We start from the raw sequence: 49,367 nt of genomic DNA on the forward strand, positions 1-49,367 counted from the left end.
GCGCTTCACTTCATTTGCCGTGATCAGCTTATGGCGGGACTTCCACCCGCAGGAATGCGCCCATGCTGGGCGCACACATGAAAAAAGCGCCCCGCGGGGCGCTTTTTCGTTGGGCACGACGTTGGGGGCCAGCGCCCCGGCCGTCACGCGCTGAACGTGATCGGCAGGCCGGCCTGCTGGGTCGCGTACTCGGTGAGCGCCGCGAAGAATTCGGTGCCCGTGCGCGTATCGCGCCATGCGCCGTCGATGAAACGGTAGTGGAATCCGCCCGCCTTCGCGGCAATCCACACCTCCTTCATCGGCGGCTGCAGGTTGACGATGATCTTCGAGCCGTTCTCGAACGTCAGCGTCAGCACGCTGCCGTTGCGCTCCAGGTCGATGTCGTGATCGCCGTCGTTCGCGACGTCCACGGTACGCTCGACGGCCGCCAGCACGGCCTCTGCACGGGCCAGGTATTCAGTATCGGACATGCTAAACTCTATCGGTTAAATTGTTCAGGGACGATCATGCGAGTCGTTTTCCGGATGAGCGCGATTGTAGCGGCTTTGGCGATTCTTGCCGGCTGCGGTCAAAGCGGCGCGCTCTATCTGCCCACCGTGCCTCCGATGCCCAAGCCGATCCAGCAACAGGACACGCCGCCGTCGGACGTGAAACCGACCGACGAAAACGCGTCGTCCGACGAGATGCCCGACACATCCGGCTCGCCGCTCACGCTGTCGCCCGAGTTGTCGAGCAGTGCATCGACGCTGCCCGCCCCGGCATCGGGCCCGGCCGCCACGAAGTAACGCCGCGCTGCCGCCCGCGCGGCGCTCGAAACGAGGCGATGACCATTCGGTCATCGCCTTTCGTTTTTTCCGGGCCGCCCCGTCATGCGCGCACGCGCCGCCATCCCCACGCAACCAGTCGCCAGCCGAGCAGCGCGGCGACGATCGCCGCGTAGAGCTTCGGCTGCGCGAGATCGTGCTTGCCGGCCCGCATCCACCAGAAGTGCAGCACGCCGAACAGCGCGATCGCGTAGATCGCGCTGTGCAGCGTCGCCCAGTGGCGACCGAGCCGGCGCACCATCGCGCGCGGCGACGTCGCGGCGAGCGGAATCAGCAGCACGAACGCCGCGAAGCCGACCGTGATGAACGGACGCTTGCCGACGTCCTTCAGGATCGCGACGACGTCGAACCACTTGTCGAACCACAGGTAGGTCGTGAAATGCAGCGTCGCGTAAAAGAACGCGAACAGCCCGATCATCCGGCGAAAGCGCAGCAGCGGCGCGAAACCCGTCATGCGCCTCATCGGCGTGACGGCAAGCGTGATGCACAACAGGACGAGCGTCCACAAACCCGTCGAGCGTGTGACGAACTCGATCGGGTTCGCGCCGAGCCGATCGGTCAGCCCGAACAGCGCGATGCGCGCGAGCGGATAGAGGCCGGCCGCGAACACCAGCACCTTGGCCGGTGCGAGCCAACGCGGCGCGGCGGGACGGATCGCACCGGCCCGCGCCGTGCGCGCGAGCGGCCCTTCGCCCGCGGCGCGGGCGGACGTGAGCGTCGAAGGAGGCATGTCGTTTCTCACGGTCGCACTCAGAAATTCTTCTTCAGGTCCATGCCCTGATACATCGATGCGACCAGATCGCCGTAGCCGTTGAACATCAGCGTCTTGCGCTTCGGCGTGAAGAAGCCGTCCTCGCCGATGCGCCGCTCGGTCGCCTGGCTCCAGCGCGGATGATCGACATTCGGGTTCACGTTCGAATAAAAGCCGTATTCGTTCGCCGCGTACGTGTTCCAGCTCGTCTTCGGCTGCTTGTCGACGAAGCGGATCTTCACGAGCGACTTCGCGCTCTTGAAGCCGTACTTCCACGGCACGACGATCCGCACCGGTGCGCCGTTCTGGTTCGGCAGCACCTGCCCGTAGACGCCCATCGTCAGCAGCGTCAGCGGATTCATCGCCTCGTCCATGCGCAGCCCTTCCGAATACGGCCAGTCGAGCACGGGCGTCGACAGGCCCGGCATCTGCGACGGATCGGCCAGCGTGACGAACTGCACGTATTTCGCGTTGCCGGTCGGCTGCACGCGCTTGATCAGCTCGGACAGCGGCACGCCGATCCACGGAATCACCATCGACCAGCCCTCGACGCAGCGCAGCCGGTACACGCGCTCCTCGAGCGGCGCGAGCTTCAGCAACTCGTCGAGATCGAACACCTTCGGGTGCTGCACCTCGCCTTCGACACTCACGCGCCACGGGCGCGGCCGCAGCGTGCTGGCGTTCTGCGCCGGATCGCTCTTGTCGGTGCCGAATTCGTAGAAGTTGTTGTAGGACGTGATGTCCTTGAACGGCGTCACCTTGTCGATGGCGACGAATGTCGGGTTCGTTTTTGCCGCGAGCTTCGCCGCCCGCGAATCGGGCGACGCATACGCGGCAAGCGCCGCGCCGCTGGCGCCGAACAGGCCGCCTGCGGCCGCGAGGCCGGCTGCCTGCAGCACGCGCCGCCGGTTCTCGAACACCGCGCGCGGGGTGATCTCGCTCGGCGCGATATCCGCGCCGGTCAGTACGTTACGCAAAGGGCGTTTGATCCACATCGTGCAGCTCCTCCCGCATGCGCGGCGCGCATGCTTCATGAGCGTTCGACCCGGCCCGTCACGCGCCGTTCGACGCCCGGTTCGCCCGCCCGTTACAAAAGAAAACCGCCGGGCACGCAGTGCACCGGCGGTCATATGGTCGGACGAGCGGCGGAAACCTTACAGCTTGCCGTAGCTGTGCAGCCCGGACAGGAACATGTTGACGCCGAGGAACGCGAACGTCGTGACCAGCAGGCCGGTAAGTGCCCACCACGCGGCCACCGCACCGCGCAGGCCCTTCATCAGCCGCATGTGCAGCCACGCCGCGTAGTTCAGCCACACGATCAGCGCCCAGGTTTCCTTCGGATCCCAGCTCCAGTAGCCGCCCCACGCCTCGGCCGCCCACAGCGCGCCGAGGATCGTCGCGATCGTGAAGAACGCGAAACCGACCGCGATCGACTTGTACATCACGTCGTCGAGCACTTCCAGCGTCGGCAGGCGATCGGCGAGGACGCCGCGCTCCTTCATCAGGTACGCGACCGACACCATCGCCGACAGCGCGAAGCTGCCGTAGCCGATGAAGTTCGCCGGCACGTGGATCTTCATCCACCAGCTTTGCAGTGCCGGCACGAGCGGCTGGATCTGCTGCGCATCGCGCGCGACCGAGTACCACATCAGGAAGCCGACCGCCGCACTGATGACCAGCAGCACGAACGCGCCGAGCGAGCGCGTGCCGTAGTGGCCTTCGTAATACAGATAAAGCAGCGCGGTGATCAGGCTGAACAGCACGAACACTTCATAGAGGTTCGACACGGGGATGTGCCCGACATCCGCACCGATCAGGTAGGACTCGTACCAGCGCACCATCAACCCCGTGAAGCCCATCAGCACGGCAACCCACGTGAGCTTCTGGCCGATCGCGGCGCCCGTTTCGGAGCGGGCGAGCAGGCCGATCCAGTAGAAAATCGTCGCGAGCACGAACAGCGCGCTCATCCACAGGATCGCCGACTGGCTCGACAGGAAATACTTGAGGAAGAACGCCGAATCGGCGCGGGCGAGATCGCCCTGGTAGATCTGGATCGACAGCAGCGACAGCACGGCGATCGACGCCATCATCAGCCGCGCGGGCTTCCAGCGCCAGCCGAGCGCGACGAGCGCCGGCACGGTGCCGATCATCACCGCCTTGTCGTAGTAATCCATGTGCGCGTTGTAGTGCACGAGCGCATAGCCCGCGCCCGCCACCAGCGCCAGTGCGAACAGCCAGTCGAACAGCGACAGGCGCGCGAGGAACGGACGGTCGTCGAACAGCGGCGACGATGCCTGCGCCGCAGCCGACGCCGTACGGGAAGAGGAAACTTGCGTGAGATCCATGATGTTACCGGGTGGAATTCTCGGAATCGGAACCGCCGCCGGCAGGCGGGCGGGCCGTCGAAGCCGCACCGGCGGGCGCGGCGTCGCGAGGTGCGGCGCGCAAGGCGGCGCCGGCCGCGTCGCGCGTCTGCACGAATTCTTTCTCGAAATCGAAGGTCTTGCGGGCCGTGGACATTGCCATCACCACATCGACGCCCGAACCGGCGTCCTTCAGCCAGAACCAGAGTCGCCGCTCGCGCACGTAGAACATCGAGAAGATGCCGGCGACCAGCAACAGGCTGCCAAGATACACCAGATTCTTGCCGGGTGCGCGCGTCAACTGAAATACCGAAGCTTGCACCTGCTTGAACGAGTCAAGCTGCAAATAGACCGGCGATCCATACAAGAAGCTGTCGGATAGCGCATTGATCGCGTTCTGCACGAAGCGGATCGTGTCGGTGCCCTGCTGCGCCGCCGGCTCGCCGGCACGCTCGCGGGCGATCTGCCAGACCTCCCACATCGAGCCCTCGAGCATCCGCAGCAGCAGGCTCGCAGCCTTCTCCTGCTCGCCCTTCGGCACCGAGCGGTCGATGAAGGTCGCCACTGCCTGGAAGCCGCCGACCGGCTGGCCGTCTGCTCCGCGACCGATGCTGTCGTCGCTTGCCGCAAAAAGGGTCAGTACCTTCGATGCGCTGTCCTGCAGACGGCCACGCAGCGACGCGTCGCCCGGCAGCGAGCGCTGCGCGAAGCGTGCGGCGGCTTCCGTGCGCACGGCCGGATCCTCGAGCGCGGCGCGCAGGCGCATCCATTCGCCGATCGAATCCTGGCTGTCGGCCGGAATCCGCATATAGCGGAACGGGTCGTTCGGGCTCGCGCGCACGCCGGCGAGGAACACGCGCTCGCCGTTCATGTCAACGGGCAGCATGTAGTTGTTGAATTCGCGCGCCTGGCCGTCCTTGCCGCGAATCTTGTACTGCACCGACGGGCCGATGTTGTGGAGCTGCGTCGGCTTCGACGTCTTCGCGCCCGAGCCGAGCCGCTCGTCGAACACTTCCTTCAGCGAGCTCGTCGTCGCGACGCCGCGCACGTCGGGCTTGCCGGTCGCGTCGGCCATGTTCTCGACGTTGATCGCGCGGAAATCGGAGAACTCAATCGTGTCGCCGTCGGCGCCCGGAACCTGCAGCGGCGCCGAGCTGCCGATCGTACCCTTCACGGGGACGGTCGCCGCGTGGCTGCCCGTCATCGGATAGGCCGTCATCTGCATCTGCGAGCCGCCGTCCTGGAAGCTCGACTGGTAGATCGACACGCCCTTGTACGTGAACGGCTTGTTGACCTCGACCCGCGCCGGGATCTTCCGGCCGGTCTCGCGATCGATCACGACGATGTCGCTCGCGAACAGCTTCGGCATGCCCGTCGTGTAGTAATCGACGATGAACTTGTCGAGCTGGATCGAGAACGGCAGATCCTGAATCAGCGAGCCGCTCGGCTGGTTCAGGATCGCGGTCGACACGAACTGGCCCTCCGGCACCCATGCATAGCCGCGGAACGTCGGGTTCGACGCGGACAGGCGATGGTCGGGCGAGATCTCGCTGATCGTCGCGCTCGTGTTGACCGGGCTCTTGCCGAACATCCACATCTGGAATTTGATCGGCAGGTTGCTGTCGAGCAGGCCGCCGATACAGATCACGACGATCGCAAGGTGCGCGGAGATATAGCCCCACTTGGTCATCGCACCGCGCTTCGCGGAGATCAGCGTCGCGCCGTCGGTTTCACGCACGACGTGCTTGTAGCCGGCCTTCGTGACGAACGTGGCGAGCGTGGTCGCGACGCTCGCGCGCGTGCCGGACGCCGTGTACTCGGCCTTGTGGTGGAATGCGCGCAGGCTGCCCTCGCGGACCTTGTCCTTCCAGCTCTTCGCATCGGCGAGCATCTTCGGCGCGTTGCGGATCACGCACAGCGAGATCGACGCGACGAGGAAGATCAGGATCAGCATGAACCACCACGCGCTGTACACGTTGTACAGGCCGAGCGAGCGGAAGATGTCCGCCCAGAACGGCCCGAACTGGTTCACGTAGTTCGGATATGGATCGTCCTGGGTCAGGACCGTGCCGATGATGCTCGCAATCGACAGCACCACCAGCAGCGCGATCGCGAAGCGCATCGAGCTCAGCAGCTCGACCGCGCGTTTCGATGCACCCTGGCTCGACTTCGACTGCAACCCCGACGTGGTAACGCTCATTCAAACTCCGACTAAGGGGAAACAGCCCCCACGCTCACTATGTTCGCTTCGGGGGCGCAGCCCCCATCGCCGGCAAGCCGCTCCATCCCGGCTCGGCCCGGCGAGTGCCGACAAAAAAGAAGGGCGAGGCAACCGCGACGGCGCGGCGCCCCACCCTTTTCTTGTTCTGACTCCGGCCGCCCTTCGGGCGCCCGGTCATTCCATTCGCGGCCGACCGCTCAACGCAGGCCCGCGATGTAATCCGCGACGGCCTTGATCTCGGTATCCGACAGCCGCGACGCGATCTGATGCATCGCCTCGTTGTTGTTGCGCGCACCGGCACCCTGCTGGAACGCGGTCAACTGCGCGACCGTGTAATCGGCCCATTGCCCCGACAGACGCGGGTACTGGACCGGGATTCCCTGCCCCGTCGGGCCGTGGCAGCTCGCGCAGGCGGGTACGCCCTTTTCCGCGATGCCGCCTCGATAGATCTTCTGGCCGACCGGCACGGTCGCCGCATCGCGTGCGGTACCGAGCTTCGTCGTCTGCGACCCGTAGTACGCGGCGACGTTGCGCATGTCGTCCGCGCTCAACGCGCTCGCGAATCCGACCATCACCGCGTTGTTCCGCACCGGCCCCTTCGCGCCCGGCTGCGTCTTGAAGTCGTTCAACTGCTTGACCAGATATTCGGGATGCTGGCCGGCAAGCTTCGGGAAACTGCCCGACGCGCTATTGCCGTCGGCGCCGTGACACGACGCGCAAACCTGCCCGGCAATCGCCTTGCCGCGGTCGAGATCCGGCTTGGCCGCATCTGCCGCGTTTGCCTCCGCTACGAAACCTACGAACCCTGCTGCAACCTGAAGCACCATCAGAGACTTGCACAGTCGATTCATTCGCACACCCTGTTTCGTCTTGTGGGAATTTGAGGTTCTGCAAAAAACGACGGCGTCCAGTCTACCGCAGAAGCCACATAAAAGCGCGAGGCAGGCGCCCGGTGGCCTTCGGTAAAACCGTCGTATTGTACAATATCGTGTTGAAAGCTCCCGCGCCTATCGGGGCTACCCCGCCTCCACCAAGCGGCTCGCGCCGCCCGTCCTTCCGGTTCCCATGGCCTTTCTGCTCCATCAAGCCCGCTTCTACACGACCGTCAACCATCTGCGCGACCTGCCGCCGACGGTTCAGCCGGAAATCGCGTTCGCGGGCCGCTCGAATGCCGGCAAGTCGACGGCGATCAACGTGCTCTGCAACCAGAAGCGGCTGGCCTTCGCGTCGAAGACGCCCGGCCGCACGCAACATATCAACTACTTCTCCGTCGGCCCGGCCGCCGAGCCCGTCGCGAACCTCGTCGACCTGCCCGGCTACGGCTATGCGGAAGTGCCCGGCGCCGCGAAGGCACATTGGGAAATGCTGCTGTCGTCCTATCTGGCGACGCGCTCGCAGCTTTGCGGCCTGATCCTGATGATGGATTCGCGCCGTCCGCTGACCGATCTCGATCGACGCATGATCGAGTGGTTCGCGCCGACCGGCAAGCCGATCCACACGCTGCTGACCAAGTGCGACAAATTGACGCGCCAGGAAAGCATCAACGCGTTGCGCAATACGCAGAAGGGGCTCGACGCGTATCGCGACCAGGGCGTGCAGGGCAAGCTGACGGTCCAGCTGTTCTCGGCGCTGAAGCGCACGGGGCTCGACGAGGCCCATGAACTGATTGAGAGCTGGCTGCGGCCGTCCGTCGCCGACGAAAAAAGCGAGCCTGTAGCACAATGAGCGGGCAACGCGCGGCTGGGATCGGCTGTGCGCACCTGACGGCACCTGCGGATTCGGCCGGCTCATAAAAAAACCCGCCGTCGAACGGCGGGTCAAACAGCCTAATCGAAAAACGACAGGCACCCGCTCAGGGAGGAGAAGCGGGGAGCTGCACGCAACGCGTACCGCTCGATCGCTATCATATACCAACGATCTCGAAAATGACCTAAGGGTTCCGTAAGGTCCTTCTTGCCCTGATTTCTGCCAAATCGCCATGAGCTTCCATCCGCTTCATCGTCCGCGCCGGATGCGCCGCGACGACTTCTCTCGCCGCCTGATGCGCGAAAACCGCCTGACCACCGACGATCTGATCTATCCGGTGTTCGTCGTCGAAGGCACCAACGAACGCCAGCCAGTCCCGTCGATGCCCGGCGTCGAGCGCGTGTCGGTCGATCTGCTGATGCACGTCGCCGAACAGTGCGTCGAACTCGGCGTGCCCGTGCTGTCGCTGTTCCCGGCCATCGAGCCGTCGTTGAAAACACCCGACGGCCGCGAAGCGGCCAATCCGGAAGGCCTGATCCCGCGCGCCGTGCGCGAGCTGAAGAAGCGCTTCCCCGAACTCGGCGTGCTGACCGACGTCGCGCTCGATCCGTACACGAGCCACGGCCAGGACGGCGTGCTCGACGAAAACGGCTACGTGATCAACGACGACACGATCGAGATCCTGGTCGACCAGGCGCGTGCGCAGGCAGAAGCCGGCGTCGACATCGTCGCGCCGTCGGACATGATGGACGGCCGCATCGGCGCGGTCCGCGAGATGCTGGAAAGCGACGGCCATATTCATACGCGGATCATGGCCTACTCGGCGAAGTTCGCATCGGCGTTCTACGGCCCGTTCCGCGATGCGGTCGGTTCGGCATCCAATCTGGGCAAGGGTAACAAGATGACCTACCAGATGGATCCGGCGAACAGCGACGAAGCGCTGCGCGAAGTGCGCCTCGACATCGACGAAGGCGCCGACATGGTGATGGTCAAGCCCGGCATGCCGTATCTCGACATCGTGCGCCGCGTGAAGGACGAGTTCCGCTTCCTGACCTACGTGTACCAGGTGAGCGGCGAGTACGCGATGCTGAAGGCGGCCGCGATGAACGGCTGGCTCGACCACGACAAGGTCGTGCTCGAATCGCTGCTCGCGTTCAAGCGTGCAGGCGCTGACGGCGTGCTCACGTACTTCGCGCTCGATGCCGCGCGTCTGCTGAAAGCGCAGCGCTGATCGCGCGCCATCTGCACCAGCAAAAACGGCGGGACACCTCGGTGTTCCGCCGTTTTTCGTTGACCGTCGATCGAGACCGTCAGCCAGCCCGGAAGCTTCCGTTCGCCAGTTCGCGTCGGCTGGCCGCCGTCATGCCGTCGGAACGGCCGCCCGATCGAGGCTGCGCAGGAACGTGTCGGCCCCCTGATAGCCGACCACGCGGCCGATCTCGTTGCCGTGGCGATCGAAGAAGATGATGCCCGGCGGCCCGAACAGGTTGAAGCGCTTGAGCAGCGCCTGATCGTCCGGATTGTTCGCGGTGACGTCCGCGCGCACGAGGTGAAGCTGCGCGAGCCGCGCCTGCACGCGCGCGTCGGTGAACGTCAGATGCTCCATCTCCTTGCAGCTAACACACCAGTCGGCGTAGAAGTCGAGCATCACGGGCCGGCCCGACGTCTTCAGCAGCGCGTCGAGTTCGCCGCTGGAGCGCACCGGGGCGAACGCCGGGCCGTCCTGCGCGGCAGCCGCGCCAGCAGCAGCCGCACCGCCGGACGCCACCGTACGCGCCGCGAGCACGGCCAGCGGCTTGACGGGATCGGTCGAGCCCGCGGCCAGGCCGACGAGCAACGTCGCTGCCCAGATCGCGAGCGCGGCGCCCACGCCGCGGCCCAGGCGGCGCCACACCGACGCAGCACCGGCATTCGGCGTGAACAGGCCGAGCGCCGCGGCCGCGATCAGCAGCCACAACGCCGCGAGCACCATCTTCAGCCCGGCCGCCAGCACCGGCCACACGATCCACAGCGCGGCCGCGAGCAGCACGATGCCGAAGAACACCTTGACGCCGTCCATCCACGCACCTGCGCGCGGCAGCACCGTCCCGGCCCCGACGCCGACGACCAGCAGCGGCACGCCGAGCCCCAGCCCCATCGCGAACAGCGCCGCGCCGCCGAGCCACGCATTGCCGGTGTGCGCGATGAAAGCGAGCACGGCGAACAGCGGCGCCGTCATGCACGCGCCGACGACCAGCGCCGACAACGCGCCCATTACTGCAACCGCGACGAAGTGGCCGCCCTGGCGCGCGCTCGATGCCTCGGCCGCGCCGTTCTGCCAGCGCGCCGGCAGCGCGATGTCCTTGCCCGAGATCAGCGACACCGCAAACGCGGTCAGCAGCACGCCGAACGCGCCGAGTACCCACGGGTTCTGCAGCCATGCGCCGAGGCTCTGGCCGACCAGCGCGGCCGCGATGCCGAGTACCGTGTAGACCAGCGCCATGCCGACCACGTAGGTCAGCGACAGCGCAAAGCCGCGTGCATGCGTCGCACGCGTGCCCTGGCCGATGATGATCGCGGACACGATCGGAATCATCGGGTACGAACACGGCAAGAGGCTCAGCACGACACCCGCGACGAAATAGAGTGCGACGATCGTGAAGAAGCCGTGGCCTTCGAGCAGCGACTGCGCGAAATCCGCACTCGTGACCTTGTCGAACCAGTTGCCCGCGACAGCCGTATCGCCGGACGACGATGCGGCGCCGAGCGCGGCGCCATCGACCTTCATCACGTGCTCGGCCGGCGGATAACAGATCCCTTCGTCCGCACACCCTTGCGACGTCACCGCGAGTTCGAACGGCCCGGCTGCCTGCTTCACCGGCACGTGAACGACGACTTCGTCGCGATAGGTCTCGACGTTCTTCTGGAACGTCTGGTCGAATTTCACGTGGCCGGCCGGGAATTGCGGTTCGCCGAGCGTCGCCTGACCGCTCTTCACCGCGAACGCGAACCGCTCGCGGTACATGTAATAGCCGTTGGCGATCTTGAAACGCACGTCCACTTGTCCCGGCGCTTCGCTCGCGCTGAACTTGAACGCAACCGCCGGATCGAGGAAATCGTCGGCCGCGCGCGCGACGGACAGGCCGCCCAGCACGAGCACGAACGACAACAGGACCGCAACAAACCGCAGCGCACGCACGCGCACCGAAAGCGCCATACCGTTAAACATGAAATAGACGTTGAGTTTCGCCGGTCACCCACTGGGCATACGCGGCCGATGCCGTCGCCTGCCACGAGACGATTTCGGGCGTCTCGTAAGGATGATGCGCGAGGATAAATCGCTCCAGTTCGAGCGCCCGCACGGGGCTCGTCTTGAACAGCAACTGGATCTCGTCGGCCGTTTCGACCTTGCCCTGCCAGTGATAGCGCGACTTGATCGCACCGAGCTCCGACACGCACGCGGCAAGGCGCGCGTCGAGCGCGCCGTCGGCCAGCACCGCAGCCGTCGCCGCATCGGGTACCGTCGTCAGCATCAGCACCACTATCATCCGCGCCCTCCTCACTGGTCTGCCGGCTCCTGCCGGCGCCGGCAACCCGCTCGGCGACCGCACCGGTTGCCCCGTATCGTAGCGCAGCCCGCGCGCCGCTGCCGGCACCGGCCTGCGACAATCGATCGCAGCCGGCATCTCTAAAACAAAAAGGGCCAAGCAAAACGCTCGGCCCCTTTCTGATCCTGCTGCGTACCGGAAGCTTACTCGGCTTCTTGCACGTTTTCCGTTTCGTCGACTTCCGGACGGTCGAGCAGTTCGACCAGTGCCATCGGTGCGTTGTCGCCCACGCGGAAGCCGAACTTCAGCACGCGCAGGTAGCCGCCCGGACGGTTCGCGAAACGCGGACCGAGCACGTCGAACAGCTTCGCGACCGAGTCACGATCGCGCAGGCGGTTGAACGCCAAGCGACGGTTTGCCAGCGACGGCTTCTTGCCGAGCGTGATCAGCGGCTCGACGACTTTACGGAGTTCCTTCGCCTTCGGCAGCGTCGTCTTGATGACTTCGTGCTCGATCAGCGAGTTGGACATGTTACGGAGCATAGCCAGACGGTGGCTGCTCGTGCGGTTCAGTTTCCGCAGACCATGACGATGGCGCATTTCAGTTTCCTTGATTCAAAGTTTTGGTCCAGCTCTTCTATCGCACCTCGGAGGGCGCACGGGCCGGTAACGAAAAAAAGCAAGATGCGGATTTTAAAGGAAAATCCGCATCTTTGCCAACTACGGCTATAGCCAGGCTACGACCGGGCTTACTTGTCGAGACCAGCCGGCGGCCAGTTCTCGAGCTTCATGCCCAGCGTGAGACCGCGCGAAGCGAGCACTTCCTTGATCTCGTTGAGCGACTTGCGACCGAGGTTCGGCGTCTTCAGCAGCTCGTTTTCCGTGCGCTGGATCAGGTCGCCGATGTAGTAGATGTTCTCGGCCTTCAGGCAGTTCGCCGAACGAACCGTCAGCTCGAGATCGTCCACCGGACGCAGCAGGATCGGATCGATCTGCGGTGCACGCGACGGCGCTTCGGCTGCCGTTTCCGTGCCTTCCAGCGCCGCGAACACGGACAACTGGTCGACCAGGATGCGGGCCGACTGGCGGATCGCTTCTTCCGGCGTGATCACGCCGCTCGTCTCGATGTTCATCACGAGCTTGTCGAGGTCGGTACGCTGCTCGACACGCGCGCTTTCGACAGCGTAGCTCACGCGGCGAACCGGCGAGAACGATGCGTCGAGGACGATGCGGCCGATGATCTTGGCCGTGTCTTCGCCGTAGCGACGGACGTTGCCGGGCACGTAGCCGCGACCCTTTTCGATCTTGATCTGAACGTCGAGCTTGCCGCCCTTCGACAGGTGCGCAATCACGTGATTCGGGTTGATGACTTCGCAATCGTGAGCCAGCTCGATATCGCCGGCCGTCACGACGCCTTCACCTTCCTTGCGCAGCGTAACCGTCACTTCGTCACGGTTATGCAGCTTGAACACCACGCCCTTCAGGTTCAGCAGCAGGTTGACGACGTCTTCCTGCACGCCATCCAGCGTCGAGTACTCGTGCACCACGCCTGCGATCGTGACTTCGGTCGGCGCGTAGCCCACCATCGACGACAGCAGCACGCGGCGAAGCGCATTGCCCAAGGTGTGGCCGTAACCGCGTTCGAACGGTTCCATGACCACCCTCGCGTGGTTCTCGCCCAGCGATTCCACGGCGATGATCTTGGGTTTCAGCAAACTGGTTTGCATGGGCTTTCCTTTTCAATACCCTCGGCTCGTTACACCGATAAGGCTGACCGGTAACAACCAGAAAATAAACAGCCGAGGCCCGTCCTTGCGCAACGCAATCGGGGTACCTCGGCCGTCAATCGGATTAACGCGAATACAATTCGACGATCAGGCTTTCGTTGATGTCGCCTGCGATTTCAGCGCGTTCCGGCATCTGCTTGAACGTGCCTTCGAACTTCTTCGCATCGACTGCAACCCAGCTCGGCATGCCGCCTTGCTCGGCCAGCGACAGCGCTTCGACGATACGCGCCTGCTTCTTCGCCTTTTCGCGAATCGCGACGACGTCACCTGCCTTCACTTGCTGCGACGGGACGTTTGCAACGACGCCGTTCACGGTGATCGACTTGTGGCTCACCAGCTGACGCGCTTCAGCGCGGGTCGAGCCGAAGCCCATGCGATACACGACGTTGTCGAGGCGCGACTCGAGCAGTTGCAGCAGGTTTTCACCCGTGTTGCCCTTGCGGCGATCGGCTTCAGCGAAGTAGCGACGGAACTGACGTTCCAGCACGCCGTAGATACGCTTGACCTTCTGCTTCTCGCGCAGCTGCGTACCGTAGTCGGACGTACGTGCGCCCGAGGTACGGCCGTGCTGACCCGGCTTGCTGTCGAGCTTGCACTTGTCGGCGAGCGAGCGGCGTGCGCTCTTCAGGAACAGGTCGGTGCCTTCACGGCGGGAAAGCTTGGCTTTGGGGCCGATATAACGTGCCACTTTGCATTCCTTTATCAATCAGTCACGCGGATCGAAATCCGCGCTAGTCCGCTCCCTTTGGGGCGAACGGTGGGCTTAGTCAATCAAAAAAGCAACGCCCGTCGACGCTGAGCGGCGACAGGCAATGCGCTAGCACGAACGTGCCAGCACATCCTTAGATACGACGACGCTTCGGCGGGCGGCAGCCGTTGTGCGGAATCGGGGTGACGTCCGAAATCGCGGTGATCTTGATGCCGAGGCCGTGCAGTGCGCGCACTGCCGACTCGCGACCCGGGCCCGGGCCCTTGATCCGCACTTCCAGATTCTTCACGCCGTATTCCATCGCGACGCGGCCAGCCGACTCGGCTGCGACCTGAGCAGCGAACGGCGTCGATTTGCGCGAGCCCTTGAAGCCCTGACCGCCCGACGTCGCCCATGCCAGAGCGTTGCCTTGGCGATCGGTGATCGTGATGATCGTGTTGTTGAACGACGCGTGAACGTGAACCACGCCTTCAGCGACGTTCTTCTTAACCTTCTTGCGAACGCGTTGCGCCGCGGTGTTCGAAGCCTTAGCCATTACGTTTTCCTGTAACTGTCAGTTCCGCTTACTTCTTCAGCGCTTGCGCTGCACGACGCGGACCCTTGCGGGTACGTGCGTTCGTACGCGTACGCTGACCGCGCATCGGCAGGCCCTTGCGATGACGGACGCCACGGTAGCAACCGAGGTCCATCAGGCGCTTGATGTTCATCGTCACTTCACGGCGCAGATCGCCTTCGACGACAAACTTGCCTACTTCTTCACGCAGCTTTTCCAGGTCTGCGTCGGTCAGATCCTTGACCTTCTTCGAAAAATCGACGCCAGCTGCCACGCAGATGCTGCGCGAACGGGTGCGGCCGATACCGAAGATAGCCGTCAGGCCGATCTCGGTATGCTGGTGATTCGGGATGTTAACCCCTGCGATACGAGCCATTGTTTTTCCTCAAACAAAAAGCGCAAACAAACGCGCGGTCAGCCTTGGCGCTGCTTGTGGCGCGGATCCGAGCTGCAGATCACGCGAACGACGCCTTTGCGCTTGATGATCTTGCAATTGCGGCAAATGCGCTTAACCGATGCCATCACTTTCATGATAATACCCTTTTTTCAAATCACTTCGCCCGGAACACGATCCGCGCACGAGACAGATCGTAAGGCGTCAATTCAACCGTCACCTTGTCGCCCGGCAGGATGCGGATGTAGTGCATCCGCATCTTCCCGGAAATATGCCCCAACACGACATGGCCGTTTTCCAGCTTCACGCGGAAGGTCGCATTCGGGAGGTTTTCAATTACCTCACCCTGCATCTGGATTACATCGTCTTTGGCCATAGTCCTTTTCAACGCATCGGGATGTTGCCGCCCTTGAAGTTAGCCTTCTTGAGCAGCGACTCATACTGTTGCGACATAACGTACGACTGCACCTGCGCCATAAAGTCCATCGTGACGACGACAATGATCAGCAGCGACGTTCCACCAAAATAAAACGGCACGTTCCAGCGCAGCACCAGGAATTCCGGCAGCAGACACACGAAGACGATGTAGATCGCACCGGCCAGCGTCAGACGCGTGAGGATGCGGTCGATATATCGTGCGGTCTGATCGCCCGGACGGATGCCCGGAACAAACGCGCCGCTCTTCTTCAGGTTGTCCGCGGTCTCCCTGCTGTTGAACACCAGTGCGGTGTAGAAGAAGCAGAAAAACACGATTGCCAGCGTGTACAGCAGCACGTAGACCGGCTGGCCCGGCTTCAGCGCTTCCGCAACGTTATGCAACGTATTGGAAATCCAGCTTCCTGTCGGCTGACCGGTACTGAACCAGCCGAGAATCGTTGCCGGGAACAGAATGATCGACGATGCAAAGATCGGCGGAATCACGCCCGACATGTTCAGCTTCAGCGGCAGATGCGACGACTGCCCACCGTAGATCTTGTTGCCGACCTGACGCTTCGCGTAGTTCACGAGGATCTTGCGCTGACCGCGTTCGATGAACACGACCAGGTAAGTCACCGCGGCGATCAGAACGACGATGATGATCGCCGAAATGATGCTCATCGAACCCGTACGCACCAGTTCGAACAACCCACCTACGGCATTCGGGAACCCTGCTGCGATCCCGCCGAAGATGATGATCGAGATACCGTTGCCCAGACCACGCTCGGTAATCTGCTCGCCGAGCCACATCAGGAACATCGTGCCCGTAACCAGCGTCACGACCGTCGTCAGACGGAACAGCATGCCGGGATCGGTGACGAGGCCCGGCTGGTTTTCCAGCGCAGCCGCGATACCGAATGCCTGGAAGGTCGCGAGCACCACGGTGAAATACCGCGTGTACTGCGTGATCTTCCGTTGCCCTGCCTGCCCTTCCTTCTTCAGCGCCTCGAGCTGCGGCGAAACGATCGCCAGCAACTGCATGATGATCGACGCCGAGATGTACGGCATGATCCCCAGCGCAAAGATCGTGAAGCGGGAAAGCGCGCCACCCGAGAACATGTTGAACATGCCCAGGATGCCGCCCGCCTGGCTCTGGAACAGCTTAGCCAGTTGATCCGGATCGATGCCCGGCACGGGAATGTGCGCGCCGATGCGATAGACGATCAGCGCCAGGAGCAGGAACATCGCTCGCCGGCGCAGATCGCCGAATTTCGCCGTGCTTCGACCGGGTTTTGCAAGACTCGGGCTGTTAGCCAAGTACCTTCTCCGATGAATGCAAGTGACGACGCGCTACGCGTGTCACTCGGCGAACGAACCGCCAGCCGCTTCGATCGCAGCGCGCGCACCCTTGGTGGCACCGAGACCCTTCACGACGATCTTGCGCTTCAGTTCGCCCGTCGCGATGATCTTTGCGCTCTTCGTCAGCTCGCCGACCAGGCCGGCTTGCTTCAGTGCGAGCAGATCGATCTCGTCGACCGGCAGCTTCTCGAGGTCGCCCAGGCGCACTTCACCGACGAATTCCTTCGTCAGCGACGTGAAGCCGCGCTTCGGCAGACGACGTTGCAGCGGCATCTGACCGCCTTCGAAACCGACTTTGTGGAAGCCGCCCGAACGCGATTTCTGACCCTTGTGACCACGGCCAGCCGTCTTGCCGAGGCCCGAACCGATGCCACGACCGACGCGACGCTTGGCGTGCTTGGCGCCAGCGGCCGGCTTCAGGTTATTCAATTCCATATCAACTCCTTGATCCGTAGGGCCGCTTACGCGATGACCTTAACGAGGTACGAGACCTTGTTGATCATGCCGCGGACCGCCGGCGTGTCCTGCAGCTCGCTAACCGAGTTGAGTCGGCGCAGGCCCAGGCCACGCACGGTTGCGCGGTGCGATTCGCGGGTCCCGATCAGGCTCTTGACGAGCTGAACCTTGACAGTTTTTTCAGACATGGTGACCACCCGGGCTTAGCCCAAAATATCTTCGACGGACTTGCCGCGCTTCGCCGCGATGTCTGCCGGGGTCGACTGCTTGCGCAGACCGTCCAGCGTGGCGCGAACGAGGTTGTACGGGTTCGTCGAACCGTGGCTCTTCGCCACGACGTTCTGAACGCCCATCACGTCGAACACTGCGCGCATCGGGCCGCCGGCGATCACGCCCGTACCTGCCTTCGCCGGAGCGAGGAGGACAGCGGATGCGCCATGCTTGCCGTGCACTTCGTGCTGCAGCGTGCCGTTCTTGAGCGGCACCTTGAACATGTTGCGGCGAGCTTGTTCCATTGCCTTCTGGACAGCGACCGGCACTTCCTTCGCCTTGCCCTTGCCCATACCGATGCGGCCATCGCCGTCGCCAACCACGGTCAGTGCGGCGAAGCCGAGAATACGGCCACCCTTCACGACCTTGGTCACGCGATTGACCGAAATCATCTTTTCGCGAAGGCCGTCGTCGCGCTCGTCAGCCTGAACTTTCGCTTGCATCTTTGCCATGACGAATTCCTTCCTTAGAACTTGAGCCCAGCTTCGCGAGCTGCCTCAGCCAGCGCCTTGACGCGGCCGTGGTAGCGGAAGCCCGAGCGGTCGAAGGCGACGGATTCGATGCCGGCAGCCTTTGCCTTCTCGGCAATACGCTTGCCGATCAGCGTCGCAGCATTGACGTTGCCGCCCTTGCCCGACTTGTCGGCCAGTTCTGCGCGCACTTCTGCTTCGAGCGTCGACGCGCTGGCGAGCACCTTGGTGCCGCACGGCGAGAACACTTGAGCGTAGATGTGCGTGTTCGTGCGATGCACGGCGAGACGCGCGACCTGCAGCTCAGCGATCTTGATACGCGTCTGGCGAGCGCGGCGCAGGCGAGATTGAGTCTTATCCATGATTGCGCACCCTTACTTCTTCTTCGTTTCTTTGAGGATCACAACCTCGTCGGCATAACGCACGCCCTTGCCCTTGTAGGGCTCCGGCGGACGGTAACCGCGGACTTCCGCAGCCACTTGACCGACTTGTTGCTTGTTGATCCCCTTGATCACGATTTCGGTTTGCGTCGGGGTTTCAGCCTTGACGCCTTCCGGCATCTGGTGCACCACCGGGTGCGAGAAACCCAGCGACAGGTTCAGCTTGTCGCCTTGCGCTTGCGCACGGTAACCGACGCCAACCAGCGTCAGCTTGCGCTCGAAACCCTTGGTCACGCCGTGCACGGCATTCGCGATGATCGCGCGCATCGTGCCCGACAGTGCATTTGCTTCGCGGCTTTCGTCGACCGGCGACAGATTCAGCGTGCCGTCGTTGTTCGCCACGTTCACGAGCGGATTGATCGCTTGCGTGATGGTGCCCAGCGGGCCCTTGACGGTGATTGCACCGTCGGCCAGCTTGACTTCCGCGCCTTGCAGCGCGATCGGGCTTTTACCTACTCGAGACATGTTTCTCTCTCCTCGGCTTTAAGCGACGTAGCAGATGACTTCGCCGCCGACGCCGGTAGCGCGCGCCTTGCGGTCGGTCATCACGCCCTTCGGCGTCGACACGATTGCCACACCGAGGCCATTCATGACCTGCGGAATGTCGTTACGGCCGCGATACACGCGCAGACCAGGCTTCGACACGCGCTCGAGGCGTTCGATGACCGGGCGACCTGCGTAGTACTTCAGCGCGATATTCAGTTCGGACTTCGCACCTTCCGCCTTCACGGCGAAATCGTCGATATAACCTTCGTCCTTCAGGACTTGCGCGATTGCAACCTTGACCTTCGACGAGGGCATCGCGACCGATACCTTCTCGACCATCTGCGCGTTGCGGATGCGAGTCAGCATATCGGCGATAGGATCACTCATGCTCATTTACGTTTCTCCTATTACCAGCTCGCCTTGGTCAGGCCAGGAATCTCGCCACGGAATGCGATTTCACGAATCTTGTTACGCGCGAGGCCGAATTTACGGAACGTGCCACGCGGACGGCCCGTGATCGCGCAGCGGTTACGCTGGCGGGTCGGGTTTGCGTTGCGGGGCAGTTGCTGCAGCTCCAGGCGTGCTTCGTAGCGCTCTTCTTCCGACTTGCTTTGGTCTTCGACGATCGCCTTCAGCGCTTCGCGCTTTGCTGCGAACTTCGCGACCAGGCGGGCGCGCTTCTTTTCACGTTCGATCAGTGCCAGTTTAGCCACGGTAACCTCAGTTTCTGAACGGGAACTTGAAGCTGGCGAGCAGAGCCTTTGCTTCGTCGTCGGTCTTCGCAGTCGTCGTGATGCTGATGTTCAGCCCACGCAGTGCGTCGATCTTGTCGTAATCGATTTCGGGGAAAATGATCTGCTCTTTCACACCGATGTTGTAGTTGCCACGGCCATCGAAAGCACGACCCGACACGCCGCGGAAGTCACGCACGCGGGGCAGGGCAACCGTCACGAAACGGTCGAGGAATTCGTACATCGCGCGGCCACGCAGCGTCACCATCGCGCCGATGGGGTAGCCCTGGCGGATCTTGAAGCCTGCGATTGCCTTGCGGGCCTTCGTGACGACCGGCTTCTGGCCGGCGATCTTCGTGAGGTCGCCAACGGCGTTCTCGATGATCTTCTTGTCAGCGATCGCTTCGCCAAGACCCATGTTCAGCGTGATCTTGGTGATGCGCGGCACTTCCATGACCGACTTGTAACCGAACTTCTCGATCAGGCCGGGCACAACCTTTTCTTTGTAAAACTCTTGAAAACGAGCCATTTTTTACTCCGCTGCGTCAGGCGCTCAGTACGGCACCGGTCGTCTTCAGGAAGCGAACCTTCTTGCCTTCCTCGACCTTGATGCCAACACGCGACGCCTTGCCATTCGCGTCGACCAGTGCGACGTTCGAAATATGCAGGGGCATCGTCTTCGCTTCCACGCCGCCCGTCGTACCCTTCATCGGGTTCGGCTTCACATGCTTCTTGACGAGGTTGATACCTTCAACCGTCACATGTTCAGCACCGACAGCCAGCACGACGCCGCGCTTGCCCTTGTCCTTGCCAGTGACGACGATGACTTCGTCACCTTTGCGAATCTTGTTCATCGCGACTCCTTACAGCACTTCCGGCGCCAGCGAAACGATCTTCATGAATCGTTCGCTACGCAGCTCACGCGTCACCGGCCCGAAGATACGGGTGCCGATCGGCTCGAGCTTGTTATTCAAAAGCACAGCGGCGTTGCCGTCGAACTTGATCAGCGAGCCGTCTTGACGGCGCACGCCCTTGGCGGTGCGGACCACCACGGCGTTGTAAATTTCGCCTTTCTTCACGCGCCCGCGCGGCGTTGCCTCTTTGACGCTCACCTTGATGATGTCGCCAATGCCGGCATAACGACGCTTCGAGCCGCCGAGCACCTTGATGCACAGGACTTCACGTGCACCCGTGTTGTCGGCTACTTCGAGCCGAGATTCGGTCTGGATCATGGTTTGTCTTTCCCAACTTAATCCGGATGCACCACCATGATGCATTCGGTCAGTCTTGGTCCCGTCAGCCAATCGGCTGCTTGGGTTGGAACAGCAGCGACGGCAAACGAAACCCGCCATCGCAATTCGGTGAATCTTTCGGACAGGCAGGCGCCAGTCCGCTTCCCCCACCAACTTCGCCCGCGACGGGGCTCCCATAAAGAGGGAAGACCGGGATTATAACAAATAATCCCGGTCACGCAAGCAAAAACTTTGCGATTTCAAGCACTTCGTGGAGAAGTGCCCGTTACTGCCTACTGCGCTGCCCGCTTAGATGACGCGAGCGGCTTCGACGAGGCGCGACACCGTCCAGGCCTTCGTCTTCGAAACAGGACGCGTTTCCTGGATTTCGACGAGATCGCCTTCGTTGTAGGTGTTCGCTTCATCGTGCGCGTGGTACTTCTTCGAACGCACGACATACTTGCCGTAGATCGGATGCTTGACGCGGTGCTCGATCAGCACGGTGACGGTCTTGTCCATCTTGTTGCTGACGACCCGACCGACCAGCGTCCGCTTCAGCGAGGTTTTCACGCTATCGTTCATTTCTGGTTCGCCTTCTGAGTCATGACGGTCCGCACACGTGCGATGTCGCGACGAACCTTCTTCAGCTGGCTCGTGTTCGTGAGCTGCTGGGTCGCGAGTTGCATGCGCAGGCCGAATTGCGCCTTCAGCAGGTCCGCCAGCTCCTTGTTGAGCGCGGCCTGGTCTTTCTGGAGAAGTTCGGAAGCCTTCATGTTTTCTCCTTAGGCGCCGAGCTGGCGCACGATGAATGCCGTCTTGAGCGGCAGCTTGGCTGCAGCCAGACGGAACGCTTCGCGTGCCAGTTCTTCGGTTACGCCGTCCATTTCATAGAGCATCTTGCCCGGCTGAATCTCGGCGACGTAGTACTCCGGGTTACCCTTACCGTTACCCATACGCACTTCGGCCGGCTTCTGCGAAATCGGCTTGTCCGGGAAGATCCGGATCCAGATGCGGCCGCCACGCTTGATGTGACGCGTCATTGCACGACGCGCCGCTTCAATTTGACGTGCGGTCAAACGACCGCGACCGATCGCCTTCAGGCCGAATTCACCGAACGACACTGCGTTGCCGCGCGTCGCCTTGCCGGTGTTACGACCCTTCTGCTCTTTACGATACTTTCTGCGTTTCGGTTGCAGCATCGTTATTCTCCAGTCTTGCCGTCTTCGGGCTTGCCGGCGCCACGGCGCGGTGCGCCACGACGAGCACCCGGAGCGCCGCCTTCGCCGTCACGGCGCGGACGACGGTCGCCCGGACGCGCATTGCGACGCGGACGCTTGTCTTCGGCTACTTCTTCCACCACCGGTGCATCGTTGCGGCCGAGCGTATCACCCTTGTAGACCCACACCTTGACGCCGATGATCCCGTAAGTCGTCTTCGCTTCCGAAGTCGCGTAGTCGATATCAGCACGCAGCGTGTGAAGCGGCACGCGACCTTCGCGATACCACTCCGTACGAGCGATTTCGATACCGTTCAGACGGCCTGCGCTCATGATCTTGATGCCTTGGGCACCCAGACGCATCGCGTTCTGCATCGCACGCTTCATCGCGCGACGGAACATGATCCGGCGCTCGAGCTGTTGCGTGATCGAGTCAGCGATCAGCTGAGCATCGGTTTCCGGCTTGCGGATTTCCTCGATGTTGACGTGAACCGGCACGCCCATGCGGCGTTGCAGTTCCGTCTTCAGCTGTTCGATGTCCTCGCCCTTCTTGCCGATGACCACGCCCGGACGCGAGCTGTAAATCGTGATGCGCGCGTTCTTCGCCGGACGCTCGATGACCACCCGACCGACCGAAGCGTTCTTCAGCTTCTTCTTCAGGTATTCACGAACACCGATGTCTTCCTGCAGCATCGCCGCGAAATTGTTGTTGTTCGCGTACCAACGCGAAGCCCAATTGCGGCTGACAGCCAGGCGGAAGCCAGTCGGATGAATTTTCTGTCCCATCGTATGGCTCCTTAATTCCCGACCGTCACAGTGATGTGACAGGATTGCTTCTCGATGCGGTTACCGCGGCCCTTGGCGCGCGCGGTGAAACGCTTGAGCGATGCAGCCTTGTCGACGTAGATGCTCTTGATCTTGAGCTCGTCGATATCAGCGCCTTCGTTGTGCTCCGCATTCGCGATTGCCGACAGCACAACCTTCTTCACGATGCCAGCCGCCTTCTTCGGCGAGAACGTCAGAACGTTCAGCGCCTTGTCGACCGGCAAACCGCGGATCTGGTCAGCCACAAGGCGCGTTTTCTGCGCCGAGATGCGGGCACCGCGATGAATTGCTTTCACTTCCATCTTGATTGCCCCTTATTTCTTGGCCTTCTTGTCGGCTGCGTGACCCTTGAACGTACGGGTCAGTGCGAACTCGCCAAGCTTGTGGCCGACCATGTTTTCCGAGATGTACACCGGAACGTGTTGACGGCCGTTGTGAACAGCGATCGTCAGGCCGATGAAATCCGGCAGAATCGTCGAGCGACGCGACCAGGTCTTGATCGGCTTTTTGTCGCGCGAAGCTGCAGCCGCCTCAACTTTCTTCAGCAAATGGGCGTCGCAGAACGGACCTTTTTTAACAGAACGTGCCATTGCCTACTCCTTAACGCTTGTGACGGCGCTGGACGATCATCGTCGTCGTGCGCTTGTTGCTGCGGGTGCGGTAACCCTTAGCCGGCGTACCCCACGGGCTCACCGGGTCGCGACCTGCAGCCGTCTTGCCCTCACCACCACCGTGCGGGTGATCGACCGGGTTCATCGCAACGCCACGCACCGTCGGGCGGATACCGCGCCAGCGGTTCGCGCCAGCCTTGCCGATCTGGCGCAGGCTATGCTCTTCGTTGCCGACTTCACCGATCGTTGCACGGCACTCGATGTGCACGCGGCGGATTTCGCCCGAACGCAGACGAACCTGCGCGTAGACGCCTTCACGCGCCAACAGCATGGCCGACGTGCCAGCCGAACGCGCCATTTGCGCGCCCTTGCCCGGCAGCATCTCGATGCAGTGGATCGTCGTACCGACCGGAATGTTGCGGATCGGCAGCGTGTTGCCTGCACGGATCGGCGCTTCCGAACCCGACATCAGCTGTTGGCCGACGGTCAGGCCCTTCGGGGCGATGATGTAGCGACGCTCGCCGTCTGCGTAGAGCACCAGCGCGATGTTCGCGCTGCGGTTCGGGTCGTACTCGAGACGCTCGACCTTTGCCGGGATGCCATCCTTCGTGCGACGGAAATCGACGATACGATAGTGCTGCTTGTGACCACCACCCTTGTGACGCGTGGTGATACGGCCGTTGTTGTTACGGCCGGCGGTCGAGCTCTGCGAGTCGAGCAGTGCCGCGTACGGCTTGCCCTGGTGCAGATTCTTGTTGACCACCTTGACCATCGCGCGGCGACCCGGCGAAGTCGGTTTAACTTTCACGATTGCCATGATTACTTGGCCTCCGCTTCAAAGTTGATTTCCTGGCCGGGCTTCAGGCAAACGTACGCCTTCTTCACGTCCTTGCGGCGGCCCATCGAACGGCCGAAGCGCTTTTGCTTGCCCTTCTGAACCAGCACGTTGACCGAATCAACTTCAACCTTGAACAGCAGCTCGACAGCCGCCTTCACTTCCTGCTTCGTGGCATCCGGTGCGACTTCGAACACGACTTGCTCGTTCTTGTCGGCAACCAGCGTCGCCTTTTCGGAAATCACCGGTGCGAGCAGGACCTGCATCAAACGATGATCGTTCTTGCGAATCTCGCTCATGACAGCAACTCCTCGATCTGGGCGACCGCAGCCTTCGTGACCAGCACTTTCTTGAAGTAGATCAGCGACAGCGGGTCAGCGTAGCGCGGCTCGACAATTGCCACGTGCGGCAGGTTGCGCGATGCCAGGTACAGGTTTTCGTCAACCGTGTCGGTGATGATCAGCACGGAGTCGAGACCCATGGTCTTGAATTTGTCGGCCAGCAGCTTGGTCTTCGGCGCTTCGAGGACGATGTCCTCGACGACCGACAGACGGCCTTCGCGGGCCAGCTGCGAGAAGATCGAGCAGAGGCCTGCGCGATGCATCTTCTTGTTGACCTTGTGCGAGAAGTTTTCTTCCGGCGAATTCGGGAAGATACGACCACCGCCACGCCACAGCGGGCTCGACGACATACCGGCACGAGCGCGGCCCGTACCCTTCTGGCGCCACGGCTTCTTGGTCGTGTGCTTGACTTGCTCACGGTCCTTCTGTGCGCGGTTACCCTGGCGAGCATTCGCCTGGTAAGCGACGACGACCTGGTGGATCAGCGCTTCGTTGTAGTCACGACCGAACACGACGTCCGATGCGTTGACCACTGCACCTTCCTGACCATTTTCGTTCAGGAGCTTGAGTTCCATTATTTCGCCCCCTTGGTCTTGACGGCCGGCGTCACGAAGACCTTGCCGCCCTTCGCGCCCGGAATCGCACCCTTCACGAGCAGCAGCTTGCGCTCTGCGTCGATACGGGCGATTTCGAGGTTCTGCACCGTCACCGTCACGTCACCCATGTGACCCGTCATGCGCTTACCCGGGAAAACACGACCCGGATCCTGCGCCATACCGATCGAGCCCGGCACGTTGTGCGAGCGCGAGTTACCGTGCGTGGCACGGCCGGAGGAGAAGTTGTAACGCTTGATCGTACCGGCGTAGCCCTTACCGATCGACACGCCTTGCACGTCGACCTTCTGGCCCACTTCGAAAAGATCTGCACCGACCACGGCACCATTCGACAGCTCGGCTGCCTTGGCCGCGTCAATGCGGAATTCCTTGAGGATTTCACCGGCTTCGACACCGGCTTTGGCGAGATGACCTGCCAGCGGCTTCGTCACGCGCGATGCGCGGCGGGAGCCGAATGCAACCTGCACGGCCGTGTAGCCGTCGGTTTCAACAGTCTTGATCTGCGTCACGCGGTTGTCCGACACGTCCAGCACGGTGACGGGAATCGAATCCCCTTCAGCCGTGAAGATACGGGTCATGCCAACCTTGCGACCTACGAGTCCAAGGCTCATCATTTTCTCCATTCCCGACTGCGATTGGTCGGGGCTGATTTACAAAATGCCGGGCACGCAAGGCCCAACTTTTTTACGCGAATACGCGAAAAGCCAAGCAGTATAGCCCGACTTCTCGATTTCCGCAAGCAATACAAAGACTTAGCGCCACCCGGCTCGCCGGCCGGCGCCGGAAGCCTTACTGCAGCTTGATTTCCACGTCGACGCCAGCCGGCAGGTCGAGCTTCATCAGCGCGTCAACGGTCTTGTCCGTCGGGTCGACGATGTCCATCAGGCGCTGGTGGGTGCGGATTTCGAGCTGATCGCGCGACGTCTTGTTGACGTGCGGCGAACGCAGGATGTCAAAACGCTGAATGCGCGTCGGCAGCGGCACCGGGCCACGGACGATTGCGCCAGTCCGCTTCGCGGTATCGACGATTTCGGCAGCCGATTGATCGATCAGACGATAGTCGAATGCCTTCAGGCGAATGCGGATTTTCTGTTGCTGCATGACGATTCCTTGAAAAGAGCGAGGCGATGTTGCATCGCCGGACACTAAAAGAACGTGAAACATGACGCCAGCGGGGAGCGAAGCATCAGGTTCCGGGCGGTACTTCCACTGCTAAGCCCGCGATTCTACACGAAAATTCGCGGCGGTGGGCGTTTGTCAATAGAGCGGTTCGCACGCCACAAAGAAAAACCGGGTGCCAGATCGAACTGGACACCCGGTTTCTACGGTACGAGTTGCTTACCGTGGAATCGCGGACCCCGCAGGGATCCGCGGATCGTCGATATTACTCGATGATCTTGGCGACGACGCCGGCGCCGACCGTACGGCCGCCTTCGCGGATTGCGAAGCGCAGACCTTCTTCCATCGCGATCGGAGCGATCAGCTTCACCGTGATCGACACGTTGTCGCCCGGCATCACCATTTCCTTGTCCTTCGGCAGCTCGATCGAGCCCGTCACGTCCGTCGTACGGAAGTAGAACTGCGGACGGTAGTTGTTGAAGAACGGCGTGTGACGGCCGCCTTCGTCCTTGCTCAGCACGTACACTTCAGCCGTGAAGTGCGTGTGCGGCGTGATCGAACCCGGCTTCGCCAGAACCTGGCCACGCTCCACGTCTTCACGCTTCGTGCCGCGCAGCAGGATACCGACGTTGTCGCCTGCCTGACCCTGGTCCAGCAGCTTGCGGAACATTTCAACGCCCGTGCAGGTCGTCTTCACCGTCGGCTTGATACCGACGATTTCGATTTCTTCGCCGACCTTGATGATGCCGCGCTCGACACGACCCGTCACCACCGTACCGCGGCCCGAGATCGAGAACACGTCTTCCACCGGCATCAGGAACGCGCCATCAACCGCACGCTCCGGCGTCGGGATGTACGTGTCCAGTGCGTCTGCCAGGTTCATGATCGCCACTTCGCCCAGCTCGCCCGTGTCGCCTTCCAGCGCCAGCTTCGCCGAACCCTTCACGATCGGCGTGTCGTCGCCCGGGAAGTCGTACTTCGACAGGAGTTCGCGAACTTCCATCTCGACCAGCTCGAGCAGTTCAGCGTCGTCCACCATGTCGCACTTGTTCAGGAACACGATGATGTACGGAACGCCAACCTGACGTGCCAGCAGGATGTGCTCGCGCGTTTGCGGCATCGGGCCGTCTGCTGCCGAGCAAACCAGGATCGCGCCGTCCATCTGCGCCGCACCCGTGATCATGTTCTTCACATAGTCAGCGTGGCCCGGGCAGTCGACGTGTGCGTAGTGGCGGTTAGCCGTTTCGTACTCGACGTGCGCCGTGTTGATCGTGATGCCGCGCGCCTTTTCTTCCGGTGCCGCGTCGATCTGGTCGTACGCCTTCGCTTCGCCGCCGAACTTCTTCGTCAGAACCGTCGTGATCGCTGCCGTCAGCGTCGTCTTGCCGTGGTCAACGTGACCAATCGTACCAACGTTCACGTGCGGCTTGGTCCGCTCAAACTTTTCTTTTGCCATGATTCTCTTCTTTCAAAAAATAATCGATTGGTAGCTAAAGATTTACTTCGACTTTGCGCTGATGATCGCTTCGGCAACGTTGCGCGGAGCTTCAGCGTAGTGCTTGAACTCCATCGTGTACGTTGCACGACCTTGCGTCAGCGAGCGCAGCGACGTCGAGTAGCCGAACATTTCCGACAGCGGCACTTCGGCGCGCACGATCTTGCCGCCGCCAACCATGTCTTCCATGCCCTGGACGATACCGCGACGGCCCGACAGGTCGCCCATCACGTTGCCCATGTAGTCTTCCGGCGTCTCGACTTCGACAGCCATCATCGGCTCGAGGACGACCGGGTTCGCCTTGCGCATCGCTTCCTTGAACGCCATCGAACCGGCCATGCGGAACGCGTTTTCGTTCGAGTCAACGTCGTGGTACGAACCGAACGTCAGGTGAACCTTCACGTCGACGACCGGGAAGCCTGCCAGCACGCCCGACTTCAGCGTGTCCTGGATACCCTTGTCGACCGCCGGGATGTATTCACGCGGAATCACACCACCCTTGATCTCGTCGAAGAACTCGTAGCCCTTGCCTTGTTCGTTCGGCTCGAGCGTGATGACCGCGTGACCGTACTGGCCGCGACCACCCGACTGCTTGACGAACTTGCCGTCGACGTCCTTCGCCGTCGAACGGATCGTTTCGCGGTATGCAACCTGCGGCTTGCCGACGGTCGCTTCCACGCCGAATTCACGCTTCATCCGGTCGACCAGAATTTCGAGGTGGAGCTCGCCCATGCCCGAAATGATGGTCTGGCCCGACTCTTCGTCGGTCTGCACGCGGAACGACGGGTCTTCCTGAGCCAGACGGTTCAGTGCGAGGCCCATCTTTTCCTGGTCGGCCTTGGTCTTCGGCTCGACCGCCTGCGAAATCACCGGCTCCGGGAACACCATGCGTTCGAGAACGATCGGGTTCGCCGGGTCGCACAGCGTATCGCCCGTGGTGGCTTCCTTCAGGCCGACCGCTGCAGCGATGTCGCCTGCGCGGACTTCCTTGATTTCTTCACGCTGGTTCGCGTGCATCTGCAGAATACGGCCGAGGCGTTCCTTCTTGCCCTTGGTCGAGTTCAGCAGCGTGTCGCCCGAGTTGACGACGCCCGAGTACACACGGAAGAAGATCAGCTGGCCGACGAACGGGTCGGTCATGATCTTGAACGCGAGCGACGAGAACTTCTCTTCGTCCGATGCCTTGCGCTCTGCTTCTTCGCCGTTTTCGAGCTCGCCCTTGACCGGCGGAATGTCGACCGGCGACGGCAGGAAGTCGATCACGGCGTCGAGCATACGCTGCACGCCCTTGTTCTTGAACGCGGTACCGCACAGCATCGGCTGGATTTCGCACGCGATCGTACGGTCACGCAGCGCCTTGACGATGTCGGCTTCCGGCAGATCGCCTTCTTCCAGGTACTTGTTCATCAGGTCTTCGCTGGCTTCGGCAGCCGCTTCGACCATCTTTTCGCGCCATTCCTTGCAGGTCTCTGCAAGTTCGGCCGGGATGTCGACGTAGTCGAACTTCGTGCCTTGCGACGCTTCGTCCCAAATGATCGCCTTCATCTTGATCAGGTCGACCACGCCCTTGAAGTTTTCTTCCGAGCCGATCGGCACCACGACCGGAACCGGGTTCGCCTTCAGGCGCAGACGGAGCTGGTCGTAGACCTTGAAGAAGTTCGCGCCGGTACGGTCCATCTTGTTGACGAACGCGAGACGCGGCACCTTGTACTTGTTCGCCTGGCGCCACACCGTTTCCGACTGCGGCTGCACGCCGCCCACTGCGCAGTACACCATGCACGCGCCGTCGAGCACGCGCATCGAACGCTCCACTTCGATCGTGAAGTCGACGTGGCCCGGGGTGTCGATGATGTTGATGCGGTGTTCCGGATAGTTGCCGCCCATGCCCTTCCAGAAGGCCGTGGTAGCAGCGGACGTGATCGTGATGCCACGTTCCTGTTCCTGCTCCATCCAGTCCATCGTGGCTGCGCCGTCGTGGACTTCACCGATCTTGTGGTTCACACCGGTGTAAAACAGAATGCGCTCGGTCGTCGTCGTCTTGCCGGCGTCGATGTGAGCGCTAATACCGATATTGCGGTAGCGCTCGATAGGAGTCTTGCGAGCCACTTTGATCCTCTACTGGGATGACGTGATGCAGCCCTGCTGCATCACGCCTCAACACAAACGGGCGAGGCGCCTGAAAAGCGCACCCGCCCGGAATTTATTTCCGCAAACAGCCCAGCCAGGCGCTTAGAAACGGAAATGCGAGAACGCGCGGTTGGCTTCTGCCATGCGGTGAACTTCATCGCGCTTCTTCATCGCGCCGCCACGGCCTTCGGCCGCTTCGGTGAGTTCGCCTGCCAGACGCAGAGCCATCGACTTCTCGCTGCGCTTCTTCGCAGCCTCACGCAGCCAGCGCATCGCCAATGCCATACGACGCGACGGGCGCACTTCGACCGGAACTTGATAGTTGGCACCACCAACGCGGCGGCTCTTCACTTCGACCACCGGCTTCACGTTGTTGAGCGCAACCGTGAACACTTCCAGCGGGTCCTTGCCACCCTTGGTCTGGATTTGTTCGAATGCGCCATAAACGATGCGCTCTGCGACCGACTTCTTGCCGGACAGCATCAGCATGTTCATGAACTTGGCAACATCAACGTTACCGAACTTCGGATCCGGCAACACTTCCCGCTTGGGGACTTCGCGACGACGCGGCATGATTCTTCCTTTACTTGTTCAGTTGGAGCTGTAACCAGCTCCGCGGCCACCAACAAACCCGATCACATCTTCACGACTAACCAGCTTGGCCGGGTGACCACTTACTCGACAGCACCGGCAATCCGGCACTCCCGCCTTGACCGCCCTGCGGCGATCCCTGATCAAAAACTGCTTACTTGGCAGCCTTTGCACGCTTCGCGCCGTACTTCGAGCGCGCTTGCTTACGGTCCTTGACGCCCTGGGTATCCAGCGAGCCGCGAACCATGTGGTAACGCACACCCGGCAAGTCCTTCACACGGCCGCCGCGGATCAGCACAACCGAGTGCTCCTGCAGGTTGTGGCCTTCACCGCCGATGTACGAAATCACTTCGAAGCCGTTCGTCAGACGAACCTTGGCGACCTTACGGAGTGCCGAGTTCGGCTTCTTCGGCGTCGTCGTGTACACACGGGTGCACACGCCGCGACGCTGGGGGCAGTCCTGCAGGGCCGGGCTCTTGCTCTTCGTCGTTTCCGACTGACGGCCTTTGCGAACCAGTTGGTTGATGGTTGGCATTGTTTATTCCTGAAATTGAACAAAATCTGCACATCGATTTCGGGCAAAGCGAAAATCGACGCACAGTTGACTTCCGAACCGGCGAGACGGACACGAACCTTCGAACGCGACTCGGCCCACCGAATACCGGAACCCAACATGATATTCCGGAAATACCAACTAAGTCAACGGCTTGCGTGATGTGCCGACCGACCGCGCGGTTTACAGAAGGGGGCGGAACACCTGTGTCAGGCCGATTCGACGACGTCGATGATCTCGTCGCCGAAGCGTTCGAGCTTGCGCACGCCCATGCCGGGGATGTGACGCAGGTCGTCGATCGTCTCCGGCGCGTTGCGCGCGATTTCGGCGAGCGTCGCGTCGTGGAAAATCACATAGGCCGGCACGCCGTCGGTCTTCGCGGTTTCCGCCCGCCATGCGCGCAGCGCATCCCACCGTGCGCGCTCGCGGGCGCCCATGCCAGCCGTCGGATCGACGCGCGTGGCGCTGCGGCTCGACGACTGGCGGGTGCGCTGCGGCTTCACATAGCGGCGCAGCGTGACCTTTTCCTCGTTCTTCAGCACGGGCTTCGCGGCCTCGGTCAGCATCAGCGCGCCGAAGCCGCCATGGTCGACGGCCAGGTAGCCGTACGCGACCAGCTGCCGGAAAATCGCGCGCCACTCGGGCTCGGACAGCGCTGCGCCGATTCCGAACGTGCTGAGCTGATCGTGGCCGCGCTGCAACACCTTCTCGGTGCGCCCGCCACGCAGGATCTCGATCAGGTGACTGGAACCGAAATTGAAGCCGCTCGCACGCTGCGCGCGGAACACGCACGACAGCGCCATCTGCGCCTCGCGCGTCGCGTCCCACGACGCGGGCGGCTCGAGGCACGTGTCGCAGTTGCCGCACGGCTGGCTCGCCTCGCCGAAGTAGTTCAGCAGCCGCACGCGGCGACACGAGATCGTCTCGCACAAGCCGAGCAGCGCATCGAGCTTCGACGTCTGCACACGCTTGTGTGCGTCGTCCGCATCGGACTCGTCGATCATCTTGCGCTGCTGGACGACATCGCCGAGGCCATACGCCATCCACGCGTTCGCCGGCAGCCCGTCGCGGCCCGCGCGGCCGGTTTCCTGGTAGTAGCCTTCGACGCTCTTCGGCAAGTCGAGATGCGCGACGAAACGCACGTCGGGCTTGTCGATGCCCATGCCGAACGCGATCGTCGCGCACATCACGATGCCTTCCTCGCGCTGGAACATTTCCTGGTGCCTCTGCCGCACCTCGAACTCCATTCCCGCGTGGTACGGCAGCGCGCGCACGCCCTGCGCCTTCAGCCATTCGGCCGTTTCCTCGACCTTGCGGCGCGACAGGCAATAGACGACACCCGCGTCCGTCGTGCCGTCGGCATTCGTGTGCTCGGCGCGAATGAAATCGAGCAGCTGCGCGCGTGCATTGTCCTTTTCGACGATCCGGTAGCGGATGTTCGGCCGGTCGAAGCTCGACACGAACACGCGTGCATCGTCGAGCGCGAGACGATGGATGATCTCGTCGCGCGTGATCGCATCGGCCGTGGCGGTGAGCGCGATGCGCGGCACCGACGGGAAGCGCTCGTGCAGCACCGACAGCTGGATGTATTCCGGGCGGAAATCGTGCCCCCATTGCGACACGCAGTGCGCTTCGTCGATCGCGAACAGGCCGATCTTCGCGCGCTCGAGCAGTTCGAGGAAGCGCCCCGTCATCAACCGCTCCGGCGCGACGTACAGCAGGTCGATTTCGCCCTCGCGCAGCGCGCGCTCGGTGGCCGCTGCCTCGGCGCCCGACAACGTCGAATTCAGATAGGCCGCGCGCACGCCGACTTCGCTCAACGCGGCGACCTGGTCCTGCATCAGCGCGATCAGCGGCGACACGACGATGCCGGCGCCCTGCCCGGCCTCGCGGCGCAGCAGCGCGGGAATCTGGTAGCACAGCGACTTGCCGCCGCCGGTCGGCATCAGCACGAGACAATCGCCGCCGCCGGCGACGTGCTCGACGATCTCGCCCTGCTGGCCGCGAAAGGCGGAATAACCAAAGACTTCGTCGAGTATTTCGAGGGCGCGGGACATGAATGAGAGCAGGGACGGCTAAGCGATGACCGCAATTTTAACAACCCGCTCGCGCGACGCGGGGCGAATCGCGCGATGTTGGCCGTTCGGTCAGGGTTCGTTCGCGTGCATCACGGGCCTGCCGCGCCCGTACCGGACGCGATCGCGACGCATGCGCCGGCGCTGTGCCGGCCCGTGATGCACGTGAACGAAGGATGAAAAAAAACCGCCCGGCAGAACCGGGCGGTTTCGGTGACAGCGATGATAGCAAGGCAAGGCGGCTTGCGCCGCCCCGCGCTTACTCGGCTGCCGGGTGTTGCGGCTCTTCCGCCGGCGCGCTCGGCGTGCCGAAGTCGAATGCCTCTTCCGCTGCGATCTGGTCGAAACGCTCGCGATCCGACGATTCCTTCGCCTTGCGTGCCTTGTGGAACGCGAGACCCGTACCGGCCGGAATCAGACGGCCGACGATCACGTTTTCCTTCAGGCCGCGCAGATCGTCGCGCTTGCCCATGATCGCCGCTTCGGTCAGCACGCGGGTCGTTTCCTGGAACGATGCCGCGGAGATGAACGAGTCGGTCGACAGCGACGCCTTCGTGATACCGAGCAGCACGTTGTCGTACGAAGCCGGACGCTTGCCCTCGGCGATCATGCGATCGTTCTCGTCCAGCATGTCGGAACGTTCGACCTGTTCGCCCGGGATGAAGCGCGTATCGCCGTTGTCGGTGATCTGCACACGACGCAGCATCTGGCGAACGATCACCTCGATGTGCTTGTCGTTGATCTTCACGCCCTGCAGACGGTACACGTCCTGCACTTCGTCGACGATGTAGCGCGACAGCGCCTCGATACCCTGCAGACGCAGGATGTCGTGCGGATCGGCCGGACCGTCCACGATCATTTCGCCCTTGTTGACGACCTGGGCATCGTGAACCAGAACCTGCTTTTCCTTCGCGATCAGGAACTCGTGCTGGTTGCCCTCGAGATCCGTGATGACGAGACGCTGCTTGCCCTTCGTGTCCTTACCGAACGACGTCGTACCGGTGACCTCCGCGAGAATGCCGGCATCCTTCGGCGAACGCGCTTCGAACAGTTCCGCCACCCGCGGCAGACCGCCGGTAATGTCACGCGTCTTCTGCGCTTCGGTCGGGATACGTGCGAGCACTTCACCGACCTGCACCTGCTGGCCATCCTTCACGGTGATCAGTGCGCCGACCTGGAAGCCGATCTGCACCGCGTGCTCCGTGCCCGGAATCTTCACTTCTTCGCCGTTCGCGTCGAGCAGCTTCACCTGCGGACGCACGCTCTTCGAAGCCTGCGAACCGCGGCGCTTCACGTCGATCACGACCAGCGTCGACAGGCCGGTCACGTCGTCGATCTGCTTCGCGACGGTCACGCCTTCCTCGACGTTCTCGAACTTCACCGTACCACCGTACTCGGTGATGATCGGACGCGTCAGCGGATCCCACGTGGCGAGCTGCGTGCCGGCCTTGATGGTCGCGCCGTCGAGCTGCAGCAGCGTCGCGCCGTACGGCACTTTGTGACGCTCGCGCTCGCGACCGAAGTCGTCGGTGATCATCGCTTCGCCCGAACGGGAAATGACGATCTGCTCGCCCTTCGCGTTCGTGACGTAGCGCATCGTCGCCGTGAAGCGGACGATACCGTTGCTCTTCGCTTCGACCGACGAAGCCACGGCCGCACGCGATGCCGCACCACCGATGTGGAACGTACGCATCGTCAGCTGCGTGCCCGGTTCGCCGATCGACTGCGCCGCGATCACGCCGACTGCTTCGCCGACGTTCACCAGCGAGCCGCGGCCGAGGTCGCGGCCGTAGCAGGATGCGCACAGGCCGTAACGCGTTTCGCAGGTCAGCGGCGTGCGCACGCGCACTTCGTCGATGCCGAGGCGTTCGATTTCCTCGACCGCCGTTTCGTCGAGCAGCGTGCCCGATTCGTACAGCGTTTCCTGCGTTTCCGGATTCACGACGTCCGCAACCGCGACGCGGCCGAGGATACGGTCGCGCAGCGCTTCGACGACTTCACCGCCTTCGACGAGCGCCTTCATCGCCACGCCGTTCGACGTGCCGCAATCGTCCTCGACCACCACCAGGTCCTGCGTGACGTCGACGAGACGACGCGTCAGGTAACCCGAGTTCGCGGTCTTCAGTGCCGTATCAGCCAGACCCTTACGTGCACCGTGGGTCGAGATGAAGTACTGCAACACGTTCAGACCTTCGCGGAAGTTCGCGGTAATCGGCGTCTCGATAATCGAGCCGTCCGGCTTCGCCATCAGGCCACGCATACCGGCCAGCTGACGAATCTGAACCGCCGAACCCCGGGCGCCCGAGTCGGCCATCATGTAGATCGAGTTGAACGACTCCTGGCGCGTCTCGTTGCCGTCGCGATCGATCACCGGCTCCGTCGACAGCTGCTCCATCATCGCCTTGCCGACCGCTTCCGACGTTGCCGACCAGATGTCGACCACGTTGTTGTAGCGTTCCTGCGCGGTGACGAGACCCGACATGTACTGGCGGTCGTATTCCTTCACCTTCTTCGCGGCGTCGCCGACGATCGTTTCCTTCTGCGGCGGCACGAGCATGTCGTCCACGCAGATCGAGATGCCGGCGCGCGTCGCGAGACGGAAACCCGACTGCATCAGCTGGTCGGCGAACACCACCGTCGCACGCAGACCGCACTTGCGGAACGCCGTGTTGATCAGGCGCGAGATTTCCTTCTTCTTCAGCGGCTTGTTCAGCACCGAGAACGGCAGGCCGTGCGGCAGGATCTCCGACAGGATCGCGCGACCGACGGTCGTCGCGTACAGCGTGATCTTCGGCACGAACTCCGGCGCGCCTTCCGACGTGTCCTCGTTGCGGACCATTTCGGTGATCCGGACGTTGACGCGCGAGGCCAGCTCGACTTCCTTGTTCTCGTACGCGCGGATGACTTCCGACACGCCCGTGAACGACAGGCCTTCGCCCTTGCCGTTGATCGCTTCGCGGGTCGCGTAGTACAGACCCAGCACGATATCCTGCGACGGCACGATCGACGGATCGCCGTTGGCCGGGAACAGCACGTTGTTCGACGCGAGCATCAGCGTGCGCGCTTCCATCTGCGCTTCGAGCGACAGCGGCACGTGAACGGCCATCTGGTCACCGTCGAAGTCGGCGTTGAACGCCGCGCAGACGAGCGGGTGCAGCTGGATTGCCTTGCCTTCGATCAGCACCGGCTCGAACGCCTGGATACCGAGACGGTGCAGCGTCGGCGCACGGTTCAGCATCACCGGATGCTCGCGGATCACCTCTTCGAGGATGTCCCACACCACCGGCGTCTGGTTCTCGACTTCCTTCTTCGCAGCCTTGATGGTCGTCGCGACGCCCATCACTTCCAGCTTGTTGAAGATGAACGGCTTGAACAGTTCGAGCGCCATCAGCTTCGGCAGACCGCACTGGTGCAGCTTCAGCGTCGGGCCGACCACGATGACCGAACGGCCCGAGTAGTCGACGCGCTTGCCCAGCAGGTTCTGACGGAAACGGCCGCCCTTGCCCTTGATCATGTCGGCGAGCGACTTCAGCGGACGCTTGTTCGCGCCCGTCATCGCCTTGCCGCGACGACCGTTGTCGAGCAGCGAGTCGACGGCTTCCTGCAGCATCCGCTTTTCGTTGCGGACGATGATTTCAGGGGCCTTCAGCTCGAGCAGGCGCTTCAACCGGTTGTTACGGTTGATCACGCGGCGATACAGGTCGTTCAGGTCCGACGTCGCGAAACGGCCGCCGTCCAGCGGCACGAGCGGACGCAGTTCCGGCGGCAGCACCGGCAGCACTTCGAGGATCATCCACTCGGGCTTGATGCCCGAGCGCTGAAATGCCTCGAGGACCTTCAGGCGCTTCGCGTACTTCTTGATCTTCGCTTCCGAGCCGGTGTTCTTCAGCTCGGTGCGCAGCGTCTCGACCTGCTCGTCGATGTTGATCGCGCGCAGCAGTTCACGCACGCCTTCCGCGCCCATCTCGGCACGGAATTCGTCGCCGTATTCCTCGACCTTGTTGTAGTAATCCTCTTCGGTCATGATCTGCCGCGCCTTCAGCGGCGTCATGCCCGGTTCGATCACCACGTACGCTTCGAAGTACAGCACGCGTTCGATGTCGCGCAGCGTCATGTCGAGCACCATGCCCAGACGCGACGGCAGCGACTTCAGGAACCAGATGTGCGCGACCGGCGAGGCCAGCTCGATGTGGCCCATCCGTTCGCGACGCACCTTCGCCAGCGTCACTTCGACGCCGCACTTCTCGCAGATCACGCCGCGGTGCTTCAGGCGCTTGTACTTGCCGCACAGGCACTCGTAGTCCTTGATCGGCCCGAAGATCTTCGCGCAGAACAGACCATCGCGTTCCGGCTTGAACGTACGGTAGTTGATGGTCTCCGGCTTCTTCACTTCGCCGAACGACCACGAACGGATCTTGTCGGGCGAGGCCAGACCGATCTTGATCGCGTCGAAAACTTCTTCCTGTTGGACTTGCTTGAATAGATCGAGCAGAGCTTTCATTGCTTTCTCTCCGTAGTCCGATTAATTGCGGTCGAGATCGATATCGATACCGAGCGAGCGGATTTCCTTCACGAGCACGTTGAAGGATTCCGGCATGCCTGCATCGATCACGTGATCGCCCTTGACGAGGTTTTCGTACACCTTCGTCCGGCCGGTCACGTCGTCCGACTTCACCGTCAGCATTTCCTGCAGCACGTAGGACGCGCCGTACGCTTCGAGTGCCCACACTTCCATTTCACCGAAACGCTGGCCACCGAACTGCGCCTTACCGCCCAGCGGCTGCTGCGTGACGAGCGAGTACGGGCCCGTCGAACGCGCGTGCATCTTGTCGTCGACCAGGTGGTGCAGCTTCAGGTAGTGCATGTAGCCGAGCGTCACGCGACGTTCGAACATTTCACCCGTGCGGCCGTCGTACAGGCGGACCTGGTTCTTCGACGGATTCATGCCGAGCTGTTCGGCGATGTCGTCCGGGAACGCGAGGTCGAGCATCTTGCCCATTTCTTCCTCGGTCGCACCGTCGAACACCGGCGTTGCGAACGGCACGCCTTCGCGCAGGTTCTTCGCGAGTTCGAGGATCTCGTCGTCGGTGAAGCTTTCCAGATCTTCCTGGCGGCCCGACTCGTTGTAGATCTTCGTCAGGAACGCGCGCAGTTCCTCGATCTTCGCCTGACGCTGCAGCATTTCGCCGATACGCCAGCCGAGGCCCTTCGCGGCCCAGCCGAGGTGCACTTCCAGAACCTGACCCACGTTCATCCGCGACGGCACGCCGAGCGGGTTCAGCACGACGTCTGCCGGACGGCCATCGGCCATGTACGGCATGTCTTCGATCGGGACGATCTTCGACACGACACCCTTGTTACCGTGACGGCCCGCCATCTTGTCGCCAGGCTGCAGACGGCGCTTCACCGCCAGGTACACCTTGACCATCTTCAGCACGCCCGGCGGCAGTTCGTCGCCTTGCGTGAGCTTCTTGCGCTTCTCTTCGAACGCGAGGTCGAACTGGTGACGCTTTTCTTCGATCGAGTTCTTGATCGCTTCGAGCTGCGCCGCTGCTTCGTCGTCCGCGAGGCGGATGTCGAACCAGTGGTAGTGGTCGAGGTCTTCCAGGTAAGCCTGGTCGATCTTCGTGCCCTTCGCGAGCTTCTTCGGACCGCCGTTCGCGACCTTGCCCACGAGCATGCGCGCGAGACGCTGGAACGCGTCGCCTTCCACGATGCGCAGCTGGTCGTTCAGGTCGAGACGGTAACGCTTCAGTTCGTCGTCGATGATCTGTTGCGCACGCTTGTCGCGCTGAATGCCTTCGCGCGTGAACACCTGGACGTCGATCACGGTGCCGCTCATGCCCGACGGCACGCGCAGCGACGTGTCCTTCACGTCCGAAGCCTTCTCGCCGAAGATCGCGCGCAGCAGCTTCTCTTCCGGCGTCAGCTGGGTCTCGCCCTTCGGCGTGACCTTGCCGACCAGCACGTCGCCCGCTTCGACTTCGGCACCGATGTACACGATGCCCGATTCGTCGAGACGGCCGAGCTGGACTTCCGCCAGGTTCGAGATGTCGCGCGTGATTTCTTCCGGCCCGAGCTTCGTGTCGCGTGCAACGACGTTCAGCTCTTCGATGTGGATCGACGTGTAGCGATCGTCCGCGACCACCTTCTCCGAGATCAGGATCGAATCCTCGAAGTTGTAGCCGTTCCACGGCATGAACGCGATCAGCATGTTCTGGCCGAGCGCGAGCTCGCCCAGGTCCGTCGAGGCGCCGTCGGCCAGCACGTCGCCGCGCGAGACCTTGTCGCCCATCTTCACGATCGGACGCTGGTTGATGTTCGTGTTCTGGTTCGAACGCGTGTACTTGATCAGGTTGTAGATGTCGACACCGACTTCACCCGCGACCGCTTCGTCGTCGTTCACGCGAATCACGATACGGCCTGCATCGACGTAGTCGACGACGCCGCCGCGGAACGCCTGGACCGTCGTACCCGAGTCGACCGCGCAGGTGCGCTCGATGCCCGTCCCGACGACCGGCTTTTCCGGACGCAGACACGGCACCGCCTGACGCTGCATGTTCGAACCCATCAGTGCACGGTTCGCGTCGTCGTGCTCGAGGAACGGAATCAGCGACGCTGCGACCGACACGATCTGCGACGGCGCGACGTCCATGTACTGGATGCGGTCCGGCGTGACCATCATCGTTTCGCCGGCTTCGCGCGACGACACGAGTTCGTCGATCAGTCGGCCGTCCTCGTCGATCGCGGCGTTCGCCTGAGCGATCATGTAGCGGCCTTCCTCGATCGCCGACAGGTAGTCGATCTGGTCGGTCACCTTGCCGTCCACGACCTTGCGGTACGGCGTCTCAAGGAAGCCGTACTCGTTCAGGTGCGCGTACAGCGCGAGCGAGTTGATCAGGCCGATGTTCGGACCTTCCGGCGTTTCGATCGGGCACACGCGGCCGTAGTGGGTCGGGTGCACGTCGCGGACTTCGAAGCCTGCGCGCTCGCGCGTCAGACCGCCCGGGCCCAGTGCGGAAACACGGCGCTTGTGCGTGATTTCCGACAGCGGGTTGGTCTGGTCCATGAACTGCGACAGCTGCGACGAACCGAAGAACTCGCGGATCGCCGACGAAATCGGCTTCGAGTTGATCAGGTCGTGCGGCATCAGGTTTTCGCTTTCGGCCTGGCCGAGGCGTTCCTTGACCGCGCGCTCGACACGCACGAGGCCCGCGCGGAACTGGTTTTCCGCCAGTTCGCCGACGCAACGCACGCGACGGTTGCCGAGGTGGTCGATGTCGTCCACTTCGCCCTTGCCGTTACGCAGCTCGACGAGAATCTTGATCGTCGCGAGAATGTCGTCGTCCTGCAGCGTCATCGGGCCGACGATCTCGTCACGGCCGACGCGGCGGTTGAACTTCATGCGGCCGACCTTCGACAGGTCGTACGCTTCTTCGCTGTAGAACAGGCGGTTGAACAGCGCCTCGACCGCTTCTTCGGTCGGCGGCTCGCCCGGGCGCATCATGCGGTAGATCGCGATGCGCGCGGCCGTCTTGTCGGTCGTTTCGTCGACACGCAGCGTCGACGAGATGTACGGACCCTGATCCAGATCGTTCGTGTAGAGCGTCTGGATGTCCTTGATACCCGCTTCGCGCAGCTTCTCGAGCACGCTTTCCGTGACTTCGTCGTTCGCGCTCGCGATCACTTCGCCGGTGTCGCCGTCGACGACGTTCTTCGCCAGCACGCGGCCGAGCAGATAGTCTTCCGGCACCGAGATGAACTTGGTCTTCGCGGCTTCGAGGTCGCGAATGTGCTTCGCGTTGATCCGCTTGTCCTTCTGGACGATGACCTTGCCGTCGCGATCCGTGATGTCGAAACGCGCGACTTCACCACGCAGGCGCTCGGGCACGAACTCGAGTTGCGCGCCTTCGTCCATCAGCGTGAAGTTGTCGAACACGAAGAAGTTCGCGAGGATCTGTTCCGGCGTCAGGCCGATGGCCTTCAGCAGGATCGTCACCGGCATCTTGCGGCGACGGTCGACGCGGAAGTACAGGATGTCCTTCGGATCGAATTCGAAGTCGAGCCACGAGCCGCGGTACGGAATGATCCGTGCCGAGAACAGCAGCTTGCCCGAGCTGTGCGTCTTGCCCTTGTCGTGTTCGAAGAACACGCCCGGCGAACGGTGCAGCTGCGAGACGATGACACGCTCGGTGCCGTTGATGACGAACGAGCCCGTCGGCGTCATGAGCGGAATTTCGCCCATGTACACTTCCTGCTCCTTCACTTCCTTGACGACTGGCTTGTTCGGCGATTCCTTGTCGAGGATGACGAGGCGGACCTTCGCGCGCAGCGCGGAGCAGTACGTCAGGCCACGCTGCTGGCATTCCTTGATGTTGAATGCCGGCGAGGACAGCGCATAGCTCACGAACTCGAGGCGCGCGAAACCGTTGTGCGAAACAATGGGAAATACCGATGTGAACGCGGCCTGCAAACCTTCAGGCTTGCGTTGCGTCGCCGGCACATCGGCTTGCAGAAACGTGCTGAATGATTCAAGCTGAGTAGCCAGCAAGAACGGAACTTGGTGAACGATGGGGCGCTTCGCGAAACTCTTGCGAATGCGCTTCTTCTCGGTGAAGGAATATTGCATACGATCTCCGAATCACGGCGGGTGCTATCGAGGCGGAATACCTGGACGTTTCAAACCCGAGTGTTCACCGACTGAGACCCGATGGCCGTTCGACGGCTTGAACGAGCCGAGAAGCTTGGTGGTTGGCCGCTACCAACCGCTGGCTGACGGCAGCGGATGCCTGTGTTGCCCGCTACCCGACCAAACTTGCCTTCTGCAGTCGCTTCAGAAGACAAAGAGAACCGCCAATCGCGTGTGATGCGTCACAACGATCAGGCGGTTTTCTTTGGCTTCTGGGGCCGATTATTCGGGCTCCCGAATGAGTGCCAGAATAACGTCCCCACAAAGCACAAAAAGGCCGGCGGTGAAAATACCGCCAGCCTTCGCACAGCGCGCCGAAACTTACTTGACTTCGACCTTCGCGCCAGCTTCTTCCAGCTTCTTCTTGGCTTCTTCAGCAGCAGCCTTGTCGACGCCTTCCTTGATGGGCTTCGGTGCACCGTCAACCAGGTCCTTCGCTTCCTTCAGGCCCAGGCCCGTCAGTTCGCGAACGGCCTTGATGACCGAAACCTTGTTGGCGCCGGCTTCAGCCAGGACGACCGTGAATTCGGTCTTCTCTTCTGCTGCAGCAGCTGCGCCGCCGCCTGCCGGGCCAGCGACTGCCACTGCAGCTGCCGACACGCCAAACTTCTCTTCGAACGCCTTGACCAGTTCGTTCAGTTCCAGAACGGTCATCCCTTCGACTGCTGCCAGGATGTCTTCTTTTGCGATTGCCATTTGAAATACTCCTAAATTGAATTCGGATACAGCCAGCGATCAGTAACGCTGATGCACGTTCGCTTACGCAGCTTCTGCTTGCTTCTTCTCGGCCAGCGCGGCCAGAGCACGCGCGAAGCCCGAAACAGGCGATTGCATAACGAACAGCAGCTTCGAGAGCAGTTCTTCGCGGCTCGGGATGCTTGCCAGCGCTTGCACGCCAGCCTTGTCCATCACCTTGCCATCGAACGAACCAGCCTTGATGACCAACTTGTCATTGCTCTTGCTGAAGTCGTTGACGACCTTAGCAGCGGCAATTGCATCTTCCGAGATGCCGTAGATCAGCGGACCAGTCATCTGCTCTGCCAGCGGAGCAAACGGCGTACCTTCGACAGCGCGACGCGCCAGCGTGTTCTTCAACACGCGCAGGTACACCTGCTTCTCACGCGCTTGCGCGCGCAGCTTGGTCAGATCGCCAACCGCAATTCCACGATACTCAGCCAGCACAACGGTCTGGGCCTTCGCGACTTGCGCGGAAACCTCAGCGACGACGGCTTGCTTGTCTTCTCTATTAAGCGGCACGGTTAGCCTCCAGAAACGATACGTTGGGCGCGACCGGCATGGCCGAAACCTCACGTACCTCGTTCAACAACGGCGTCCGACCTCGTTAGGAGTATTTCCACCTCACGCCGCGAATCGCTTCGCGGCCTGCGGCTTCACCACTGCAAAACTTTTTCGGGTTCGCCATCTGCGTTGGCTTGAATTAAGGGATCACCTGACTGCTGCGCCCCACCAACGGTCTTTGATAACCGGTTGTCCGCCCTGCTGCACGAACAACCGCCCAAAGCCCATGTAGGCCGCTTCGCGAACGAAGCGGCCCGAATACTTGCTTACTGTGCTGCCAGCGTAGCCTGGTCGACACGCACGCCGACGCCCATCGTGCTCGACAGTGCGATCTTGCGCAGGTACACGCCCTTGCTCGTTGCCGGCTTTGCCTTCTGCAGCGCGTCGATCAGCGCCGACAGGTTCGAACGCAGCGCGGTCGGCTCGAACGATGCACGGCCGATGGTCGCGTGGATGATACCGGCCTTGTCGACACGGAATTGCACCTGACCAGCCTTCGCGTTCTTGACGGCGGTTGCGACGTCCGGCGTGACCGTACCGACCTTCGGGTTCGGCATCAGGCCGCGCGGGCCGAGGATCTGACCGAGCGTACCGACGATACGCATCGTGTCCGGCGAAGCGATCACGATGTCGAAGTCCATCTGGCCAGCCTTGATCTGCTCTGCCAGGTCTTCCATACCGACGATTTCCGCGCCTGCTGCACGAGCCTGCTCGGCCTTTTCGCCTTGCGCGAACACGGCAACGCGAACCGACTTGCCCGTACCTGCCGGCAGAACGACCGAACCACGCACGACTTGGTCCGACTTCTTCGCATCGATGCCGAGCTGGACTGCGACGTCGATCGACTCGTCGAACTTCGCGCTCGCGCATTCCTTCACGAGGCTCAGTGCGTCTTCGATCGCATACAGCTTCTGACGGTCGACCTTGGCGGCAAATGCCTGACGGCGCTTGGAGATCTTAGCCATTTACACGCCCTCCACAGTGATACCCATCGAGCGTGCGCTACCAGCGATGGTGCGAACGGCTGCGTCCAGATCAGCTGCCGTAAGGTCCGGCATCTTGGTCTTCGCGATTTCTTCGGCTTGAGCGCGCGTGATCGAACCGACCTTGTCGGTGTGCGGCTTGCTCGAACCCTTGTCCACCTTCGCCGCCTTCTTGATCAGGACGGTCGCCGGCGGCGTCTTCATCACGAACGTGAAGCTCTTGTCAGCGAATGCCGTGATGACCACCGGCACCGGCAGACCCGGCTCCATGCCTTGAGTCTGCGCGTTGAACGCCTTGCAGAACTCCATGATGTTCAGGCCGCGCTGGCCCAGTGCCGGACCGACCGGCGGCGACGGGTTGGCTTTACCTGCAGGGATCTGCAGCTTGATAAAGCCGATAATCTTCTTTGCCATTTGAAACCTCATTGGAACGCCGGGGAAGGCGTTCGGTGAGTGATAACGCGCTTTCGCCGCTGGCTACTGACGCTCCTCAACGGCCATGACGCGGGCCGTAAGCGCGAAGGTGGGCAGCCGAGGCTGCCCACCGAATCGGGATCAAACTTTTTCGACCTGACCGAACTCGAGTTCGACGGGGGTGGAGCGGCCAAAAATGGTGACCGACACACGCACGCGCGATTTCTCGTAGTTGACTTCTTCGACGGTGCCGTTGAAGTCCGTGAACGGACCTTCCTTGACACGCACCATCTCGCCGACTTCGAACAGGGTCTTCGGGCGCGGTTTTTCGACGCCTTCCTGCATCTGCGACATGATCTTCTCGACTTCCTTCGGGGAAATCGGGGTCGGGCGGTTACGCGCACCGCCGACGAAACCGGTGACCTTCGCGGTGTTCTTCACGAGATGCCACGTTTCGTCCGTCATTTCCATTTCCACCAACACATAGCCGGGGAAGAAACGACGCTCGGTCACTGCCTTGTGACCGCCTTTGACTTCGACCACTTCTTCGGTCGGGACCAGGATCTGACCGAATTTGTCCTGCATGCCAGCACGTTCGATGCGCTCCTGAAGCGCACGTTGCACGCTCTTCTCCATACCGGAGTAGGCGTGCACGACGTACCAACGTTTTCCGCTCGGGGATGCCGGAGTATCGCTCATATCATTTCCAACCCAGAATCACCGAGAAAATCACCCATTCGATCGATTTGTCGCTCAACCAGAGGAAAATCGCCATCACGAGCACGAAACCGAACACGACGAGTGTCGTTTGCGTTGCTTCCTTGCGGGTGGGCCATACGACCTTCCGGACTTCCTTGTACGAATCCTTGGCAAACGCGATGAGACCCTTGCCAGGGGCGGACATGAGCCCGACGGCCACGCCGGCGATGATACCTACCGCCAATGCGGCACCGCGGACATACCACTGCTGATTGGCCAGCCAGAAGAAGCCCACGAATCCGGCCAAGACCAGCAATACGCCCAGGGCCAGCATCAGCTTATCGCCGGAGGTATTTACAGTTTCGACGGATGGATTCGCCATAACACCTTAAAACAAATGCCACGTAGGACACGTGGCGATTTTTGGCAGGGGCAGAGGGAATCGAACCCCCAACCTTCGGTTTTGGAGACCGACGCTCTGCCAGTTGAGCTATACCCCTAAACCATGTTGGGGCCGGCTGCCGCCAGCCCCAAAACTGTCGATCAACGAATAACTGGCTTACTCGATGATCTTGGCGACGACGCCGGCGCCGACCGTACGGCCGCCTTCGCGGATTGCGAAGCGCAGACCTTCTTCCATCGCGATCGGAGCGATCAGCTTCACCGTGATCGACACGTTGTCGCCCGGCATCACCATTTCCTTGTCCTTCGGCAGCTCGATCGAGCCCGTCACGTCCGTCGTACGGAAGTAGAACTGCGGACGGTAGTTGTTGAAGAACGGCGTGTGACGGCCGCCTTCGTCCTTGCTCAGCACGTACACTTCAGCCGTGAAGTGCGTGTGCGGCGTGATCGAACCCGGCTTCGCCAGAACCTGGCCACGCTCCACGTCTTCACGCTTCGTGCCGCGCAGCAGGATACCGACGTTGTCGCCTGCCTGACCCTGGTCCAGCAGCTTGCGGAACATTTCAACGCCCGTGCAGGTCGTCTTCACCGTCGGCTTGATACCGACGATTTCGATTTCTTCGCCGACCTTGATGATGCCGCGCTCGACACGACCCGTCACCACCGTACCGCGGCCCGAGATCGAGAACACGTCTTCCACCGGCATCAGGAACGCGCCATCAACCGCACGCTCCGGCGTCGGGATGTACGTGTCCAGTGCGTCTGCCAGGTTCATGATCGCCACTTCGCCCAGCTCGCCCGTGTCGCCTTCCAGCGCCAGCTTCGCCGAACCCTTCACGATCGGCGTGTCGTCGCCCGGGAAGTCGTACTTCGACAGGAGTTCGCGAACTTCCATCTCGACCAGCTCGAGCAGTTCAGCGTCGTCCACCATGTCGCACTTGTTCAGGAACACGATGATGTACGGAACGCCAACCTGACGTGCCAGCAGGATATGCTCGCGCGTTTGCGGCATCGGGCCGTCTGCTGCCGAGCAAACCAGGATCGCGCCGTCCATCTGCGCCGCACCCGTGATCATGTTCTTCACATAGTCAGCGTGGCCCGGGCAGTCGACGTGTGCGTAGTGGCGGTTAGCCGTTTCGTACTCGACGTGCGCCGTGTTGATCGTGATGCCGCGCGCCTTTTCTTCCGGTGCCGCGTCGATCTGGTCGTACGCCTTCGCTTCGCCGCCGAACTTCTTCGTCAGAACCGTCGTGATCGCTGCCGTCAGCGTCGTCTTGCCGTGGTCAACGTGACCAATCGTACCAACGTTCACGTGCGGCTTGGTCCGCTCAAACTTTTCCTTGGCCATTTTCAACTCCCAAAAGGAATTTCACAGGTTGCGCCGCGCGCAAACAAGACACTGACTTTTTACTGCTGGTGCCCATGGGCAGGATCGAACTGCCGACCTCTCCCTTACCAAGGGAGTGCTCTACCACTGAGCCACATGGGCGCTACGCTTCAACTTAGCGGTCTGGAGCGGGTGAAGGGAATCGAACCCTCGTCGTAAGCTTGGAAGGCTTCTGCTCTACCATTGAGCTACACCCGCACGGGCCACTAACGATTCCTTGCCGCTCACTGCGCTGATATCTTGGTGGAGGAGGTTGGATTCGAACCAACGTAGGCGTAAGCCAACAGATTTACAGTCTGCCCCCTTTAGCCACTCGGGCACCCCTCCGTAGAGAACTGACGATTATGGGGGTGCATCGCACTCCTGTCAAGCACATCCGGAAGATTATTTTCATTCTCTTCCTGACTTCCGCTTCCCTCCGATCCCCGCCCTCGCCCGGCTAAGGCAAGCGCGAGATGTTGCCGATCAGCACCACATCTTCGTCAGACTCCGTCTTCAACGCCGATCTACATCTGCGCTAAAAACGAAAGACCGCCATCATACGGCCTCTTTCGCGCAATGCCAAGCGGTACGTACAAAATTTCGGCAAATTTCGTGCCGGGCCGACTTGGCGAGCCGGCACCGGTGGTTCTTGAGAGGTTCGACGGCGATTCCTGCAGGAATCGCCGGCCTACCTTCCCATGTGCCCGCTTGCTCCTGAACGGCATTCCTTTGTGGTCGCAACGGTACATTCCACGGCTTCGGCAGACTCTTGGTGCCGCTCGCGATACCGATCAGGTGATCCGACGGCAGCGTGACTCACCGCTTCTCCGCAGAGCACCGGAGGCGCGCTCGACGCTCGGAGCGGCTCAACGGTCGGGACCGAAGCCCCGGGTGCTTTGCGGGAGTTTGGATGGGCGTCGACTAGCGCGCGGCACAACCGATGGATCGGAGTGCGATGGCCCAACGACGTCTCGCGGGATGCATCCGGCGGTTCTGCATGCCTCGATGTGCTTATGGCCGCTACCTGGTGACGACGAGCTCCCTGCTCCAGTCTCTCCATGCCTTGTCGCCGCGTCGAATGTTCCGATGGTCGGCGCCGCTGCATCTCGTCGAGCAAGTCGCCCACCGTCGTCGTCGGACCGCCTTACCGCAGCGACTCGTCGACATACATGCACATGCGACCTCGCAACCGCTCATACGGTGCCCGCCTCGTCCAGCTGGGCGCAAATGCCGGCGCTGGGTTCAGCGCGAGTACCCTCACCACGCCTCCCACTCCCGAAAACGTCGGAAAGCCGATATGTGGCGCCGGAGCATCGACATCCGACGAGCACTGCCCGGCAATGTTCGAGCCGGCCCGGAATCACGCCCCGAACACAGCCCCCTCCGCTGTGGGAGGCCCTCCGTTCGGCGATCCGAATACGACACACACAAGCCTGGCTCTGGGCGTCGACGCAGACTGCCCGCCCTTCAGATGGGAAAAACGCGATGCCACGCAGGCAATGCCGCCTATTCGCTCATCAAGAAAATTTACGCGTGATGAGACGGTCCGCAGATGACCGTCGAGAAGAACCGCGCCGACTTTTGATCTTCTTTGGCCCGCTATACGCACACGGCGCAGCCAGTCCTCGACGGGGGGCACCTCCTGCCCCGACTCAGGCGTGGGTCACGTACCAATACGGCTATTTCGATGTGAAATGCTGCGAATAGACTAAAAGTAGCGCTTGATAGCGACATCGTTCGTCTCTTGACGCAGTTCAGTCGCGCGGCTCCATGGGGAACAAACAATTAGCGGCGGCGACAAGAGGGTTGAGAGCGCCAACATTCTGCCCGTTCTGCCAACTACGCGCAGGAGACAGAGCGAGCGCGAGACATGTCCCGCTGCCAGACGATAGCCATAGCGTACCGAGGTAGAAGATGGGCCAAATACACCGGTGGTCAACGCACGCTGATCGATTATCGGATGAGGAGAACTCGCAACATCTCGTTTGCGCCGGTGCTGAGCAAGGCCGGGCGGAGATCGCCACGGAGAAGTGCCAAGGCGATTTCTCGTTGCGCATCTGATGACCGCCCACACAAACGAGAAGTAAGTAAGAGGACAGTTTTTCAGCAACACGCTGGCGTGCAGGCACCCCGAGAGACGAGGTGCATTTGTGCCAATCTCGCGGAGGCGGCTCCGATTTGAGCCGACACCTTCGGTCGACACCCAGCTCCTGCCACAACGGCGCTTCTCCACGTGCTTTTTCTAGGCGCACAAATGCAAAAACCCCCGCCTTGTCGGGCAGGGGTTTCTGGCTTGAGGGGAGCCTGACGATTACCTACTTTCACACGGGAATCCGCACTATCATCGGCGTGGAGTCGTTTCACGGTCCTGTTCG

Annotated in this window: 54 protein-coding genes and 4 tRNA genes; 3 read left to right on the plus strand and 55 right to left on the minus strand. The window is 61.9% G+C overall.

All coding sequences use genetic code 11. The annotated features are described in order from the left end of the window. Nucleotides 1-143: 143 nt before the first annotated feature. On the minus strand, nucleotides 144-470 hold the full coding sequence (gene cyaY, locus WS89_RS10855; protein ID WP_059499766.1) for an iron donor protein CyaY: 327 nt from the start codon (nucleotides 468-470) through the stop codon (nucleotides 144-146). Nucleotides 471-506: 36 nt separating this feature from the next. Between cyaY and lptM the strand changes: the two genes are divergently transcribed. Beyond that, nucleotides 507-785 carry an LPS translocon maturation chaperone LptM gene (gene lptM, locus WS89_RS10860; protein ID WP_059790955.1) on the plus strand — a complete coding sequence of 93 codons (279 nt, stop codon included), beginning with the start codon at nucleotides 507-509 and terminating at the stop codon, nucleotides 783-785. A gap of 82 nt (nucleotides 786-867) precedes the next feature. On the opposite strand, the gene msrQ is transcribed toward lptM, so the two are convergent. From msrQ to WS89_RS10885, 5 genes are all read right to left on the minus strand, one after another. Continuing rightward, nucleotides 868-1,554 (minus strand): protein-methionine-sulfoxide reductase heme-binding subunit MsrQ, encoded by a 687-nt coding sequence (gene msrQ / locus WS89_RS10865; RefSeq protein WP_059790957.1) that lies wholly within the window; start codon nucleotides 1,552-1,554, stop codon nucleotides 868-870. A gap of 20 nt (nucleotides 1,555-1,574) precedes the next feature. Further along, nucleotides 1,575-2,570, minus strand: coding sequence for a protein-methionine-sulfoxide reductase catalytic subunit MsrP (gene msrP / locus WS89_RS10870; RefSeq protein WP_059790959.1), 996 nt, complete (start codon nucleotides 2,568-2,570; stop codon nucleotides 1,575-1,577). Nucleotides 2,571-2,729: 159 nt separating this feature from the next. Beyond that, nucleotides 2,730-3,920 (minus strand): c-type cytochrome biogenesis protein CcsB, encoded by a 1,191-nt coding sequence (gene ccsB / locus WS89_RS10875; RefSeq protein ID WP_059790962.1) that lies wholly within the window; start codon nucleotides 3,918-3,920, stop codon nucleotides 2,730-2,732. A 4-nt stretch (nucleotides 3,921-3,924) separates the two neighbouring features. After that, a complete protein-coding gene (locus WS89_RS10880) occupies nucleotides 3,925-6,138 on the minus strand; it encodes a cytochrome c biogenesis protein ResB (protein ID WP_059790964.1) in 2,214 nt (737 codons plus the stop codon). A 218-nt stretch (nucleotides 6,139-6,356) separates the two neighbouring features. After that, nucleotides 6,357-7,010 (minus strand): c-type cytochrome, encoded by a 654-nt coding sequence (locus WS89_RS10885; protein WP_011546640.1) that lies wholly within the window; start codon nucleotides 7,008-7,010, stop codon nucleotides 6,357-6,359. A 214-nt stretch (nucleotides 7,011-7,224) separates the two neighbouring features. Here WS89_RS10885 and yihA point away from each other — a divergent pair, with 214 nt between their 5' ends. Next, complete coding sequence (gene yihA / locus WS89_RS10890; protein WP_034209737.1) at nucleotides 7,225-7,884, plus strand: ribosome biogenesis GTP-binding protein YihA/YsxC; 660 nt, start codon at nucleotides 7,225-7,227, stop codon at nucleotides 7,882-7,884. 253 nt (nucleotides 7,885-8,137) lie between these two features. Further along, nucleotides 8,138-9,136 carry a porphobilinogen synthase gene (gene hemB / locus WS89_RS10895; RefSeq protein ID WP_059790966.1) on the plus strand — a complete coding sequence of 333 codons (999 nt, stop codon included), beginning with the start codon at nucleotides 8,138-8,140 and terminating at the stop codon, nucleotides 9,134-9,136. Between the two features lie 129 nt (nucleotides 9,137-9,265). Here hemB and dsbD read toward each other — a convergent pair whose 3' ends face one another. From dsbD to WS89_RS11140, 49 genes are all read right to left on the minus strand, one after another. After that, complete coding sequence (gene dsbD, locus WS89_RS10900) at nucleotides 9,266-11,113, minus strand: protein-disulfide reductase DsbD (RefSeq protein WP_059790968.1); 1,848 nt, start codon at nucleotides 11,111-11,113, stop codon at nucleotides 9,266-9,268. Next, nucleotides 11,106-11,432, minus strand: coding sequence for a divalent-cation tolerance protein CutA (gene cutA, locus WS89_RS10905; protein ID WP_059790970.1), 327 nt, complete (start codon nucleotides 11,430-11,432; stop codon nucleotides 11,106-11,108). The genes dsbD and cutA overlap by 8 nt, the downstream gene beginning before the upstream one ends. Nucleotides 11,433-11,635: 203 nt before the next feature. Then, on the minus strand, nucleotides 11,636-12,031 hold the full coding sequence (gene rplQ / locus WS89_RS10910; protein WP_006477175.1) for a 50S ribosomal protein L17: 396 nt from the start codon (nucleotides 12,029-12,031) through the stop codon (nucleotides 11,636-11,638). Nucleotides 12,032-12,180: 149 nt separating this feature from the next. Next, the gene (locus tag WS89_RS10915; protein ID WP_006477176.1) at nucleotides 12,181-13,158 is read right to left on the minus strand and encodes a DNA-directed RNA polymerase subunit alpha; all 978 of its coding nucleotides are present in this window, start codon (nucleotides 13,156-13,158) and stop codon (nucleotides 12,181-12,183) included. Between the two features lie 124 nt (nucleotides 13,159-13,282). After that, entirely contained in the window at nucleotides 13,283-13,906 is a 624-nt protein-coding gene (gene rpsD / locus WS89_RS10920; RefSeq protein ID WP_006477177.1) for a 30S ribosomal protein S4, read from the minus strand. 154 nt (nucleotides 13,907-14,060) lie between these two features. Next, a complete protein-coding gene (gene rpsK / locus WS89_RS10925; protein WP_004197937.1) occupies nucleotides 14,061-14,462 on the minus strand; it encodes a 30S ribosomal protein S11 in 402 nt (133 codons plus the stop codon). A gap of 28 nt (nucleotides 14,463-14,490) precedes the next feature. After that, on the minus strand, nucleotides 14,491-14,856 hold the full coding sequence (gene rpsM, locus WS89_RS10930) for a 30S ribosomal protein S13 (protein WP_006400641.1): 366 nt from the start codon (nucleotides 14,854-14,856) through the stop codon (nucleotides 14,491-14,493). A gap of 38 nt (nucleotides 14,857-14,894) precedes the next feature. Next, on the minus strand, nucleotides 14,895-15,011 hold the full coding sequence (gene rpmJ / locus WS89_RS10935) for a 50S ribosomal protein L36 (RefSeq protein WP_004199844.1): 117 nt from the start codon (nucleotides 15,009-15,011) through the stop codon (nucleotides 14,895-14,897). Nucleotides 15,012-15,031: 20 nt separating this feature from the next. Continuing rightward, the gene (gene infA, locus WS89_RS10940) at nucleotides 15,032-15,250 is read right to left on the minus strand and encodes a translation initiation factor IF-1 (RefSeq protein ID WP_004521905.1); all 219 of its coding nucleotides are present in this window, start codon (nucleotides 15,248-15,250) and stop codon (nucleotides 15,032-15,034) included. 8 nt (nucleotides 15,251-15,258) lie between these two features. After that, nucleotides 15,259-16,608 (minus strand): preprotein translocase subunit SecY, encoded by a 1,350-nt coding sequence (secY, locus tag WS89_RS10945; protein ID WP_006482915.1) that lies wholly within the window; start codon nucleotides 16,606-16,608, stop codon nucleotides 15,259-15,261. A gap of 42 nt (nucleotides 16,609-16,650) precedes the next feature. Beyond that, the gene (gene rplO, locus WS89_RS10950; protein WP_006482880.1) at nucleotides 16,651-17,085 is read right to left on the minus strand and encodes a 50S ribosomal protein L15; all 435 of its coding nucleotides are present in this window, start codon (nucleotides 17,083-17,085) and stop codon (nucleotides 16,651-16,653) included. 26 nt (nucleotides 17,086-17,111) lie between these two features. Continuing rightward, complete coding sequence (gene rpmD, locus WS89_RS10955) at nucleotides 17,112-17,294, minus strand: 50S ribosomal protein L30 (protein ID WP_006400644.1); 183 nt, start codon at nucleotides 17,292-17,294, stop codon at nucleotides 17,112-17,114. Between the two features lie 15 nt (nucleotides 17,295-17,309). Further along, entirely contained in the window at nucleotides 17,310-17,828 is a 519-nt protein-coding gene (gene rpsE, locus WS89_RS10960) for a 30S ribosomal protein S5 (RefSeq protein ID WP_006752931.1), read from the minus strand. Nucleotides 17,829-17,842: 14 nt separating this feature from the next. Further along, the gene (gene rplR, locus WS89_RS10965) at nucleotides 17,843-18,208 is read right to left on the minus strand and encodes a 50S ribosomal protein L18 (protein ID WP_006477183.1); all 366 of its coding nucleotides are present in this window, start codon (nucleotides 18,206-18,208) and stop codon (nucleotides 17,843-17,845) included. A gap of 12 nt (nucleotides 18,209-18,220) precedes the next feature. Further along, on the minus strand, nucleotides 18,221-18,751 hold the full coding sequence (gene rplF, locus WS89_RS10970; RefSeq protein WP_006477184.1) for a 50S ribosomal protein L6: 531 nt from the start codon (nucleotides 18,749-18,751) through the stop codon (nucleotides 18,221-18,223). An 18-nt stretch (nucleotides 18,752-18,769) separates the two neighbouring features. Further along, nucleotides 18,770-19,165, minus strand: coding sequence for a 30S ribosomal protein S8 (gene rpsH / locus WS89_RS10975; RefSeq protein ID WP_006477185.1), 396 nt, complete (start codon nucleotides 19,163-19,165; stop codon nucleotides 18,770-18,772). Nucleotides 19,166-19,179: 14 nt separating this feature from the next. Beyond that, nucleotides 19,180-19,485 carry a 30S ribosomal protein S14 gene (rpsN, locus tag WS89_RS10980; RefSeq protein WP_006482884.1) on the minus strand — a complete coding sequence of 102 codons (306 nt, stop codon included), beginning with the start codon at nucleotides 19,483-19,485 and terminating at the stop codon, nucleotides 19,180-19,182. Nucleotides 19,486-19,492: 7 nt separating this feature from the next. Then, a complete protein-coding gene (gene rplE / locus WS89_RS10985) occupies nucleotides 19,493-20,032 on the minus strand; it encodes a 50S ribosomal protein L5 (RefSeq protein WP_006482882.1) in 540 nt (179 codons plus the stop codon). A gap of 16 nt (nucleotides 20,033-20,048) precedes the next feature. Further along, nucleotides 20,049-20,357 (minus strand): 50S ribosomal protein L24, encoded by a 309-nt coding sequence (rplX, locus tag WS89_RS10990; protein WP_006477187.1) that lies wholly within the window; start codon nucleotides 20,355-20,357, stop codon nucleotides 20,049-20,051. A gap of 9 nt (nucleotides 20,358-20,366) precedes the next feature. Further along, nucleotides 20,367-20,735, minus strand: coding sequence for a 50S ribosomal protein L14 (rplN, locus tag WS89_RS10995; RefSeq protein WP_006482918.1), 369 nt, complete (start codon nucleotides 20,733-20,735; stop codon nucleotides 20,367-20,369). Between the two features lie 309 nt (nucleotides 20,736-21,044). After that, nucleotides 21,045-21,317 (minus strand): 30S ribosomal protein S17, encoded by a 273-nt coding sequence (gene rpsQ / locus WS89_RS11000; protein WP_006477189.1) that lies wholly within the window; start codon nucleotides 21,315-21,317, stop codon nucleotides 21,045-21,047. Then, entirely contained in the window at nucleotides 21,314-21,508 is a 195-nt protein-coding gene (gene rpmC, locus WS89_RS11005) for a 50S ribosomal protein L29 (protein WP_006400652.1), read from the minus strand. Before rpmC ends, rpsQ begins: the two co-directional genes overlap by 4 nt. A gap of 9 nt (nucleotides 21,509-21,517) precedes the next feature. Beyond that, a complete protein-coding gene (rplP, locus tag WS89_RS11010; RefSeq protein ID WP_006482873.1) occupies nucleotides 21,518-21,934 on the minus strand; it encodes a 50S ribosomal protein L16 in 417 nt (138 codons plus the stop codon). Nucleotides 21,935-21,936: 2 nt separating this feature from the next. Continuing rightward, nucleotides 21,937-22,737, minus strand: a complete 801-nt coding sequence (gene rpsC / locus WS89_RS11015) for a 30S ribosomal protein S3 (RefSeq protein WP_006482899.1) — start codon at nucleotides 22,735-22,737, stop codon at nucleotides 21,937-21,939. A gap of 11 nt (nucleotides 22,738-22,748) precedes the next feature. Beyond that, nucleotides 22,749-23,078: a 50S ribosomal protein L22 gene (gene rplV / locus WS89_RS11020; RefSeq protein WP_004199272.1), complete on the minus strand. Its 330-nt coding sequence runs from the start codon at nucleotides 23,076-23,078 to the stop codon at nucleotides 22,749-22,751. Between the two features lie 12 nt (nucleotides 23,079-23,090). Then, entirely contained in the window at nucleotides 23,091-23,366 is a 276-nt protein-coding gene (rpsS, locus tag WS89_RS11025; protein WP_004199273.1) for a 30S ribosomal protein S19, read from the minus strand. 10 nt (nucleotides 23,367-23,376) lie between these two features. Continuing rightward, nucleotides 23,377-24,204 (minus strand): 50S ribosomal protein L2, encoded by an 828-nt coding sequence (gene rplB / locus WS89_RS11030; RefSeq protein WP_034209733.1) that lies wholly within the window; start codon nucleotides 24,202-24,204, stop codon nucleotides 23,377-23,379. A gap of 2 nt (nucleotides 24,205-24,206) precedes the next feature. Continuing rightward, nucleotides 24,207-24,521, minus strand: a complete 315-nt coding sequence (gene rplW, locus WS89_RS11035; RefSeq protein WP_004199275.1) for a 50S ribosomal protein L23 — start codon at nucleotides 24,519-24,521, stop codon at nucleotides 24,207-24,209. Beyond that, nucleotides 24,518-25,138 carry a 50S ribosomal protein L4 gene (gene rplD / locus WS89_RS11040; RefSeq protein ID WP_040143046.1) on the minus strand — a complete coding sequence of 207 codons (621 nt, stop codon included), beginning with the start codon at nucleotides 25,136-25,138 and terminating at the stop codon, nucleotides 24,518-24,520. The genes rplW and rplD overlap by 4 nt, the downstream gene beginning before the upstream one ends. After that, entirely contained in the window at nucleotides 25,138-25,788 is a 651-nt protein-coding gene (gene rplC, locus WS89_RS11045) for a 50S ribosomal protein L3 (protein ID WP_006482922.1), read from the minus strand. Before rplC ends, rplD begins: the two co-directional genes overlap by 1 nt. A gap of 178 nt (nucleotides 25,789-25,966) precedes the next feature. Next, nucleotides 25,967-26,278 (minus strand): 30S ribosomal protein S10, encoded by a 312-nt coding sequence (gene rpsJ / locus WS89_RS11050; protein ID WP_004199280.1) that lies wholly within the window; start codon nucleotides 26,276-26,278, stop codon nucleotides 25,967-25,969. 283 nt (nucleotides 26,279-26,561) lie between these two features. Then, complete coding sequence (gene tuf, locus WS89_RS11055) at nucleotides 26,562-27,752, minus strand: elongation factor Tu (RefSeq protein ID WP_034209732.1); 1,191 nt, start codon at nucleotides 27,750-27,752, stop codon at nucleotides 26,562-26,564. Between the two features lie 42 nt (nucleotides 27,753-27,794). After that, nucleotides 27,795-29,897, minus strand: a complete 2,103-nt coding sequence (gene fusA / locus WS89_RS11060; RefSeq protein WP_034209731.1) for an elongation factor G — start codon at nucleotides 29,895-29,897, stop codon at nucleotides 27,795-27,797. A gap of 123 nt (nucleotides 29,898-30,020) precedes the next feature. Continuing rightward, complete coding sequence (rpsG, locus tag WS89_RS11065) at nucleotides 30,021-30,491, minus strand: 30S ribosomal protein S7 (RefSeq protein ID WP_034209730.1); 471 nt, start codon at nucleotides 30,489-30,491, stop codon at nucleotides 30,021-30,023. A 172-nt stretch (nucleotides 30,492-30,663) separates the two neighbouring features. Beyond that, entirely contained in the window at nucleotides 30,664-31,044 is a 381-nt protein-coding gene (gene rpsL, locus WS89_RS11070; RefSeq protein WP_006400662.1) for a 30S ribosomal protein S12, read from the minus strand. A gap of 227 nt (nucleotides 31,045-31,271) precedes the next feature. Continuing rightward, nucleotides 31,272-33,119 carry a DNA helicase RecQ gene (recQ, locus tag WS89_RS11075; RefSeq protein ID WP_059790972.1) on the minus strand — a complete coding sequence of 616 codons (1,848 nt, stop codon included), beginning with the start codon at nucleotides 33,117-33,119 and terminating at the stop codon, nucleotides 31,272-31,274. Nucleotides 33,120-33,396: 277 nt separating this feature from the next. Continuing rightward, on the minus strand, nucleotides 33,397-37,638 hold the full coding sequence (rpoC, locus tag WS89_RS11080) for a DNA-directed RNA polymerase subunit beta' (protein ID WP_059499774.1): 4,242 nt from the start codon (nucleotides 37,636-37,638) through the stop codon (nucleotides 33,397-33,399). A 21-nt stretch (nucleotides 37,639-37,659) separates the two neighbouring features. Beyond that, nucleotides 37,660-41,766 carry a DNA-directed RNA polymerase subunit beta gene (gene rpoB, locus WS89_RS11085; protein WP_034209726.1) on the minus strand — a complete coding sequence of 1,369 codons (4,107 nt, stop codon included), beginning with the start codon at nucleotides 41,764-41,766 and terminating at the stop codon, nucleotides 37,660-37,662. Between the two features lie 381 nt (nucleotides 41,767-42,147). Beyond that, nucleotides 42,148-42,522, minus strand: coding sequence for a 50S ribosomal protein L7/L12 (gene rplL, locus WS89_RS11090; RefSeq protein WP_006482911.1), 375 nt, complete (start codon nucleotides 42,520-42,522; stop codon nucleotides 42,148-42,150). Nucleotides 42,523-42,585: 63 nt separating this feature from the next. Beyond that, on the minus strand, nucleotides 42,586-43,083 hold the full coding sequence (gene rplJ / locus WS89_RS11095) for a 50S ribosomal protein L10 (protein ID WP_059499775.1): 498 nt from the start codon (nucleotides 43,081-43,083) through the stop codon (nucleotides 42,586-42,588). A gap of 308 nt (nucleotides 43,084-43,391) precedes the next feature. Beyond that, entirely contained in the window at nucleotides 43,392-44,090 is a 699-nt protein-coding gene (gene rplA, locus WS89_RS11100; RefSeq protein ID WP_034209724.1) for a 50S ribosomal protein L1, read from the minus strand. After that, nucleotides 44,091-44,522, minus strand: coding sequence for a 50S ribosomal protein L11 (gene rplK / locus WS89_RS11105; protein ID WP_006477201.1), 432 nt, complete (start codon nucleotides 44,520-44,522; stop codon nucleotides 44,091-44,093). It lies immediately after the preceding gene. A gap of 141 nt (nucleotides 44,523-44,663) precedes the next feature. Beyond that, the gene (gene nusG / locus WS89_RS11110) at nucleotides 44,664-45,221 is read right to left on the minus strand and encodes a transcription termination/antitermination protein NusG (protein WP_006400672.1); all 558 of its coding nucleotides are present in this window, start codon (nucleotides 45,219-45,221) and stop codon (nucleotides 44,664-44,666) included. A 1-nt stretch (nucleotide 45,222) separates the two neighbouring features. Beyond that, nucleotides 45,223-45,603 (minus strand): preprotein translocase subunit SecE, encoded by a 381-nt coding sequence (gene secE / locus WS89_RS11115; protein WP_059499776.1) that lies wholly within the window; start codon nucleotides 45,601-45,603, stop codon nucleotides 45,223-45,225. A 42-nt stretch (nucleotides 45,604-45,645) separates the two neighbouring features. After that, nucleotides 45,646-45,721: transfer RNA gene (locus tag WS89_RS11120), tRNA-Trp, on the minus strand. Nucleotides 45,722-45,780: 59 nt separating this feature from the next. After that, nucleotides 45,781-46,971 (minus strand): elongation factor Tu, encoded by a 1,191-nt coding sequence (gene tuf, locus WS89_RS11125; protein ID WP_034209732.1) that lies wholly within the window; start codon nucleotides 46,969-46,971, stop codon nucleotides 45,781-45,783. Between the two features lie 66 nt (nucleotides 46,972-47,037). After that, nucleotides 47,038-47,112: transfer RNA gene (locus WS89_RS11130), tRNA-Thr, on the minus strand. 22 nt (nucleotides 47,113-47,134) lie between these two features. Beyond that, a tRNA-Gly gene (locus WS89_RS11135) sits at nucleotides 47,135-47,208 on the minus strand. A gap of 43 nt (nucleotides 47,209-47,251) precedes the next feature. Continuing rightward, nucleotides 47,252-47,337, minus strand: a tRNA-Tyr gene (locus WS89_RS11140). Nucleotides 47,338-49,367: the final 2,030 nt, after the last annotated feature.

It is taken from the genome of Burkholderia sp. MSMB1072 (genome assembly GCF_001524725.1).
Taxonomy (GTDB): domain Bacteria; phylum Pseudomonadota; class Gammaproteobacteria; order Burkholderiales; family Burkholderiaceae; genus Burkholderia.

Bases quoted from the DNA above. Each gene is read 5' to 3' on its own strand.
- cyaY (WP_059499766.1), bottom strand. From the start codon at position 470: ATGTCCGATACTGAATACCTGGCCCGTGCAGAGGCCGTGCTGGCGGCC.
- lptM (WP_059790955.1), top strand. From the start codon at position 507: ATGCGAGTCGTTTTCCGGATGAGCGCGATTGTAGCGGCTTTGGCGATT.
- msrQ (WP_059790957.1), bottom strand. From the start codon at position 1,554: ATGCCTCCTTCGACGCTCACGTCCGCCCGCGCCGCGGGCGAAGGGCCG.
- msrP (WP_059790959.1), bottom strand. From the start codon at position 2,570: ATGTGGATCAAACGCCCTTTGCGTAACGTACTGACCGGCGCGGATATC.
- ccsB (WP_059790962.1), bottom strand. From the start codon at position 3,920: ATGGATCTCACGCAAGTTTCCTCTTCCCGTACGGCGTCGGCTGCGGCG.
- WS89_RS10880 (WP_059790964.1), bottom strand. From the start codon at position 6,138: ATGAGCGTTACCACGTCGGGGTTGCAGTCGAAGTCGAGCCAGGGTGCA.
- WS89_RS10885 (WP_011546640.1), bottom strand. From the start codon at position 7,010: ATGAATCGACTGTGCAAGTCTCTGATGGTGCTTCAGGTTGCAGCAGGG.
- yihA (WP_034209737.1), top strand. From the start codon at position 7,225: ATGGCCTTTCTGCTCCATCAAGCCCGCTTCTACACGACCGTCAACCAT.
- hemB (WP_059790966.1), top strand. From the start codon at position 8,138: ATGAGCTTCCATCCGCTTCATCGTCCGCGCCGGATGCGCCGCGACGAC.
- dsbD (WP_059790968.1), bottom strand. From the start codon at position 11,113: ATGTTTAACGGTATGGCGCTTTCGGTGCGCGTGCGTGCGCTGCGGTTT.
- cutA (WP_059790970.1), bottom strand. From the start codon at position 11,432: ATGATAGTGGTGCTGATGCTGACGACGGTACCCGATGCGGCGACGGCT.
- rplQ (WP_006477175.1), bottom strand. From the start codon at position 12,031: ATGCGCCATCGTCATGGTCTGCGGAAACTGAACCGCACGAGCAGCCAC.
- WS89_RS10915 (WP_006477176.1), bottom strand. From the start codon at position 13,158: ATGCAAACCAGTTTGCTGAAACCCAAGATCATCGCCGTGGAATCGCTG.
- rpsK (WP_004197937.1), bottom strand. From the start codon at position 14,462: ATGGCTAAGGCTTCGAACACCGCGGCGCAACGCGTTCGCAAGAAGGTT.
- rpsM (WP_006400641.1), bottom strand. From the start codon at position 14,856: ATGGCTCGTATCGCAGGGGTTAACATCCCGAATCACCAGCATACCGAG.
- rpmJ (WP_004199844.1), bottom strand. From the start codon at position 15,011: ATGAAAGTGATGGCATCGGTTAAGCGCATTTGCCGCAATTGCAAGATC.
- infA (WP_004521905.1), bottom strand. From the start codon at position 15,250: ATGGCCAAAGACGATGTAATCCAGATGCAGGGTGAGGTAATTGAAAAC.
- rplO (WP_006482880.1), bottom strand. From the start codon at position 17,085: ATGGAATTGAATAACCTGAAGCCGGCCGCTGGCGCCAAGCACGCCAAG.
- rpmD (WP_006400644.1), bottom strand. From the start codon at position 17,294: ATGTCTGAAAAAACTGTCAAGGTTCAGCTCGTCAAGAGCCTGATCGGG.
- rpsE (WP_006752931.1), bottom strand. From the start codon at position 17,828: ATGGCAAAGATGCAAGCGAAAGTTCAGGCTGACGAGCGCGACGACGGC.
- rplR (WP_006477183.1), bottom strand. From the start codon at position 18,208: ATGGATAAGACTCAATCTCGCCTGCGCCGCGCTCGCCAGACGCGTATC.
- rplF (WP_006477184.1), bottom strand. From the start codon at position 18,751: ATGTCTCGAGTAGGTAAAAGCCCGATCGCGCTGCAAGGCGCGGAAGTC.
- rpsH (WP_006477185.1), bottom strand. From the start codon at position 19,165: ATGAGCATGAGTGATCCTATCGCCGATATGCTGACTCGCATCCGCAAC.
- rplE (WP_006482882.1), bottom strand. From the start codon at position 20,032: ATGGCTCGTTTTCAAGAGTTTTACAAAGAAAAGGTTGTGCCCGGCCTG.
- rplX (WP_006477187.1), bottom strand. From the start codon at position 20,357: ATGAACAAGATTCGCAAAGGTGACGAAGTCATCGTCGTCACTGGCAAG.
- rplN (WP_006482918.1), bottom strand. From the start codon at position 20,735: ATGATCCAGACCGAATCTCGGCTCGAAGTAGCCGACAACACGGGTGCA.
- rpsQ (WP_006477189.1), bottom strand. From the start codon at position 21,317: ATGAACGATAGCGTGAAAACCTCGCTGAAGCGGACGCTGGTCGGTCGG.
- rpmC (WP_006400652.1), bottom strand. From the start codon at position 21,508: ATGAAGGCTTCCGAACTTCTCCAGAAAGACCAGGCCGCGCTCAACAAG.
- rplP (WP_006482873.1), bottom strand. From the start codon at position 21,934: ATGCTGCAACCGAAACGCAGAAAGTATCGTAAAGAGCAGAAGGGTCGT.
- rpsC (WP_006482899.1), bottom strand. From the start codon at position 22,737: ATGGGACAGAAAATTCATCCGACTGGCTTCCGCCTGGCTGTCAGCCGC.
- rplV (WP_004199272.1), bottom strand. From the start codon at position 23,078: ATGGAAGTGAAAGCAATTCATCGCGGTGCCCGCATCTCGGCGCAGAAA.
- rpsS (WP_004199273.1), bottom strand. From the start codon at position 23,366: ATGGCACGTTCTGTTAAAAAAGGTCCGTTCTGCGACGCCCATTTGCTG.
- rplB (WP_034209733.1), bottom strand. From the start codon at position 24,204: ATGGCAATCGTGAAAGTTAAACCGACTTCGCCGGGTCGCCGCGCGATG.
- rplW (WP_004199275.1), bottom strand. From the start codon at position 24,521: ATGAGCGAGATTCGCAAGAACGATCATCGTTTGATGCAGGTCCTGCTC.
- rplD (WP_040143046.1), bottom strand. From the start codon at position 25,138: ATGGAACTCAAGCTCCTGAACGAAAATGGTCAGGAAGGTGCAGTGGTC.
- rplC (WP_006482922.1), bottom strand. From the start codon at position 25,788: ATGAGCCTTGGACTCGTAGGTCGCAAGGTTGGCATGACCCGTATCTTC.
- rpsJ (WP_004199280.1), bottom strand. From the start codon at position 26,278: ATGCAGCAACAGAAAATCCGCATTCGCCTGAAGGCATTCGACTATCGT.
- tuf (WP_034209732.1), bottom strand. From the start codon at position 27,752: ATGGCAAAAGAAAAGTTTGAGCGGACCAAGCCGCACGTGAACGTTGGT.
- rpsG (WP_034209730.1), bottom strand. From the start codon at position 30,491: ATGCCGCGTCGTCGCGAAGTCCCCAAGCGGGAAGTGTTGCCGGATCCG.
- rpsL (WP_006400662.1), bottom strand. From the start codon at position 31,044: ATGCCAACCATCAACCAACTGGTTCGCAAAGGCCGTCAGTCGGAAACG.
- recQ (WP_059790972.1), bottom strand. From the start codon at position 33,119: ATGTCCCGCGCCCTCGAAATACTCGACGAAGTCTTTGGTTATTCCGCC.
- rpoC (WP_059499774.1), bottom strand. From the start codon at position 37,638: ATGAAAGCTCTGCTCGATCTATTCAAGCAAGTCCAACAGGAAGAAGTT.
- rpoB (WP_034209726.1), bottom strand. From the start codon at position 41,766: ATGCAATATTCCTTCACCGAGAAGAAGCGCATTCGCAAGAGTTTCGCG.
- rplL (WP_006482911.1), bottom strand. From the start codon at position 42,522: ATGGCAATCGCAAAAGAAGACATCCTGGCAGCAGTCGAAGGGATGACC.
- rplA (WP_034209724.1), bottom strand. From the start codon at position 44,090: ATGGCTAAGATCTCCAAGCGCCGTCAGGCATTTGCCGCCAAGGTCGAC.
- rplK (WP_006477201.1), bottom strand. From the start codon at position 44,522: ATGGCAAAGAAGATTATCGGCTTTATCAAGCTGCAGATCCCTGCAGGT.
- nusG (WP_006400672.1), bottom strand. From the start codon at position 45,221: ATGAGCGATACTCCGGCATCCCCGAGCGGAAAACGTTGGTACGTCGTG.
- secE (WP_059499776.1), bottom strand. From the start codon at position 45,603: ATGGCGAATCCATCCGTCGAAACTGTAAATACCTCCGGCGATAAGCTG.
- tuf (WP_034209732.1), bottom strand. From the start codon at position 46,971: ATGGCCAAGGAAAAGTTTGAGCGGACCAAGCCGCACGTGAACGTTGGT.